General features: G+C 37.4%; 55 protein-coding genes, 2 pseudogenes and 1 riboswitch (1 of these 58 running past the window's edge). Of the genes and pseudogenes, 24 read left to right on the plus strand and 33 right to left on the minus strand.

Annotated elements, in window-relative coordinates; translation table 11 throughout:
* The first annotated feature begins 176 nt into the window (after positions 1–176).
* Positions 177–695: a GNAT family N-acetyltransferase gene (locus TE34_RS18960; protein WP_047986387.1), complete on the plus strand. Its 519-nt coding sequence runs from the start codon at positions 177–179 to the stop codon at positions 693–695.
* A 166-nt stretch (positions 696–861) separates the two neighbouring features.
* Here the strand turns inward: TE34_RS18960 and TE34_RS18965 are convergent, their stop codons facing one another.
* The 6 genes from TE34_RS18965 to TE34_RS18990 form a co-directional block, all read right to left on the minus strand.
* Complete coding sequence (locus TE34_RS18965; RefSeq protein WP_047986388.1) at positions 862–5,019, minus strand: S8 family serine peptidase; 4,158 nt, start codon at positions 5,017–5,019, stop codon at positions 862–864.
* Between the two features lie 247 nt (positions 5,020–5,266).
* Positions 5,267–5,458 carry a YwbE family protein gene (locus TE34_RS18970; protein WP_047986389.1) on the minus strand — a complete coding sequence of 64 codons (192 nt, stop codon included), beginning with the start codon at positions 5,456–5,458 and terminating at the stop codon, positions 5,267–5,269.
* 156 nt (positions 5,459–5,614) lie between these two features.
* Positions 5,615–6,418, minus strand: a complete 804-nt coding sequence (locus tag TE34_RS18975) for a VLRF1 family aeRF1-type release factor (protein ID WP_047986390.1) — start codon at positions 6,416–6,418, stop codon at positions 5,615–5,617.
* Positions 6,419–6,793: 375 nt separating this feature from the next.
* Positions 6,794–7,222, minus strand: a complete 429-nt coding sequence (locus tag TE34_RS18980) for a CHRD domain-containing protein (protein WP_236687188.1) — start codon at positions 7,220–7,222, stop codon at positions 6,794–6,796.
* A gap of 184 nt (positions 7,223–7,406) precedes the next feature.
* Positions 7,407–7,835 carry an SRPBCC family protein gene (locus TE34_RS18985; protein ID WP_236687191.1) on the minus strand — a complete coding sequence of 143 codons (429 nt, stop codon included), beginning with the start codon at positions 7,833–7,835 and terminating at the stop codon, positions 7,407–7,409.
* 41 nt (positions 7,836–7,876) lie between these two features.
* On the minus strand, positions 7,877–8,653 hold the full coding sequence (locus TE34_RS18990) for an SRPBCC domain-containing protein (protein WP_047986393.1): 777 nt from the start codon (positions 8,651–8,653) through the stop codon (positions 7,877–7,879).
* Between the two features lie 652 nt (positions 8,654–9,305).
* Between TE34_RS18990 and TE34_RS18995 the strand changes: the two genes are divergently transcribed.
* Complete coding sequence (locus tag TE34_RS18995; RefSeq protein WP_047986394.1) at positions 9,306–10,259, plus strand: ABC transporter ATP-binding protein; 954 nt, start codon at positions 9,306–9,308, stop codon at positions 10,257–10,259.
* A complete protein-coding gene (opuFB, locus tag TE34_RS19000) occupies positions 10,252–11,769 on the plus strand; it encodes an osmoprotectant update ABC transporter permease/substrate-binding subunit OpuFB (RefSeq protein WP_047986395.1) in 1,518 nt (505 codons plus the stop codon). Before TE34_RS18995 ends, opuFB begins: the two co-directional genes overlap by 8 nt.
* 139 nt (positions 11,770–11,908) lie before the next feature.
* Here the strand turns inward: opuFB and phnE (TE34_RS19005) are convergent, their stop codons facing one another.
* From phnE (TE34_RS19005) to iadA, 6 genes are all read right to left on the minus strand, one after another.
* Positions 11,909–12,715 carry a phosphonate ABC transporter, permease protein PhnE gene (gene phnE, locus TE34_RS19005; RefSeq protein ID WP_047986526.1) on the minus strand — a complete coding sequence of 269 codons (807 nt, stop codon included), beginning with the start codon at positions 12,713–12,715 and terminating at the stop codon, positions 11,909–11,911.
* A gap of 16 nt (positions 12,716–12,731) precedes the next feature.
* Entirely contained in the window at positions 12,732–13,547 is an 816-nt protein-coding gene (gene phnE / locus TE34_RS19010; RefSeq protein WP_047986396.1) for a phosphonate ABC transporter, permease protein PhnE, read from the minus strand.
* Complete coding sequence (phnC, locus tag TE34_RS19015) at positions 13,540–14,325, minus strand: phosphonate ABC transporter ATP-binding protein (RefSeq protein WP_047986397.1); 786 nt, start codon at positions 14,323–14,325, stop codon at positions 13,540–13,542. The genes phnE (TE34_RS19010) and phnC overlap by 8 nt, the downstream gene beginning before the upstream one ends.
* 113 nt (positions 14,326–14,438) lie before the next feature.
* Positions 14,439–15,539, minus strand: coding sequence for a PhnD/SsuA/transferrin family substrate-binding protein (locus TE34_RS19020; RefSeq protein WP_053075141.1), 1,101 nt, complete (start codon positions 15,537–15,539; stop codon positions 14,439–14,441).
* A gap of 370 nt (positions 15,540–15,909) precedes the next feature.
* Positions 15,910–17,331 carry a Na+/H+ antiporter NhaC gene (gene nhaC / locus TE34_RS19025; RefSeq protein WP_047986398.1) on the minus strand — a complete coding sequence of 474 codons (1,422 nt, stop codon included), beginning with the start codon at positions 17,329–17,331 and terminating at the stop codon, positions 15,910–15,912.
* Between the two features lie 37 nt (positions 17,332–17,368).
* Positions 17,369–18,520 (minus strand): beta-aspartyl-peptidase, encoded by a 1,152-nt coding sequence (gene iadA, locus TE34_RS19030; RefSeq protein WP_053075142.1) that lies wholly within the window; start codon positions 18,518–18,520, stop codon positions 17,369–17,371.
* A gap of 218 nt (positions 18,521–18,738) precedes the next feature.
* Between iadA and TE34_RS19035 the strand changes: the two genes are divergently transcribed.
* The 5 genes and pseudogenes from TE34_RS19035 (at position 18,739) to ltaE (ending at position 23,881) form a co-directional block, all read left to right on the plus strand.
* Positions 18,739–19,254: a YbaK/EbsC family protein gene (locus tag TE34_RS19035; RefSeq protein WP_047986399.1), complete on the plus strand. Its 516-nt coding sequence runs from the start codon at positions 18,739–18,741 to the stop codon at positions 19,252–19,254.
* A gap of 28 nt (positions 19,255–19,282) precedes the next feature.
* On the plus strand, positions 19,283–20,389 hold the full coding sequence (locus TE34_RS19040) for a M24 family metallopeptidase (RefSeq protein ID WP_047986400.1): 1,107 nt from the start codon (positions 19,283–19,285) through the stop codon (positions 20,387–20,389).
* A gap of 137 nt (positions 20,390–20,526) precedes the next feature.
* Positions 20,527–21,303: pseudogene (locus TE34_RS19045) on the plus strand (3-hydroxybutyrate dehydrogenase).
* Positions 21,304–21,329: 26 nt separating this feature from the next.
* Positions 21,330–22,610 (plus strand): GntP family permease, encoded by a 1,281-nt coding sequence (locus TE34_RS19050; protein WP_047986401.1) that lies wholly within the window; start codon positions 21,330–21,332, stop codon positions 22,608–22,610.
* Positions 22,611–22,861: 251 nt separating this feature from the next.
* Entirely contained in the window at positions 22,862–23,881 is a 1,020-nt protein-coding gene (gene ltaE, locus TE34_RS19055) for a low-specificity L-threonine aldolase (RefSeq protein ID WP_047986402.1), read from the plus strand.
* A 60-nt stretch (positions 23,882–23,941) separates the two neighbouring features.
* Here ltaE and TE34_RS19060 read toward each other — a convergent pair whose 3' ends face one another.
* On the minus strand, positions 23,942–24,973 hold the full coding sequence (locus TE34_RS19060) for a serine hydrolase domain-containing protein (protein WP_047986403.1): 1,032 nt from the start codon (positions 24,971–24,973) through the stop codon (positions 23,942–23,944).
* A gap of 235 nt (positions 24,974–25,208) precedes the next feature.
* Positions 25,209–25,610 carry a hypothetical protein gene (locus tag TE34_RS19065; protein WP_053075143.1) on the minus strand — a complete coding sequence of 134 codons (402 nt, stop codon included), beginning with the start codon at positions 25,608–25,610 and terminating at the stop codon, positions 25,209–25,211.
* Between the two features lie 229 nt (positions 25,611–25,839).
* Here TE34_RS19065 and TE34_RS19070 point away from each other — a divergent pair, with 229 nt between their 5' ends.
* Positions 25,840–26,775 (plus strand): threonine ammonia-lyase, encoded by a 936-nt coding sequence (locus tag TE34_RS19070; RefSeq protein ID WP_047986404.1) that lies wholly within the window; start codon positions 25,840–25,842, stop codon positions 26,773–26,775.
* A gap of 48 nt (positions 26,776–26,823) precedes the next feature.
* Here the strand turns inward: TE34_RS19070 and TE34_RS19075 are convergent, their stop codons facing one another.
* The 8 genes from TE34_RS19075 to TE34_RS19110 all read right to left on the minus strand — a co-directional run bounded on the left by TE34_RS19075 (position 26,824) and on the right by TE34_RS19110 (position 34,277).
* Entirely contained in the window at positions 26,824–27,666 is an 843-nt protein-coding gene (locus tag TE34_RS19075) for a metallophosphoesterase (RefSeq protein WP_047986405.1), read from the minus strand.
* Between the two features lie 14 nt (positions 27,667–27,680).
* Positions 27,681–28,169 carry a lysozyme inhibitor LprI family protein gene (locus tag TE34_RS19080; protein ID WP_053075144.1) on the minus strand — a complete coding sequence of 163 codons (489 nt, stop codon included), beginning with the start codon at positions 28,167–28,169 and terminating at the stop codon, positions 27,681–27,683.
* Between the two features lie 56 nt (positions 28,170–28,225).
* On the minus strand, positions 28,226–29,026 hold the full coding sequence (locus TE34_RS19085) for an arginase family protein (RefSeq protein WP_047986406.1): 801 nt from the start codon (positions 29,024–29,026) through the stop codon (positions 28,226–28,228).
* A 147-nt stretch (positions 29,027–29,173) separates the two neighbouring features.
* Positions 29,174–29,890, minus strand: a complete 717-nt coding sequence (locus TE34_RS19090) for a DinB family protein (protein ID WP_047986407.1) — start codon at positions 29,888–29,890, stop codon at positions 29,174–29,176.
* Positions 29,871–30,542, minus strand: coding sequence for a kinase (locus tag TE34_RS19095; protein ID WP_047986408.1), 672 nt, complete (start codon positions 30,540–30,542; stop codon positions 29,871–29,873). Before TE34_RS19095 ends, TE34_RS19090 begins: the two co-directional genes overlap by 20 nt.
* 50 nt (positions 30,543–30,592) lie before the next feature.
* Positions 30,593–31,063 (minus strand): GNAT family N-acetyltransferase, encoded by a 471-nt coding sequence (locus TE34_RS19100; protein WP_047986409.1) that lies wholly within the window; start codon positions 31,061–31,063, stop codon positions 30,593–30,595.
* A 201-nt stretch (positions 31,064–31,264) separates the two neighbouring features.
* Complete coding sequence (locus TE34_RS19105) at positions 31,265–31,915, minus strand: SDR family oxidoreductase (RefSeq protein ID WP_047986410.1); 651 nt, start codon at positions 31,913–31,915, stop codon at positions 31,265–31,267.
* 307 nt (positions 31,916–32,222) lie between these two features.
* On the minus strand, positions 32,223–34,277 hold the full coding sequence (locus TE34_RS19110) for a catalase (protein WP_047986411.1): 2,055 nt from the start codon (positions 34,275–34,277) through the stop codon (positions 32,223–32,225).
* Between the two features lie 376 nt (positions 34,278–34,653).
* Here TE34_RS19110 and TE34_RS19115 point away from each other — a divergent pair, with 376 nt between their 5' ends.
* The 5 genes from TE34_RS19115 to TE34_RS19135 all read left to right on the plus strand — a co-directional run bounded on the left by TE34_RS19115 (position 34,654) and on the right by TE34_RS19135 (position 39,758).
* The gene (locus tag TE34_RS19115; protein ID WP_269083201.1) at positions 34,654–35,784 is read left to right on the plus strand and encodes an MFS transporter; all 1,131 of its coding nucleotides are present in this window, start codon (positions 34,654–34,656) and stop codon (positions 35,782–35,784) included.
* Positions 35,785–35,958: 174 nt separating this feature from the next.
* Positions 35,959–36,999 carry a serine hydrolase domain-containing protein gene (locus TE34_RS19120; RefSeq protein WP_047986412.1) on the plus strand — a complete coding sequence of 347 codons (1,041 nt, stop codon included), beginning with the start codon at positions 35,959–35,961 and terminating at the stop codon, positions 36,997–36,999.
* Positions 37,000–37,087: 88 nt separating this feature from the next.
* Positions 37,088–38,041 (plus strand): UV DNA damage repair endonuclease UvsE, encoded by a 954-nt coding sequence (uvsE, locus tag TE34_RS19125; protein WP_047986413.1) that lies wholly within the window; start codon positions 37,088–37,090, stop codon positions 38,039–38,041.
* 18 nt (positions 38,042–38,059) lie between these two features.
* Complete coding sequence (gene uvsE, locus TE34_RS19130) at positions 38,060–39,025, plus strand: UV DNA damage repair endonuclease UvsE (protein ID WP_047986414.1); 966 nt, start codon at positions 38,060–38,062, stop codon at positions 39,023–39,025.
* A 112-nt stretch (positions 39,026–39,137) separates the two neighbouring features.
* Positions 39,138–39,758: an HAD hydrolase-like protein gene (locus TE34_RS19135; RefSeq protein ID WP_064971743.1), complete on the plus strand. Its 621-nt coding sequence runs from the start codon at positions 39,138–39,140 to the stop codon at positions 39,756–39,758.
* Between the two features lie 43 nt (positions 39,759–39,801).
* Here the strand turns inward: TE34_RS19135 and TE34_RS19140 are convergent, their stop codons facing one another.
* The gene (locus tag TE34_RS19140) at positions 39,802–40,275 is read right to left on the minus strand and encodes an acyl-CoA thioesterase (RefSeq protein WP_201777711.1); all 474 of its coding nucleotides are present in this window, start codon (positions 40,273–40,275) and stop codon (positions 39,802–39,804) included.
* 179 nt (positions 40,276–40,454) lie between these two features.
* A riboswitch (cobalamin riboswitch) is annotated at positions 40,455–40,632 on the minus strand.
* A gap of 443 nt (positions 40,633–41,075) precedes the next feature.
* Here TE34_RS19140 and TE34_RS19145 point away from each other — a divergent pair.
* The 3 genes from TE34_RS19145 (at position 41,076) to TE34_RS19155 (ending at position 44,819) form a co-directional block, all read left to right on the plus strand.
* Entirely contained in the window at positions 41,076–42,158 is a 1,083-nt protein-coding gene (locus TE34_RS19145; protein ID WP_201777712.1) for a Fe(3+) ABC transporter substrate-binding protein, read from the plus strand.
* A gap of 304 nt (positions 42,159–42,462) precedes the next feature.
* Entirely contained in the window at positions 42,463–44,100 is a 1,638-nt protein-coding gene (locus tag TE34_RS19150; protein ID WP_047986415.1) for an ABC transporter permease, read from the plus strand.
* Positions 44,101–44,105: 5 nt separating this feature from the next.
* Complete coding sequence (locus TE34_RS19155; protein WP_047986416.1) at positions 44,106–44,819, plus strand: ABC transporter ATP-binding protein; 714 nt, start codon at positions 44,106–44,108, stop codon at positions 44,817–44,819.
* 79 nt (positions 44,820–44,898) lie between these two features.
* Here TE34_RS19155 and TE34_RS19160 read toward each other — a convergent pair whose 3' ends face one another.
* The 3 genes from TE34_RS19160 to TE34_RS19170 all read right to left on the minus strand — a co-directional run bounded on the left by TE34_RS19160 (position 44,899) and on the right by TE34_RS19170 (position 47,061).
* Positions 44,899–45,405: a DinB family protein gene (locus TE34_RS19160; RefSeq protein ID WP_047986417.1), complete on the minus strand. Its 507-nt coding sequence runs from the start codon at positions 45,403–45,405 to the stop codon at positions 44,899–44,901.
* Positions 45,406–45,417: 12 nt separating this feature from the next.
* Positions 45,418–46,389, minus strand: a complete 972-nt coding sequence (locus TE34_RS19165; protein ID WP_047986418.1) for an NAD(P)-dependent alcohol dehydrogenase — start codon at positions 46,387–46,389, stop codon at positions 45,418–45,420.
* Positions 46,390–46,455: 66 nt separating this feature from the next.
* A complete protein-coding gene (locus TE34_RS19170; protein ID WP_047986419.1) occupies positions 46,456–47,061 on the minus strand; it encodes a Crp/Fnr family transcriptional regulator in 606 nt (201 codons plus the stop codon).
* Positions 47,062–47,219: 158 nt separating this feature from the next.
* On the opposite strand from TE34_RS19170, the gene TE34_RS19175 reads away from it, so the two are divergent.
* Positions 47,220–48,296 carry a hypothetical protein gene (locus TE34_RS19175; RefSeq protein ID WP_047986420.1) on the plus strand — a complete coding sequence of 359 codons (1,077 nt, stop codon included), beginning with the start codon at positions 47,220–47,222 and terminating at the stop codon, positions 48,294–48,296.
* A 126-nt stretch (positions 48,297–48,422) separates the two neighbouring features.
* Entirely contained in the window at positions 48,423–49,025 is a 603-nt protein-coding gene (locus TE34_RS19180) for a CBO0543 family protein (RefSeq protein WP_053075145.1), read from the plus strand.
* A 20-nt stretch (positions 49,026–49,045) separates the two neighbouring features.
* Here the strand turns inward: TE34_RS19180 and TE34_RS19185 are convergent, their stop codons facing one another.
* On the minus strand, positions 49,046–49,441 hold the full coding sequence (locus TE34_RS19185) for a VOC family protein (protein WP_047986421.1): 396 nt from the start codon (positions 49,439–49,441) through the stop codon (positions 49,046–49,048).
* Between the two features lie 127 nt (positions 49,442–49,568).
* Positions 49,569–49,934 (minus strand): DUF1801 domain-containing protein, encoded by a 366-nt coding sequence (locus tag TE34_RS19190; RefSeq protein WP_047986422.1) that lies wholly within the window; start codon positions 49,932–49,934, stop codon positions 49,569–49,571.
* A gap of 356 nt (positions 49,935–50,290) precedes the next feature.
* Between TE34_RS19190 and TE34_RS19195 the strand changes: the two genes are divergently transcribed.
* From TE34_RS19195 to TE34_RS19215, 5 genes are all read left to right on the plus strand, one after another.
* Complete coding sequence (locus TE34_RS19195; RefSeq protein ID WP_047986423.1) at positions 50,291–50,779, plus strand: hypothetical protein; 489 nt, start codon at positions 50,291–50,293, stop codon at positions 50,777–50,779.
* A 26-nt stretch (positions 50,780–50,805) separates the two neighbouring features.
* Positions 50,806–51,504, plus strand: coding sequence for a Type 1 glutamine amidotransferase-like domain-containing protein (locus TE34_RS19200; RefSeq protein WP_047986424.1), 699 nt, complete (start codon positions 50,806–50,808; stop codon positions 51,502–51,504).
* Between the two features lie 122 nt (positions 51,505–51,626).
* Positions 51,627–52,229, plus strand: a complete 603-nt coding sequence (locus tag TE34_RS19205; RefSeq protein WP_047986425.1) for a TetR/AcrR family transcriptional regulator — start codon at positions 51,627–51,629, stop codon at positions 52,227–52,229.
* A gap of 55 nt (positions 52,230–52,284) precedes the next feature.
* The gene (locus tag TE34_RS19210) at positions 52,285–53,532 is read left to right on the plus strand and encodes an MFS transporter (protein ID WP_047986426.1); all 1,248 of its coding nucleotides are present in this window, start codon (positions 52,285–52,287) and stop codon (positions 53,530–53,532) included.
* A 52-nt stretch (positions 53,533–53,584) separates the two neighbouring features.
* On the plus strand, positions 53,585–54,133 hold the full coding sequence (locus tag TE34_RS19215) for a hypothetical protein (protein ID WP_047986427.1): 549 nt from the start codon (positions 53,585–53,587) through the stop codon (positions 54,131–54,133).
* A gap of 43 nt (positions 54,134–54,176) precedes the next feature.
* Here the strand turns inward: TE34_RS19215 and TE34_RS19220 are convergent, their stop codons facing one another.
* From TE34_RS19220 to ileS, 5 genes and pseudogenes are all read right to left on the minus strand, one after another.
* Entirely contained in the window at positions 54,177–54,467 is a 291-nt protein-coding gene (locus TE34_RS19220; protein ID WP_047986428.1) for a hypothetical protein, read from the minus strand.
* A 157-nt stretch (positions 54,468–54,624) separates the two neighbouring features.
* Positions 54,625–55,083: a hypothetical protein gene (locus tag TE34_RS19225; protein WP_047986429.1), complete on the minus strand. Its 459-nt coding sequence runs from the start codon at positions 55,081–55,083 to the stop codon at positions 54,625–54,627.
* A gap of 38 nt (positions 55,084–55,121) precedes the next feature.
* Complete coding sequence (locus tag TE34_RS19230; RefSeq protein WP_047986430.1) at positions 55,122–56,135, minus strand: DUF3231 family protein; 1,014 nt, start codon at positions 56,133–56,135, stop codon at positions 55,122–55,124.
* Positions 56,136–56,276: 141 nt separating this feature from the next.
* A pseudogene (locus tag TE34_RS19235) lies at positions 56,277–57,025 on the minus strand (class I SAM-dependent methyltransferase).
* A 200-nt stretch (positions 57,026–57,225) separates the two neighbouring features.
* On the minus strand, positions 57,226–57,671 hold the 3' portion of the coding sequence (gene ileS, locus TE34_RS19240; protein ID WP_047986431.1) for an isoleucine--tRNA ligase. 2,647 nt of this gene lie beyond the right edge of the window; 446 of the gene's 3,093 nt are visible here — the last part of the coding sequence; its start codon lies off the right edge, out of view; it ends in the stop codon at positions 57,226–57,228.

The following is a 57,671-nucleotide window of genomic DNA, read 5'->3' on the forward strand; positions in this document are numbered from 1 at the left end:
TACGCATATAGTGCTCCTTTGTAGAAGATTTGGGAACAAGTACGGTCTCACTTCTACAATAGGAGCTCTTTTTATTTTTGTAAATTCATATGACTTATTTTTCAATAAATGGAATTTATATCCACTGACGCAATGCCATTGGGACTGTCCCTCCTTAGAAAGGATTGAGTTTGTGGATGGCTGTTGAAATTAGAAAGTGCAAGCTGGATGATTTGCATATACTCCGAGAGATAAGTATAAAGACGTTCAAAGATACATTCAAGGATCAGAATTCTCCAGATAATATGCGGGCCTATCTAGAGAATGCATTTAACGTTAAACAATTGGAAACCGAATTGTCCAATACCTCTTCTGAATTTTATTTTATTTATTCGAGCGATGAACTCGCGGGATATTTAAAGATCAATATGAGTGATGCACAATCAGAAGATATGGGTGAAGAAGCACTTGAGATAGAGAGGATATATATAAGAAAACAATTCCAAAAGCATGGGTTTGGTAAGTATCTTCTGAATAAAGCAATAGAAATTGCAATTAAGCATGGTAAAAAAGAAGTCTGGCTAGGCGTATGGGAGAAAAATCAAAATGCCATCGCTTTTTATGAAAAGATAGGATTTGTTCAAACTGGATCCCACTCCTTCTATATGGGGACAGAAGAACAAGTAGACCTAATCATGTTCAAAATACTGGAATAAAAACTTAGTGACAGACATCGCCCTCCCCCTTGGGAGAATCAGGAAAAACCACAAACCTTAAAACGAGGTTTGTGGTCATTTATATCAATATGCGAAGAACTTGAAAAACTAGAACTATAAATAGCCCACCAAATTTTAGTGGGCTATTTTTATATTCTTCTAAGATTTATCTACCATTTTTATTTTGATAATTAACCATTACTTGCTCCCAAGTCTCATTCCCGAATGTATCCTTCGACCAGATCATAATGATATTTTCTCCATCTTCCAGACTAACATTGGTACTGAATGAACCATTTCTTACTTTCGTATCCTTCCCGTTCACACGCACAAAGTCCAAGTTAGTATCTGTTACTTGACCTTCAAGTTTCACGGATTTCTTATGAGTCGTTTCACCGTTTGCAGGTGTATCAATCACGATAACAGGGGCTACGGAATCAACGTCCACCGTAACTGTTTGAATGGCTTCATTCCCAGCTAAGTCCCTTGCCGTAACAGTAACACTATTCTCTCCTTGTTCCAACGTAATAGTAGCTTCATAGTTACCGTCAACTAGGTTTGCTTCCGTGCCATTAACTGTAACACTATCTAAATTGTCATCTTCTACTTGTGCTTGTAACGTTACAGATGTTGTATTAAATCGCTCCCCCTCAAGAGGTGCTAGAATCGAAACAATTGGAGCACTGCTGTCTAGCGTGACCTTCACTCCATTAGATAGTCTAGTAAGTCCTTCTCCTTGAGAAGCTCGAGCATTAATTAGGTTTTGACCTTCTGATAATGGAATATCTGCACTAAAGGTTCCATCCTCTACCGACGTAACGACAGCTGCTTCTACATCATTATTATACAAATGAACTTCAGTATTTGGCATAGCTTTTCCACTAACTGTAATGGTGTCATCAGCCGTATAAGTATTGTTTACTGGTGTTGTAATTTCCGGTACGGCTTCATCATAAGCAACCACGGCGCGAATCATATAGTTCCCATCATTTGCGTGGGCAGGCTTCCAAACCCCATCAATAAAGGAATAACTTCTTCCGGATGAACCTGAGCTTGTGTCACGATTAATTGCCGGAATATACGGGAAGCCATCTTTTTGAATATAAGCAAGGTAAAAATCACCTGGAACAATAATTTCCTCCCCACTTAAATCAACAAATGTCCAATCAGTGTGGGAACGGATTGCTTCCGCTTCAAACGGACCGGCTATTTTCTCACCTGGAAGCCCATCTGGACCAGTTGCATCATACACTTCCACTAAAAATTCAGTGCCACCTGGATCCGGACGATTGCCTCCATCAAATTTATAGTACCCACCTGTTAATACTCCACGATTTCTACCATCAGACAGAGACATTTTCACTGCCCAACCATTACCAGCTGTGTGAAAATAATTAAGCGCCTCTGCCGTTCCATCATCATAAGCTATCGTTTCTGATGTACCAACAATTGGTGATAATGAAACGTTTTGTACCGTCTCTCCATCGCCTTCCACTGTTACGTTAGCTGTATTAGGATAATGCATTGGATCGGATACCTTTAAAGTATAGTTCCCTTCAAAGGCCGTTAAATGGAATGCACCGTCTGCATTGGTCTCAGCCGGTTCAATATTGGCATCCTCAACCAGGTAGACTCTTGCTCCCTCAATCGGTTCCCCCGAAAGTTCATCGGTAATAACACCAGAGATAGTTCCTAACGTTTTTTCCTCAAGCGTAAAGTTCAATGAAACATCTGCATCATCCGCAATGGCAACCGTTTCCGATTGGGCATGATAGCCGTATGACTCCGCAATTACAGTATATTCCCCTGCAGGATGGCGTAATGCATAACTTCCATTTTGCGGATTGGTTACAGTAGAACGCCCTGTTTCCAACACACTCACTTGTGCATCGATTGGTAGTAATGCTAAAGCGTTGTCAGTTTCCACTCCGGTATTCAAATCTACCAAATCAGTTGTCTTGATAGTAGTTGGCTCAAAGTTTGTATTCGTACTAGCTCCATCGACTCCTGCCTGTAAACCGACATCATCAAGATACCAGCCAGGTCTCGAGGTACTAGAATCTGAATAGGTATAGAATGCGATAAAGATTCCTTGGCCAGCATAGTCTGATAAATCAACTGATGCATCCGCCCACCCTTCAGAATCTCCTTTGACCATTAATAGATTTGTCCAATCTTGACCGTTCGTTGATACCATTACATAGCCATAATCATAGGCGGTACCAGTGTAAATAGATTGTTCAAAACTATGCCACTGCTTAAAGTGTAAGCTTGCAGGTTCATCCGGTAAGGAAATAGCTGGCATAACAAGCATCTCTCTATTCGAATTCATATAATCCCCTGCTAGATTCGTAGCATAGACATGTTCACCTGATGCAGCTGCATTTGGACCTGACGTCGGAACTCCCCATTCCCAAGTAGGATTATCTCCAACTATCGTCCAGCCCTGAGGCTCCGTTTCAAAGTCCTCAAAATAACCAATAGATAAGCTTTCTACTATCGTGACAACATAGTCTTCACTTGTCACGTTATTTCCAGCATAGTCAGTAATTATCCATCGATAGGTTAATGTCCCAGCCTCAGCAACACCTGCTGGTATCGTTGCAAGATATTCACCTGATAAATAATTACCAGAAGTACGTTCCGCAGAAACATTAATCCACTCACCATCATTGACTTTATACTCTAACTGAACAGACTCTACACTGATATTATCACTTGCTTGTACGGTTAGATCGATTTGTTGGCCTTCTGAAACCTCTGTTATAGGATTATGAGAATAAACTGGATCCTCCGCGTCTTCCCCTTCAATCGTTACATTTCCAGTAATCATTCCCATACCTTGTGTTTCGGATAATACGGCATCATAAACATTCAATAATCCATGCCCATAGCCGTTATTCGGTGATTCTGAGAATTCTCGATCAGTTAATGGTATAGCCGTCTCGAGTAATACTTGCTCAATCTCATCTACAGAAATACTTGCATTAGCCTGACGTAATAAGGCAACCGTTGCTGCAACATGTGGTGCAGCCATCGAGGTTCCACTTTTATCTCCATACCCTCCATCTGGTAAGGTAGAACGAATTTTAACCCCAGGTGCTGTCAAATCAGGCTTAATTTCACCATATGGGGATGGTCCTTGGAATGAGAAATCAGCTAAAATATTCTCATCATCAACCGCCCCTACTGCAAAAGATTCCGGATAATTGGCAGGGCTTGCAATCGTACCAGGTCCATTTGGAATTAAAATTGATGCATTACCCCCTGCAAATACTGGGAATATGCCATATGCTCTCCATGTCTGAACCACTTCTAAAAACCACTCATTGATACCTGGTCCACCGCTCCAAGAGTTATTTACCACATCCGGAGCCATATCAACTCTACCACCAGGTGCCATGATCCATTGAGCAGCTTCTAAAATATTTGAATCCGATCCATTTCCATTGGCATCAAAAGCTTTTGCGGCAATCCACTTCGCCCCAGGAGCAACTCCAATCTGGTTCGTGCCATCAGGCTCACTACCTACCATTGTTCCTGTTACATGCGTTCCATGTCCATTATCATCATAGCTTTCAGCTTGGCCACTTACCGCATCAAAGAAACTATATTGATGATCCACAGTACCATCGGCAGCATTATAGCCACGATACTTTTCTTTTAGGGCTGGATGATCCCACATGACACCTGAATCAATACTTCCAACAACTGCACCAGTACCATCGATACCCAACTCCCATGCTTCAGGAGCCAATACTTGATCCACATTCCATTGGACATTTTCATCGGTAGAAGTTGTTGCCATTTCTTTATCTTCTACCAATTGCCTTTCTTCATCTAAATAGATTTTTTTAACTTCCTTCATGGATGCAATTTTTTCAACTACTTCCTTAGATCCGGTGAAGGAAATCGCATTTATCACATGATAAGACTTGAATTTCTCTACTTTCCCCTTTTGTTTTTCTTGTCCTAGAAGTTTTAGTAAAGGTTCTTGTGTTTGATGGGCTTTTGCTTTTAACTCTGTTAAAATCTCGGAACGCACTATATGTTTCTTGTTTAACCCTAGTGCCTTTTTCTCATTAGCTTTTTTGCTCGCTTTATTCATGATAATAGAAGCATCAACTTGATCATTTAATACAATTAAAAGTGATACTTCCTCACTCGATTCCATTTTCTGTTTTACTTTGTTATCAATTTTGTGTGTAGTTGATTGTTGTCTGCTATCTTCGATGATTTTGTCTTGAGTTACTGCCGTAGCAATAGGTGACAAAAATGTACTCAAAACTAAAACCACTGTCGAAAGTAGAAATAAAATGCGCATTAGTCCCCTCTTCAATGAACAACCCTCCAGAATCGTATTTTAATTAAATAGCTAAATCTAGTAAACTATCGAATTATTACTAGACTACATGAAGGGTTGCGTGAAACTTGTCGGTATTTGGTGGGGTTCTATGGGGAAATGGGGCTATTTTTTCGACTTTTAAACTAAATAAATAGAGCAAAAGCTACATAAAAACACAGGGACGGATCTATTCTTTCATACTGAAAAAATGATCCGTCCCTGTATTTCATTCTATTTCCTTCACTCTTCCAACAGTACCGTCTTCCAACATGACCTTGATACCATGCGGATGGGTGCTTGAATTCGTTAATATTTTTGAAACTACACCTTCTGTTAATTTCCCTGAACGTTGATCCTGTTTCTTTACAACCTTTACGCTAGACCCCAATTTTATATTGTTTCTGTTAGTCCCTGACATGTTTTTTTGGTCTCCCTTATTTTCAGTACATCATTTATATTATCATTTACAATTCATGAAACATAATGCTTTTTATACATCTACTCTAACACATCTAGAGAATACGACCTACAATGATGGGATTTCATATGCAAGAGATCCTTAAAGAACCTTATTTCAAGCCATAACTACATCAAGTACTAACGTTTCTTCATGGTCCAGCATATTTTTATGAACAATATCCGTCACCGGTTTATTCATATTATTCATCAGGTCTTGTGCTTCTTTTTTATCTCCTACTAGGTAAATTAGATCCCACTGCTTGTCTTTTGCTAGCTTGTCTAACTTTGTTGCAAAGGTTTTATACAAGCGGTAACGATTAGCCTCAAAACGCTGCTCAAGCTCATCCCGTTTCATATGATTACCACTTAGCTCTACTGTATCCTGTTCATCATGTGGACTGGTGATTTCTTTCCAGTCTTCGGTTATGAGATCTAATGCAAATCGTTTTGTATCCAATACACTTCCAAGCTCGGAATCTATAACTTTGATTGCCTCTTTTTGAATTAAGATTATCCCTGTTTTTGGGAACTGTTGATACATTTGACTTAATTGGTCAACCTTTACTGTTTCTTGCCAGTAAAAGCTTGTTTCAACAGGCATCTGATAACGTTCTGCAAACCACACTTCTTCATCTGCCGTAGCAAAAATAACAATACTTTTGGAAAGATTTAACTCATTCTCTTGAATATACTGTTGAACTTTTTCTATGATTTTATTAAAATTCTTTTTCTCTTCCGAATCTCCGTCAGCTCTTAAGTAACTATCAAAGTTATTTAATCCGTTTTTCAAATGAATCTTCCAATCTCCAGGTCGCTGCTCTGGATCAGATGGATCTGTATTCAAGTACATACTAAATACACGGTGAGGTTTTTCCCGGTAAACACTTTCTAACTTTGCGATAACCTTTTTCATGTTCATGAACGGTATCCTCTCCTTTTATAATCTATCACTCTACTAGTTTTATTACCTGAAATAGATTTCGTTAAACATGAGAAAGTTAACTGCAACAAAATTTAATACCTTTCTTGCCACCAAACGCAAATCTGATTCGATTATATAAATTACCAAGGATTTCTTCCATTCTGGAAGAAATCTCATGAGAAACTTGTAGATTATTTTGTCCATAAGAGAACTGCTGCAAAATACAATAGTAAGAGATATGTCCCTACGTTTTGACTATTTTCAAAACAGAAGATTCAAAAAGAAAAGAAGATAAATAAAACCGCTTATGACAGTCATTGTTTATCCTCTTTTATGTTTATAACATTTCTTATAATCATTAATTTGATAGAGCTATTGGTCTGGGATAATTTGACCCCTAATTTCTCCTCCAGGATTTTGCTCTGTGTGGGCGTTCACATAGGTTCGTTTTCTCTGCATCAGTTTGAGCAGATCACGGATGCTTCTTACTCCTACTTCATTTGGGACTATATCCTTATCTGTAATAACACCAGTAATGACTCCCCGACGGGTGCTGATTCCATGTTGTTCTTCTAAAGTCGCTAAATCGGCCCCAAATAGGAAAACAAGAACCGGTCCGTTTACACCCTGGCCACCAAAGTGAATATGGGCCTGAACGAAATTGTTAATATTATTGACTTCGAGTTTAAATTTAATTTTTGTACCCTGTTTATTGGTGATAAATTTTGCTGTTCCAGAAGCATTTGTCATGACTGGGGGCACTTCGTTTTGTCCTCTTAGCTTAGCTACAAATTTCTCCATCATTTCCACCACCTTCAATAAACTGCTATATTATATGAAAATGATGGCGGACAGGTATGGGTAAGAGATTAGAGGATGAAAAAGGGCAGAAAATATAAATTGGAGTTTGAAGCATAATGGAGTGCGAGAAGTCGTTTGATGAACTTCTCGCTCTTTTGGCACTTAATGCAATACAAATGTAAATTTACTGATTCTCTAAAATGCGTTTAATTTTTTTTAAATCCTTCCTATTAGCTCGTTTCATCATGGTTGACATAAATGGGGTAAAAATTTTTGCAAACCCTGTTGGTTTACCTTTATTTTCCAACTCCATTTTCGTACGGTTATTTTCTAATGGAACCCAGTTATAAACTGTCTCCATCGGAAAAGGTCCATTAGCAGTTTTCATCACAAGTTTTGTACCAGGAATAAGTTCTACAATTTCATAAACATAGGAAAGATCTCTCCCTAGAAAGCTAGCTTTAAAAGCAATTTGTGACCCTACTATAAGTGGTTTTGGAGTCTTCCACTCAACTGAGTTAATATTTACGTACCATTCAGGAGCGTTTGCTGGGTTAGATGCATACTCTGACACTTTTGAGAGTGGACAATCAATTATAATTTCTGTTTTCACGTCTACCAATTAAATAACCTCCAGTAGAAGTAGTTGAACCGCTATTTCTTCTCAACATAATTTTTTAGTAAGGTACCAAGAAGATATTCCCAGCCTTTCGTATGAGATTCCTTCCAGTCTTCTCGGATAATTCCAGATGCGGTATGGGATAGTTGAAGCAATGTTCCTCCATCTTTCTCAATCAAGCGGTAGGTATATGCACTGTTTACCGCACCTTGCATTCCTAGATGACCATATAAACGGATTTCTTCAGGAGCATTTACAAAATATACATTTCCCCAGATTGCACCTTGATTTTTCCCCCACTTTTCGATAAATTGTCCTCCAGGAATTGGATTCAATGTTAAATCAGATGTTACGTCTTTTGGTGCTAGTCGGAATTCCCACCAATCTTGTATATTTTCCGTTAATGCTTTAAATACTTCTTCTCTCGGTGCATCCATAAATATTTCTTGCTCTATTTGAAAATCATCGTTTGTTGCCATGCTTTGTTTCCCTCCATTTTTTTCAACTGTTGATCTTAAGTTTAGCAATGAATTACTAGATGATTCCATATACTTTCCAACCCATCGATTATGAACTTCTTGAAGTGGTACTGCATTTAGGTAGTTTCGTCTATACTTTCCCTCCCTCCTAACTAACACTAAATTCCCTTCTTCTAATATCTTTAGATGCTTCATAATGGCATATCTGGTAACATCAGGGAATAATTCATTTAGTTCACCTGTTGTTTTGGGGAATTCCTTAAGCTTATCAAGAATCTCTCTGCGAATTGGGTGACCTAACGCTTTAAATACAATAGTAAGCTTTTCATCCATTTATAACGTTCCTTTCGAAAAGGATAAATATATTACAATAATCAAGTGACTTAAAGGTAACATATAATATGTGACCTAATAGTAACATGATGAAAAAAACCTTGTCAAGTGTACATAGTATGTAGCTTCTTTTATTAGCACCTTATACTGCAAAGCTATAGGCATCTGTATGTTGATTTAGATTATACTGGGTTTGGTGTCGTTTACAATCTGGACGGGGAATATGATTGAAGCGCCATTGATTTAGGAAGAAAATGTTTCTTACACTACTTGGTTTTCGCCATGCATTTTCATTGAGTATTACTAGTTTACTAGCACTAATCCAAATTGGCAGAGCTTTTATATTACTTATCCCTTATGATGATATCTGAACTTATTATTGAGTATACATAGAAAAACGCCTATTAAAAAATAGGCGTTTCATGCGTTTATAATTGTGGCGTAGGACCATGTGGTTCACATGCACATGTATTGCATTATCCTGCGTCTTACACAAATCAGCTCATCGCTTGATTAGTATAGCATTTTTTCGACCTCTGTGCTAGCTAATTTTCACTTCCCGAAATGGCACCGCTATACAATCAGATATTTTTCAATATTATCTGCATTATGAAATAATAAAACTATCCCAGAACGATAAGGAGTTTCTAATATGATTTCATTTGAAAATGTCAGTAAGCAATACCAAGATGGTACCACCGCGGTTGACTCCATCAGCTTTACCGTACAACAAGGAGAATTTTTTGTTCTGATTGGTCCAAGTGGTAGTGGGAAGACGACCACGTTAAAAATGATGAATCGTCTCATCCCCTTAAGCGATGGGTACATTTTCATCGATGGGAAAAAAATCAGTGATTATAACATACATGAATTGCGTTGGAATATTGGTTATGTCCTCCAACAAATTGCCCTCTTTCCTCATATGACCATTGAAGAAAATATCGGGATTGTTCCGGAATTGAAACAATGGAGTAAAGAAAAAATTCATCATCGAGTGACAGAGTTATTACATATGGTTAGTTTAGATCCAGACGTATACCGAACTAGGAAACCTAGTGAACTTTCTGGTGGGGAACAACAACGGGTTGGGGTTATTCGTGCTTTAGCAGCTGACCCCGAGATTATTTTAATGGATGAGCCATTTAGTGCACTAGATCCAATCAGTCGTGACAAATTGCAGGAGGATATCATTCACCTACAAAAAGAAATCAAGAAAACCATTGTGTTTGTTACACATGACATGAAAGAAGCCTTGAAGTTAGCCGATCGTATTTGTCTGATGGATAATGGCAAAATTATTCAAATAGGGACACCGGAAGAGATTATCCATCACCCTAAAAATGAATTTGTAAAGGATTTCGTCGGCGCATCGTCACCGCTTCGTTCGGACTTCCAACTAGAGGAAATAATTGGACCTATCCTGAATCATAAACCATCTGCTACTATTCCGGTTTCAGCATCACTAGAACAAGTATTAGGTGAATTAACGAAACAAGAAGAACTTTTGGTGGAAAAGGACGGAAAAGTGATTGGATATGTGAACAGACAAATGCTTATTCAATATTTTTCCGGTGCTGTAGATAAAGGAGGGATTGGGAATGACTAACTTTATCGATGTTTTTTATGATCGACAGGATGAATTAGTTCAAGCATTAGTTGAACATATCCAGATTTCTTTTATCGCATTATTTTTCGCTGTGATCATTGCCGTTCCACTGGGGATCTATTTAACGAAAACGGCTCGATTAGCAGAAAGTATTATTGGTGTGACGGCTGTCATGCAGACAATTCCCTCATTAGCGTTATTAGGACTGATGATTCCTTTATTTGGTATTGGTAAAGTTCCAGCAATCATCGCACTTGTCATTTATGCCCTCCTTCCTATCCTGCGTAATACGTATACTGGCATAAAGGAAGTCGATCCATCCTTGATAGAGGCTGCGTTGGCCATGGGGATGAACACAACCAAACGATTACTAAAAGTAGAATTACCATTAGCAATGCCGGTAATTATGGCTGGTATTCGAACGGCTATGGTACTCATTGTTGGTACAGCTACACTTGCTGCTTTAATCGGTGCAGGGGGGTTAGGAGATATAATATTACTAGGAATCGATCGAAACAATACGGCGTTAATCGTACTTGGAGCAATACCTGCAGCATTATTGGCTATTTTATTTGATGTGTTGTTACGAGGGATGCAAAAGCTTTCCTATAAAAAATCACTAGCCATGATTGGAATCATTGTTGTATTAACAATCAGCATAATGGTCGTACCAAATTGGCTGAAAGGCGACCAAGAGACACTTGTCATTGGAGGAAAGTTAGGGACAGAGCCAGAAATTTTGATTAATATGTATAAGATTTTAATTGAGGATGAAACGGACTTACATGTTGCATTAGAGCCAAGTCTCGGTAAAACAACCTTTTTATTTAACGCGTTACAGTCGGGGAGTATTGATATTTATCCGGAATTTACAGGTACTGCCGTATCCCAGTTTTTAAAGGAAACTGCGGTAAGTAATGACAGACAAGAGGTTTATCAACAAGCACACGATGGATTGCTGGAACAATTTGATTTAGTTCTACTCCAACCAATGCAATTTAACAATACGTATGCATTGGCCGTTTCTGCACCATTTGCTGAAGAACACGATGTAGAAGCCATCTCTGATTTACACGGTAGCGAACAAGAAGTGAAGGCCGGATTCACTTTAGAGTTTTCCGATCGGGAAGATGGATATATTGGCATTCAAAATCTCTACGGCCTGGAATTTCCTAATCTTGTTACGATGGAGCCAAAACTGCGTTACACTGCTATTGAACAAGGTGATATTAATTTAATCGATGCTTACTCTACCGACAGTGAGTTAAGAAGGTACAATCTAAAAGTATTGGAAGACGATCTAGAGCTATTTCCTCCTTATCAAGGAGCAGCTTTACTAAGAAAAGAAACACTAGAAAAATACCCGGAACTAGAGAAGATTCTAAATCAACTCGAAGGTAAAATAACAGATGACCAAATGCGTGAAATGAATTACCAAGTTGCTGTGGAAGGAAAAAGCGCTAGGGAAGTAGCCAGGATCTATTTAGAAGAAGAGGGATTAATTGAGTGAGACTATCTTCAATCTGTTTGGAACCACAGATTAATTCACCTTTTGATTAAGATGACTATAAAAAAAGAAGGTTTCAGTTGTAATACTGTTTCCTTCTTTTTTATGGTCTTAATTATTGCTAAGATTAACAGATTAATCTTTACCCTCTCACTAGTTTATTACGAATACGGTTAGAACATAGCTCTACTACTAATATCAGCACAACTAATCCTATCAATATAGACCCTACCTCGTTCCAGCGATAAGCACTCATAGCAAACATCAGTGGTGCACCAATACCACCTGCCCCTACTAAACCTAATACAGACGCTTCACGTAAATTCATATCAAAACGATAAATAATAATCGATAGAAACATAGAAAAGAGTTGTGGAGCAATGCCGTATCGTATTTTTTCAAACGTCGTACAGCCTATCGAAGTCATCGATTCTAAAATACTAGTATCAAGCTCCTCAATCGCATCCACAAACAATTTTGCTAACATTCCGATGGACACTAGTGCAATGGTTAGTACACCAGCAAATGGCCCTGGTCCTGTAACTCGTATGAACATCAGCCCATAAACTAACGCTGGAATGGTACGTATGATGATTAATAGTAGTCTTGTCACCCAAGCAATTGGTTTAGGAACAACATTGGATGCCGACAAAAAAGCAAGTGGTACAGCTAACATGGAGCCAATAATAGTTCCTAAAAACGCAATTGCTATCGTTTCGACTAATAAATAGGGAACACCCTGTGTCGTAAAAGTAAATAATAATTCCAAATCCGGACTTAAGATACCAGCGATAATGCTAGAACCAATTTTCCAACCGCTTCCCTCAACATTTTGTAAATTAATTGTTGTTAATGACCATATAAATAAAAGCAACACAATAGCAGTTACGACAACTAGATAGCGTCTGTTGCTAGGTGAAGCATATAGTTGTTTTTCAATTGTATCCATCATAAGTAGTTCCCCTTTAGATTAACCTTTTTCTGAAGTGTTCACTGACCCGTTCAATAATAAATACAGTGACAACTAGCATTAGTAGGATCATGCCAACACTTGCGTAATCACGCCAGCCAATCCCTTCTTTTAACAATAGTCCAATGCCACCCGCTCCAACATAGCCTAAAATTGCAGCATAACGAACATTTCCTTCAAAACAGAATAATGCCGTTGATAGGTAATTAGGTAAAACTTGTGGGAAAATTGCATATCGGAACGCCTGCTTTCGATTCATTCCAAGCGATTCCATTGCTTCAAACGAACCCATATCTACGTTTTCTATTTGCTCATATAGTAGTTTCCCGACATAAGCTAGTGTAAAGATAAAGATTGCCACCGTTCCAGCGAATGTACCTAACCCAAAAACAAAAGTAGCAATTAGTGCCGTTACTAAAGTCGGCATCGTTCGTAAAATGCTCAAGAATACCTTGGTACTGGAGACTAATAATCTGTTTTTCACTACATTGGAAGATGCTAGAAAAGCAACTGGAATCGCAACGAGCGAACCTATGATAGAACCAAGCAAGGACATCTTAATGGTATCGATTAAGGGCTGCCAAATACGCGGAAAATAATCCCACTGCGGAGGAATCATTTCTAAGACTATAAAGAAGAATTCATCCCAACGATCAATTAAAATTTTCAACTCAAATCCAGTAAATTCCACCGAAAAGTATAATGCGATTAGAAGCAAAACCAATACAGATGGTGTTCGCGACCTTTTCTCAGCAACAACCTTTCCACTTGGAAGAGCTAATCGTTTAGGTGGGAAAATTTTATCATACATGGACTTTCTCCCCTTCATCCGTTCCTTTATTCTCCGCTTCTACTTGGCCCTTATAAATATAGTCTAGTACCTCTTGCGTTACTTCTTCCGTCTTACCATCAAAAACAATTTGCCCTTCTCTCACGCCAATAATTCGCTCGGCATATTCCAAGGCAATTTCGACATGGTGAATGTTCATAAGGACCGAAATCTCTAACTCTTGATTAATTCGTTTAAAATCGTCCATGACTTGCCTTGCTGTAACCGGATCAAGGGAGGCGATTGGTTCATCCGCCAAGATAATATCTGGATTTTGAGCTAGAGTTCGTGCTAAAGCTACCCGCTGCTGCTGGCCGCCTGATAATTGATCCACACGAACATAAGCTTTATCTAAGATCCCGACCTGGTCTAAGGCACCTAACGCCTTAATTTTATGCTCCTTTGAAAAAACACCAGTCACTTTTCTCCATAGAGGTAGCTCCGGTACAAGGGAAACTAGTACATTTTTTAACACAGAGGTTCTCGTAACGAGATTAAACGATTGAAAAATCATCCCAATACGCTTTCGGAATTTCCGAATCTCACTACCTTTTAAAGAACTTACCTCAACCCCATCCACTATTAGCTGTCCACTAGTAATATCATGCATTCGATTAATACAACGAATAAGAGTCGATTTACCAGCACCAGATAAACCAATAATGGCAACAAATTCTCCTCTTTCTATCTTTACATTAATATTCTGTAATGCTTTAACATTGTTTGCGTAAGTTTTTTCAACATTAACAAATTCAATCATGCGTAATCCCCAATCTTTGTTAAAAAATGAGGCTGTCTCATTAGTGGAGGCTCCCCTAATGGAAGGGCCACACCCATTCTTGAGACATCCTCATTTTATTGTTTTACAACAGATTAATTTAAGCTTTTCACAATTTCTTGTGCTTTTCTTTCGTTATCGTAATCAGCTGACGTAGCTTCTTGATATCCTTCATGATTGTAAATGGAAATAACTTCTTTTCCAGCTTCCGTTTCTGCAATATTTAAAAATGCTGTTTGAATGGCAGTTTTTAAATCATCATCCATAATATCAGAGTTTTTGCTAACACTGATGGTATCGTTATAAATTCCAGGTGTTACACCAATAACATTGGTTTCGTCCCAGATAGATGCTTCACGTTCAAAATCCGCTTGCCATGCATCCGCATTGTCACGTCTTGCATCAGCATAGGTAACCATAACATCGATTTGACCTGCAGCTAGACGGGCAAATGCACTTCCGTAAGAATCGGATGGTACAACACTTTCAAGGTCCGTTATAGTTTTATCAAAGTGATCACTTAACCAGATTGCAGGGTAAATATAACCCGCTGGGGAAGAAGAGGACATAACTGCCCATGATGCACTATTTACATCGTCCCAAGTTAATTCTTCGCCGTTGTTCACTTTCTCAGCTAATGCTTGACCTGTTTCAGATGGACCTGCAATAACTAACGCACGATAATAGGTAACTTGTTTATCAGAAGCTTCCGTTGGCTTATTGTCATTCCAATCTTTCGCAAGATCAGAATCATTGTTTAAGCCTGCACGAGTAGAAGTTAAAATAACTTCTGCACCGTCATCATATAATACATATGTACCACCAGGGATAAGTCCAACATCGATTGTACCTGCAGAAAGTCCTTCTCCAACTGCTTCATAGTTTGTTCCTACAGTAATATCTACTTCTCCGATATCGTATCCTAATGTCGCTAATTCATCCTTTAATAGTTCCTTCAATGGTTCTGTTGCTGTAATAATTTCTTCTGGCTCTCTAGATGGTACAAAGCCAACTGATAATGTTTCGATTACTTGATTGCTAGATTCCTCTGAACCGCCCTCTGCATTATCACCTGCAGCTGTTTGAGCAGAATTGGCATCTGTTTCATCAGTGGAAGCAGGCTCCTCTGATTCACCACAAGCAGCTAGTACCGCAATAAACATTACCATTATTAATGATAACCATAACTTTTTCATACTCGTTTACCTCCTATAAGTTTAGTCGAGACATTACTTATCTTACAGATGGAATATTAATAAAGTATTGATTTACTGTAAAAATCGTGAAGTTAAGAAGCTATTTACGCCTTTCATCGGATTGAATTATTCTCTCCTAACTTAGCACTGGTTTCTAGTCTCTTTCTCTTTAGAAAGGCTCTATTAAAGTTCAACACTGAAATATGTTAAAAAAAATAGAACTACCTTTTGTGGAAGTTCTATTTCGTAATATAGGATTACTAAACTGAGCAATATATGGGCCAGCCCCTCAACTACACGAGCGACTGACCCCTTGCTAATCGTTTCACACTTTATCACTTTAAAGCACTGAGGGACTGTCCCTCACTTCTTAGTCTTTTTGTTTAGTTGCTGATGCTTTGGCAATACCAATTCCTGTATAGCCTAAAATAATTGCAAATACAAATCCTAGGTAACATAGGATTGCCCAAGGCGCATAGTCCAGTGTGGATACACCTAATGTCCCCGCCATGAAGATTCCTGCTGAAGACCATGGGATTAGTGGTACGACTACTGTTCCAGAGTCCTCTAATGTACGAGAAAGGTTTTTGGCATGCAAGTTATATTTTTTATACGTATCCTTGTATATTTCACCTGGTACAATAATAGAAAGATAGGAATTTCCAGTAACAAGTGCCATCGTGATGCATGAGGCTACCGTTGTTAGGATTAAATCTCCGGTACGTCTCACGACTTTCATTAAAGTTTCTAAGATAACATTGAGTGAACCGGTGATGGTCATAATCCCCGCAAAAACAAATGCACTAATCGCGATTAACACAACCCCAGTCATAGACTGCATACCGCCTTGATTCACAAGTCGTGTTACTTCCCAAATGACACTTTCCGGATTAAACCCTGGCTGCTCTACCATAGAAACATTAAAACCAGAAACGGTAGCTGCAAACACATTAGCTGTGCTGAAACCTTGTAAAAATACTCCTAAAATTCCTGCTACACCAGATGATAGAATAATAGTCGGTAGAGTTGGCTTTTTCCGAATAGATCCATACAAAATAATGATTGGTGGAAGTAGCAAGAAGATATTCCAATCAAACATTTCCGTTAAGGTTTGAAGCATGATATTCATTGTTTCAGAAGTAGAAACTGGATCCGTGGATACATTCAGACCAACAATAAAGTAAACAATCGCACTAATAATAAATGCAGGAAGAGTCGTCCACAGCATATGACGGATATGTTCGTACAATTCACTTCCAGCTGCGATCGGTGCTAGGTTGGTTGTATCTGATAACGGAGAAAGCTTATCACCGAAATATGCTCCAGCTACAATAGCCCCAGCGGTAGCTGCTAGATTGGCATCAAGACCTGTTGCAATCCCCATTAAGGCTACCCCGACTGTTCCGACAGAACCCCAAGAAGTACCCGTAACAATCGCAATAATCGCAGATACGACAAATGCAATAAGCACGATAAAGGTTGGGTCAATCATTTTTAAGCCGTAATAAATCATCATTGGAATCGTTCCAGATACCATCCAAGTTCCAATTAGTATTCCAATGGATATGAGGATAAGGATAGCAGGCATTGCTTGTTTAATTTTCTCTTGAATACCTTCCATCAACTCGTCCCAGTTGAACCCTAGACGAAATGCCATAATTCCTGCGTAAGTGGAGGCCAAAATCAGTAATGGCTCTGCGCGAAATCCATATACCCCATAGCCGACAGCTAGTAAAAGTAACATAACGACAATTGGTGAAAATGCCTCAAAAAAGTTTGGTTGTCTTTTCATGCTGGTTCCTCATTTCTTAGATGTAGTATTTAAATGCTTAGTTTTCAAACGTCCCCTTTACAAGAAGTTCTTGATTTTGCAACATATGTTGTCCTTTGGCAAACACATGGTTAATTTCTAACGACTGCTTATCTAAAATAACGATGTCTGCATCGTAGTCTTCTTTAATTTTTCCTTTTTGTGCAAACTTAAGTGCGGATGCTGTATTGGTAGTTACAAGCTTCAATACCTCTTCTAATGACAATCCATGATTTTTTACAGCTGAAACTACTTGCTGGTATAAGGTATTCGTACTTGCAACACCAAAGCCTATTAAATTACCATTCTCATCAAATTTTGGTAGACTACCATTTCCGTCTGAGGATAAAGTCAAATGCTCCATGTCGCCACCGTTTTCTTTATAGTAAGTAATCCACTTGCCTGTTACTTCATCGGCAGTAATATCCACATAAGCCCCTTTATTTGCGAGAATTATGGCATCATCCACTAATTCACGGCTACGAGTAATATGGGTTGCATAAATTTTAGAAGAAGGAATCTCGTAATCTTCCAATAACTGATGAAGGAGGGATAAATATTCCTTACCAGGACCAACATGAAAATGCGTAACTCCTGCTTTTCCACTTAACATACCACCAACATGCGCTTCTCCCACTAGTTTCGCTAATTCATGTAAAGATGGTTGTCCGGAACGAGCATCCGATATCGCAATTTCTCCCGCCCCAATAACTTTATCAATGATTATTACGTCATCCTTCACATTGGATAGGATGGTTGGAGTTGGAACTGCATAGTTTCCACTATATATATAGGTAGTGATCCCCTCTTCTTCTAACCCGCGTGCTTTTGCTAGAAGTGAAGTCATATGACGGGTCGTTCCATCTGTTCCCAAAAGGCCTACAACGGTAGTAATACCCGAATGGATCATATCACTTAGTTGAATTTCCGGTGTACGAGTGGCAAAACCACCTTCGCCACCACCACCAATTAAGTGGACATGGGGGTCAATAAATCCTGGTACAACCAAAGAGCCCTCCGCATCTACCACATTATATACAATACCTAGATGGGCTAATGTCTCTTCATCGATATCGCCAATCTTGGCTATCTTGTTTCCAAGTAAAAGAATAGATTGTATTCCTAGCGGTTTAGGTGCGTAAATCTCACCATTTTTTATTAGTGTTATCATGTTGTCCCTCCAGAATTGTGTATAATTTCACATACGTAATTTTGTATAATTATACGAATTATATCATAATTACAGAATAGATGAAAAGGTTAATCATTCCATTTCCTGTTCTGTGTTTGACAATGTTCCTCCCTCCATGTCCTACCACTTTTATTGTTTTTCCAAACTAAAACATGCTATGATTCCTCATAACATTAATTGGAAAGGGCGAGGAATAGATGTCGCTAGAAAGTGTTAAAGCTCATTTTAAAAAATGGAATCGAGAGAACGATATTATGGAATTTGATACTTCCAGTGCCACCGTACAAGAGGCAGCTGATACGATTGGGGTAAAACCCGCACAGATCGCGAAAACATTATCCCTTCGAGGTGAAGGAGATAAAGCTATTCTTGTTGTCGCTGCTGGTGATGCGAAAATTGATAATAAAAAGTTTCGTCATACGTTCACTTTTAAGGCGCGAATGCTTTCACCTGGAGAAGTACTCGAACAAACCGGGCATCCCATTGGTGGGGTTTGTCCATTTGGTTTAGCAAATGAATTGGATGTCTATCTAGATATTTCCATGAAACGTTTTGAAAAGGTATTTCCGGCTTGTGGAAGCACCAATTCCGCAATTGAATTGACCTGTGATGAATTAGCTAAATACTCCTTTTCGTGCGTTTGGGTCGATGTTTGTAAAGGTTGGGAAGATGAAGATTTAGCTGCCGTTTCTCATAATAGTAATAAAGCTTGAATTTTACATAAAAATGGAGGTTTCACCAATGAGTATTAACTATCAAAATAGAATAACAACTCTAAAAAATAATCTAAATGAAAAAGGCTTCGATGTAGCTATGATCACGTCACCCGCAAACGTATTCTATTATACTGGTTTCCATTCGGATCCACACGAACGTTTTATGGCTTTAGTTATAGATAACCGGATAGATGATTTTTTACTGTTCGTTCCAGCTTTAGATAAGGAAATTGCGGAAGATGAATCATTTGTTAAAAACATTATTTCTATTTCCGATGAACAAGATCCATTTGCCATACTTCAGGCAAAACTTGGCGAAAATATAACACGGTTTGGTCTTGAATGGAAGGTAGTGAGCATGTTTCAGCATAACCTTCTGTCATCTATTTTTCCTAATGCCACCTATGGTGACATCCAGCCTATTATTCATTCACAACGTTTAAATAAATCAAGAAGTGAGATAGTTTATCTACAAGAAGCAGTAGACATCATTGAAAAGGTACTTGCTGAGGGAATCAAGAAAGTCCGGATTGGTATGACTGAAGCTGAATTAGTTGCAGAACTAGAGTATCTCATGAAGAAGTTTGGTGCGGCTGGACCATCATTTTCAACGATTGTTCTATCTGGAGAAAAATCGGCATTACCTCATGGAATGCCAGGGCAACGTCACTTCAAACAAGGTGACTTTTTATTAATTGATTTTGGTGTTATAACAAGCAACGGCTATTGTTCGGATACAACTAGGACTTTCATCATTGGCGAAGCATCTGAAAAACAGAAAGAAATATATGATATTGTCCTACAATCTAATCAAGCTGGTATAAATGCTGTTAAGGCAGGAGTTCCGCTCAAAACATTTGATATAGCAGCAAGAAATGTTATACAACAAAGTGGTTATGGCGATTACTTCAACAACCGAGTGGGACATGGTCTTGGCATCGAGGTGCATGAAGAACCATCCGTTCATCAAAATAATGAGCAACTAGCCGATAAAGGGTTGTTGTTTACCATAGAACCCGGAATCTATATTCCAAATTATGGTGGTGTTCGCATTGAAGATGAGGTTTACATTAACGAAAACGGTGGAGCTGAAGTACTGACTTCATTTCCGAGAGAGTTGCAGCTACTATAGTAATGGGACAAGGGCACAGTGAACTTGTCCCATTACTTTTTCCACAAAGATTATAAAAATAAGCATTAATCATCAGAATTAATAAAAATTACTAGAATATATTTGCACTGAGGACAAGAAAGGGAGAGGAGATAATAATGGTAGAAAACAAGGTGTTGTTCATTACGGGAGCGGCAAGTGGGATTGGGTTTGAAATTGCGATGAATTTTTTACAACATGGTGCGAAGGTAGTATTCTCCGATGTTAATGAAGAAAAATTACTAACCATTACGGATGAGTTACAGGGGAAAGGCTTCGATTGCATCAGTGTTCGATGTGATGTAACAAACGAAGAAGAGTTGAAAAAAGCTATTGATTTAACTATGGACAAGTATGGAAGAATCGATGTGCTAATTAATAACGCTGGGTTACAACATGTTTCTAGATTAGAAGATTTTCCTACAGAGAAATTTGAGTACTTGATTAAAGTGATGCTAGTAGCGCCATTTATGGCAACGAAACATGTTTTTCCAATCATGAAGGACCAAAAACAAGGACGCATTATAAACATTGCTTCCATTAATGGTTTAATCGGATTTGCTGGGAAAGCTGCCTATAACAGTGCCAAGCACGGTGTCATAGGACTAACTAAAGTAGCTGCATTAGAAGCAGCAGATTCTGGCATTACAGTTAATGCCATTTGCCCAGGTTATGTCGACACACCACTAGTTCGTGGACAATTTGAAGACCTAGCTAACACTAGAAATATTTCTGTTGAAAAGGTATTGGATGAAGTTCTATATCCATTGATTCCACAAAAGTGATTGTTAGATGTTCAAGAGATTGCTGATTACGCTTTATTTCTTGCTAGCGATAAAGCAAAAGGGGTTACTGGACAAGCAGTTGTTCTGGATGCGGGATATACCGCTCAATAATTTTCTACTGGGAAGGAGTAGTTAACATGCTAGGTATTATTCTTGGCTTGATCGTATTGATGGTTCTAGCTTATCGGGGATGGTCGATTCTTTGGATAGCCCCAATAAGTGCTGGGATTGTTGCATTGACCGGTGGACTCGATTTGTTAGAAGCTTATAAAGGAACTTATATGGAAGGTTTTGTAGGCTTTGCTAAGCAATGGTTCCCGGTATTTATGCTTGGTGCAATTTTTGGAAAGTTAATGGAAGACACGGGCATGGCTAAATCGGTGGCAATTGCTCTATCCAAATTAATGGGAAAAGAGCGAGCGATTCTTGGGGTGCTTGTATCCTCTGCCGTATTGACCTATGGTGGCGTAAGTCTATTTGTAGTGGTATTTGCCGTCTATCCGCTGGCAATTGGATTATTCCGTGAGGCGAATATTAATCGAAGGCTCATCCCTGGTACGGTTGCTCTCGGTGCATTTACCTTTACTATGACAGCCATACCAGGAACACCACAGATACAAAATTTAATCCCAATGGAGTACTTTCATACAGGCCCAACTGCAGCTCCAATCATGGGGATTATCGCTACTTTAGTAATGGGTGTTGGTGGTTACTTATACTTACGTTGGCGTGAAAAGTCTTTAAAGGCGAAAGGTGAGGTATTTACAGAGCCTGATGAGAAAGTAAACGAAGATGCAGGGAAAGTACCGAACTTTTTCCTATCCGTTCTACCGTTAGTTGCGGTACTAGTCACACTAAACTTGTTTAAATGGGATGTTATTGTCTCTTTATTGGTTGGTATACTACTAATCTTAGTATTCAATGTTCAAAAAGTGAAATCGTTTGTTAAAGCGATTAACAATGGTGCAATTGGATCAATTACAGCGATTATTAACACAAGTGCCGCTGTTGGATTTGGTACAGTTGTTAAAGCTGTTCCAGGCTTTGAAACCTTAACCAACATGCTCCTCAATATTAAAGGAAGTCCGCTAATTTCAGAAGCAATTGCTGTTAACCTACTAGCCGGTGCTACTGGATCAGCATCTGGCGGAATGGGGATTGCTTTAGAAGCACTTGGTGAAAAATACTATCAAATTGCCTTAGATACAGGAATAGCACCTGAGGCCTTCCACAGAATTGCATCACTTGCTTCCGGAGGCTTGGATACCCTGCCACATAACGGCGCTGTTCTAACACTTCTTGCGATCACAGGAATGTCCCATAAAGATAGCTATAAAGATATTGCCGTGGTTTCCTTAGGTATTCCAGTCATTGCAGTTGTTGTTGCTATTCTGTTTGCTTCTATTGGTATTTATTAAATATAAATAACACCATATTTAGGTAATAGATTTTTGGTCTAATCTATTATGCCAAATAATGGGGTATTTTTATTATACTTCCCCACCCCTGTTCCCTTAGTGAGAAGATACTATTTTATTTTCTATCAGCCTACTGAACTCACGCTAAAGTTGATGCCCTATATCAGTACATTATGATAGTATTATTATAAAAACGAAGCAAAGCTTTCTGAGTAGAAGATTCCTGATTAAGAGATAAAGGTGGTAGCAAAATGATAGATTTAAGAAGTGATACAGTAACAAAGCCAACAGAGTCCATGCGAAAAGCAGCATACGTTGCTGAAGTTGGGGACGATGTCTATGGAGAGGACCCTACCGTTAATAGATTGGAAGAAAAAGCGGCGGAATTACTTGGAAAAGAGAAAGCACTATTTGTAACTAGTGGAACACAGGGAAATCAAATTGCTGCCCTCACCCACTGTAGACCTGGTGATGAAGTTATTTTAGAGGCAAGTTCTCATATCTACATGTATGAGGTTGGTGGCTTCTCTGCATTAGCAAATGTTCAAACCCGAACAGTGCAAGGCGTGAGGGGTGCAATGGATCCAGTAGAAGTGAAAAACACGATTCGTACAGAGAACATACACTATCCAACTACTTCATTAATTTGCATGGAAAACACTCACAACTTAGCAGGAGGAGCCATATTACCTTTAAGCAATATGCAGACTATCTATCAAGTAGCGAAAGATAATAATCTTCAAGTCCATCTTGATGGGGCTAGACTATTTAATGCCTCAGTTGGTTCTGGTATACCCTTAGAGGAATATGCTAAAAATGCCGATTCTGTTCAATTTTGCCTATCGAAAGGTCTTGGCGCACCAGTAGGTTCAATCATTGCTGGCACAGAGGATTTTATTAATCGAGCAAGAAAATGGCGTAAGATGCTAGGTGGTGGGTTAAGACAAGTTGGTATTATAGCTGCGCCTGGTTTAGTTGCATTAGAAGAAAACATTGATAGATTAGCAGAGGATCATCTTCATGCTAAGGTGTTAGCTGATGGTCTAGCTAATATGAGTGGTATTACCGTAGAAAATAAAGTTGAAACGAATATTATTATTGTTAACGTAAAAGAAACCGGACTTACTCCTGAGACTTTCGTTGAGGCATTAAAATCAAAAGGCGTCTTGGCAGGTGTTTTTGGTCTAGAGACTGTACGTTTTGTTACGCATTATGACGTTTCGAGAGAAGAAATTGAGAAGACATTAGTAGCGGTCCAAGCAATCATATAGTAGGTGCCAGTCACTTCGACACATGCTGGGGAGTGACTGGCACCTTTATATTGCGTATTATTATTTCAGTGCCAAAGCAAGTTGCATTGGCATTCGTACTGACAAATGACTTGCTATTTGATTTACATCTCCTACGAAAAACAAATCCCTATGTGGATAATAGAATGCAAACGAGCCTGTTGAACCTGCATGTCCAACTATCTCCCCTTTCCCCATAAATAGAGTACCAATACCATGTAGTGGTACACGCATGTAACCACCACTGTACTGAATAGGAAACATGGAGAATTGTAACTTATTATATTTATCTAATTGATCAAGGATTGTCTTATTAAACAACCTTCCTCCAAAGAAAGCTTTTATAAAAGTCATCATTTCACGTGCAGTACTAATGGCGCCACCACTAGCTTTACAGCTGTTAACGAACTTAGGTCGAGAAAGTACAGTGTCCTTATAATAAATGCTTGGAATACTGTCATGCCCGCTACTTGGTAAATAGGTATTGACGAGTCCTAACGGTTTAAAGATTAGTGATTCAAATACCTCTTCTAATGATGATTTCGTAACCGTTTCAATGATTTTTCCAAGCATATCAAAGTTAATATCTGCATAATGTGCTTTGTTCCCTGTATTAGGTGAAAAATGAGGTTTCAATTTCTTCGTCAGCATTACCATGTTATCAAAAGAAATCTGTATATCTTCAGAGAGTATACGTTTACTAAGGCTACCCTTCCCCTCTACATAGGCATCTGGTAGTCCGCTTGTTTGATAGAGCAAATGTGAGATGGTTAATTGAGAGGTGTAATCATGTCCCTTATAGATATGTAGTTCACTAAGTATAGGCTTGTCGAAGTAATTGACTATCTTGTCATCTAGTGACACCTTACTTTGTTCCAACAATTTCAACACACAAGTCGTTGTAAACAATTTTGTAATGCTTGCCATCAATAACGGTGTGTCAATACTTTTTCCCCCATAATCTTTCGCATATGAAAAGTCTCCTTTTGTGTTTTCTACAAATAGAACGGACTCATGTATATGCTTTGATTTAATAACTCGGCTAAACCTTTTCTCGATTTTTTCAGTCTCCATACCGTTTCACATCTCCCCCTTCTTCCAATGTTAGCATAACCTTCAAATAATTCAATCGAGAGAGAAAGCCGCACAAAGTAGTTGACTAAAACTACATAAACATAGGGAAGATCTCTTGTTTCACCTTCCTGAAACAGTAGCTCTTCCCTGTGTTCCCCCTGCAGCAAGCAGTAAATTCTATTATGTTTTACGAACGAAACGTGACCTTAATTCATACTATAAATCCCCAACCAAATTAATAACCAGGATAAAATGGGGAGTACAGCGGAGAATAGTATGGGAATAAGAAAAGTCTAGAAAATAGATTTAGTGGAAAGCGTTGACGACGGTACCTACGAAATCTTCTTCGTGGTCGTCCATAACCATAATTGTCGTAGCCACCATACCCGTTAAAATCAAAACCAAATTGTCTATTCTCTCCATTTAGTTCCATTTGTTCTGAATCTACTTCCTCAGGAATCAACATGGTTACCCCATTATCATCCATACCTTCAATAATCCCATCAAATTGTGACCCATCATTCATTTGTGCCATAACATGATAATTCATATACCGTTGACACAGTGATTTCATATCCCCTTGCATAGATTGAAGATCTCCTAGATTTTGATGATTCATATAATTATTTTGATTCACTTGAATATCTCTCCTTTCTTTACATATTTAGGTTATTCCCCTAGCTCGGGCTGTGATTGGGCTCGATATATAGGAGAAAGTCGCAACAAGTGTATACGTGGCAAACTTTTATTTAGGATTGCTATAAGTTTTCAGTTTTTTCGACTGACATAGCGTACTTATCGTGTTACATTAAGAAATAACTTAGATACTTTTTTTAAATCCCTTTGCTAAAGGTTGGTGTTTATCTATGCTTATCATTCATGATGTAATACAAGCACGAGAAGAAATTGCTGATTTCATTCACGAAACACCTATACTACACTCTGCTCACCTTAGTGAAATTTGCGGAAATGAGATGTATTTTAAAGCAGAGCATCTACAGAAGACTGGTTCTTTTAAAATTCGAGGTGCTACCCATCGAGTGAAACGGGCGGTTAGAGAAGGAGCAACCTTTGTAACGGCTGCTTCTAGCGGAAATCATGGTCAGGCTGTAGCCTATATCGCAAATCAACTAGGTATACCAGCTACCATCGTCGTACCCGTTGATGCAAATGAAAGTAAGCAAAATGCTATAAAAGCATATGGTGGAAATATTGAAAAGTGTGGGACCACTTCAGCTGAGAGGCTGCCAAGAGCTAAAGCGTTGGCAAAAGAAAAAAATGGCGTGTTTATACCACCATATGATGATCCATTTGTTATGGCGGGACAAGGTACAATAGGGTTAGAAATATTGGGGCAGTTTGAAGAGACTGACGTTATTGTAGTACCTATTGGGGGAGGCGGTTTAATATCTGGAATATTAACAGCAATTAAGCAGAAAAAGCCAAAAGTAAAGGTTATTGGCGTAGAGCCAGATACTGCCAATGATACATATCTCTCATTAAAGAACGGAAAAATAACTGCCATACCAGCAACAACTACGATAGCAGATGGACTCCGGACTAGTCAGCCGGGCAATTTGACGTTTCCAATTGTCCTAAAATACTTGGATGATTTAGTACTTGTAACCGAGGAAGAAATTAAGGAAGCACAGTACTTTGTGTTAGAAAGAATGAAACAACTGATTGAACCATCCAGCGCAGTAACCGTTGCAGCAGCAATGAATAGGAAATTGGGTGTGCAAGGTAAGAATGTTGTTTGTGTACTGTCAGGTGGAAATGTGGATTTTTCCAATTTCAGATAATCAAGTTACTTAAATACAAGTTATCAAACAATAAAAAGGGAAGGCCTTTTAACCTTCCCCTCTAACCTCGATCAAACTAATCTGACTCTGATTTAAAAACCGTACAGGATATCCACTTGTTCCAATCCCACTATCAACATAGAGATACTGACCCGTATGAATTTCAAATATACCTTTGTCTAACTTCGGGAAAAAACTTCTATCAGGACCAACTACTGCACCAATTAAGGGGAGTCTTATTTGCCCTCCATGTGTATGCCCACTCAATATTAAGTCAGCTGGAATCGAATCATATTTGTCCACAACATTTGGAGAATGAGATAATAAAACTGTGTAATGTTCCTCGCTGATGCTATCAAATGCCTGATCAAGATCTTCATGATTCGTAGATTCATTATCGATTCCTACTAAATTAATAACCGTATCACCTCGTGTTATTTTGGTATTTTGATTTCTAAGTATGTTAACACCACGTTCCTCTAGGCCTGCTAGGAACATATCTACATTGTCATTTCCCAATTCATGGTTACCAGTAACATAGTAGACATTTGGATTAACCTTAATTATTTCCTCGACTAAAGTAAAGACATTAGTAAAATCATTGGTTCCTCTGCTTATCAGGTCGCCAGTTAGCACAACTACATCTGCATGTATGTCTTTCACCGTCTTAATCAAGATTTCATTTTGTTTTCCAAACACTCGATTATGTAGGTCAGTTATTTGCAGTATGGAAAAATTGGTATCATGCGGAAGCTTTTTGGTACGAAATCGAATATTATTTACTTTGAATATATTCGTATCAACATAGACTTTCACTAGGGAACTTAGTAGCAATGCACCTGAAAGCAACAAAAATTGCTTTGCTTTCTTTTTAGTAACCTTTTTCGGCATAAATTTTCCACCTATCACATATTTTCTTCAACTAATTCATAACATCTTTCTTTAGTCATTTCCATAAGCACAGCTGTATAAGCAAAGGATTCCACTGTACCGCCTCTATTTTCCTCCGCTTCTCTCTCTGCTTCCTTGTCTCGTAATTTGATCCATTCTCGCTGCTCTTCCCTTAAATCTTCCATTTCCTCACTAGAAAGCTGTTCCTGAAGCACTGCATAAACTTCATTCAATGCTTCATCCCACTTTTGATGCATAACTGCTATTGCTTCATCCATATCAGCCTGCGTACCTGTGTTGATCAATTCGCGCTGTAGAGCTAGACTTTCTTCTACTTCATCCAATTGTTGTAAAAGGTCCTCTTTGGTTACTACATTAGGATTATGTTCCTCTGTTGTTTCCTCTTCCTTTTCATTCAGCACCGGAGTTTCATCGATGGGCTCTTCCATCGTACAGCCTACTAATAATAAAAATGGAACAATTAACATTAGTAATTTTCTCATATCTTGTATCCCCCATTATTCATTCTCAACATTATATCAAAAGAAAGATAAGTTAATCACGCATGTAGCAATGTAGTGTTTCTGTCTTTGCCTGTCCACCGCTTAATATAGTTCAGAATTTGACCATTTGCGTAATTATTTTTATCTAATGCTTCCTGCGTCTCCTTTTGGTATTCATTCATTGGGTTCACTGGATACTCCCCACAAACATCAACGCCACGAAAATCCTTCGATTTGGAAAGCTCTTTCACCATCTTCAACATTTGCTTCAAACGCAGTGTCCCATGATCCCAACCGGTCATGGCATCTTTCGTATCAAGAACATCTTTATCCATGCTTATGTAGACAGCTTCTGTAGGTATGTTTTTTATCATAGATTTTGTAATAGTTGAGAGATTGGTCTGGAGTGAGTTTTTGGTATAAATAACGACTTTGTCCTGAACAGACTCGGGGATGTTTTGGTTTGTTTCTTCACTCACACCAAGGATATATACCTTCTTTAGCATGGGAAGTGTCTTGAGAGATTCCAGTACCCAGGAACCACAGGAGATGAGATTCTCACTTGGGGCTGGAAGTATATCTGTATGATGGTCAAATAGAATTAATGTGTAGGGTAGCTTCATCTGGGATTGAAGTATGTAAGAAACATAATGATAATTACCACTACCTAAATAGCAGATCCCATCTTGCTTATGTTCGATTAGTCGATCGGTAATATCTTGTAAACTACCTCTTTCACAAAACAAACTAATATTCCGCATAAAATCAAAATTAATCCAATTGTCGGAGCTGCTTTTATAGAAAGACTGCTTACTGTATGCCCCATCGAAATTCAATAGAGTTATAGCCTCTTCCATTTCTATTACCTCCCAAGAACTATTTGTTCATATTTTCACAAATTAGTTTATTAAATAATCTTAATATTATTATAACACCTAAATCAAATTATTGTTGGTGTAAAGTTCGACAGTAAGTTTAGGGGCGGGCAAAAGCATGCAGAAAATTTAGTTCTGCACGCTTTCATGGTTTACCTTCTTCTGATACTTCTTTTTAATACGAAGGCATTTATTGTGATGGAGAAAAATATGTCTAGTTCCTGGCATGAGCACGATTCCTGCAATTGTCTTTTTGCTCCAGTAATCAGCTAACCATTTCGAATTCGGAGAGACAGCTTTATCTGCGAATAATCGGTTAATCTTACTTGCGCAAATTGGCTGCTGAAATTGTCCGGAGCGTACATTAGATATAACTTCTTGTGTTCGTTTGCCAACAGCAGTTCTATATGCTCGTAAGGAATTATAATCAATGTTAGCACTTAGACTCGTAAGCTCTTCTTCACTCATATCATTTCCGGAATGCTCGAAAGGTATATTTAACTTTTCTAGCCAATTATCAGTGGTAAGAACTTGTTGATCATTTGCTATTAAAATATTCATTGTCATATCTTCTATTCTAGTAACATGCCAAATATGCCAGGCTATGGAATTCTGTGTATCTGGTGTTTTGACAGGATATTGTCTAAACGTAGCTTCACATATGTCGTTTAATAGCTCATCTTCCATTGTGACTTGATCAGGCGGATGACCGATTGAAGCAGAATGAAGTAATGCATGCTGTGAAAGAAATAATTGAATCGCCTCAACATGGTGTTCCTGCTTTTCTATGATTTCTTTTAATCGTTTATGATTCTCGTTCCAGATCTTACGTTGAATCTTGTCCATGACTATTCACCACTCCTAACAGACCATTACATTTTAATATCTTATTTGCATTCTCCATAGGATTCACTGTGCGAAGATAATACTCCTCGCCTAACCAGTATCTTCTTTTATATTTGTCTAATATAGCTTGTTTGTCTCCAATATAAGAATCCCGATTTAGGACTCTCTCATACCTAATTTCCCTTGGGCAATCGATAAAAATAGTATAATCGTAATATGCTTTCCATTCTTTTCTTTGTAAAAAAATACCTTCGATTAAAACAATACTATTAAGTGGAACAGAAATGTTTTTAGCATAATTCTTATCGGATGATTTTTCATAATAAGGGAGAGTTAGTTTCGTATTTCCATTGTGGATACTTCTAAATATTTCATCCTTCAAGATTTCAGTATCCCACTGTAAATAATAATATTCATACCATTCCTCGTGTCCTGTATTATATCTAGCACTTCGTTTCTCAATATGATCGTCCATATGTATAACAACAACATTGCATTTTTGTTTCAATAGAGAATCGAGTTTATTAACGAGTGTTGTTTTCCCTGCGCCGCTTAGACCATCGAAAGCAATAATATAAGAACGTCCGATATTGGATCTTTTATTAAACTTATAAACTATTTCGCTTGCCAATTCATTTAGGCATATAGTCATGAGTTGAACCACCTTATTCCTTTTGTAGCTACTAGTCTATTAGAATCGTTTTACATTAATTGTTTCTCGAGACTATACATTCGGTCACCTTCAAAGATTCTTTCATCATATTTCACAAATCCTAATGCTGTCCAAAAGGTTAATGCTTTCTCGTTGGTTGCGTGTACAGCGATTTGAATGCATTTAACATGGATATTCCTCATTTTATTTTCATAAGCATAATACGTTTCTTTTGCATATCCTTGTCCCTGGTACTGGCTGTCTATTATCAGTAAGGTTAACCATGGCTTCTTAGCACGGGGACTTTCCATTCCGTACTCGATAATTCCAATTATGTTCCCATCCTTACTTACTAAGTATCTTTGTGTTTTTAATTCTTTTGACTCATTATACTGTGTTACAATATCTTCATCTTCTAACTTAGTTTTTTTGTACGCTATGGAAGTATATTTCGTATTAGAGATGAAGATTGTTTTTTCTATAGCAGTATTTTTTAAGCTACTTTCAACTAATGAGATCAACAAATACCCCTCACATATCCCTGTAGATAGTAATCTACATTGTTCTTTATCCCTTTCAACATATCAGTTACGCTCGTTGAAGTAAATAATTTTTGAAATAATCAGGTTTAACCTCCTGTGTGTTTGCATAATAACCATCGTATTTTATTGCAATTAGAAAAACGAACAGTCTCTATATCGACTGTTCGCTTCCATCATCTATTATTTGACCGTTTTCAAGGCATCCTCTATTGGTGTATCACCAGACATTATTTCAATTGTTTTTTGATAGGTGTTTTCCTCATCTATTGCGGCAACTACCGTTCTTGCTACATCCTCGCGTGGAATGCTTGTTTTTTGTATATTATCTCCTACTTCAATTTTACCAGTACCAGGTTCATTAAGAAGTAATCCAGGTCCGATAATCGTATATTCAAAATTACTTGCAACAATCATTCGGTCTGCATAGTGTTTTGCGACCATATAAGGCTTGATTGGGCTCTCTTTCCATGATTCGCGGTCGTATGCTTTATATGCACTTACCATAATGTATCGATTAATACCAACTTTTTCAGCCGCTTCCATTGACTTAACCGCACCGTCTAGATCCACAAGTAACGTCTTATCCGGACCAGTTTTACCACCAGAACCCGCCGTGAAGATTACAGCATCTGATCCTTGCATTGCATCTGCAAGTTCATCTACACTTCCCTCTAAGTCCGCTATTACCGCATTTACACCAGAATCTATTAGTTGCTGTGCCTGTTCCTCACTACGTACCATTGCTGTTAATTCATGTTTTTCACTATCTTGAAGGAGTTTAACAATATGTTTTCCTACTTGACCGTTGGAACCGATTAGAAACACTTTCATCTTATGATCTCCCTTCCTAGTTACTATTCATATTGTTTCAAATCGGTGATGAAATATCAATTATTTGAAGGGCTATCCTAATTATTATGTGTCCATACCAAATAGACATGTGCCCTTTGAAGATATACATAGACCTTAACTTTGATTGCATGTAACTTCCTTAAACTACATCGGACCAATTCTAATGTACATGCTCCCAATCCAGATTTCATGTGACCATCCTAGCTTTTTATATACCCTTTCCTAATTTACATGTACCCGAAACAAGAAAGAGCTAACCACATAGTTAGCTCTTTCACTATTCCATCTATTTCCGATTCCAAAAACGTTGTTGCGCAATGGCAGCTAAGAAATCTTTGCCGAAATTAGGATTATTAGCAGCATATACAACACCGGCTAAGTTATTTTTGCTAGAAGGCTGTAATAATGATTGCCCCGAAGCTGCTACACCGATTGGTTTGTAATTTTTATAGGCTACTTGGATATAATCCGTAATATTCGCATTGAATACGTCTTGATTTTTAGAGATTCCTCCAACAATGTATAGTGTGTCATACAGATATGGACTTGCAGTAAGGAATGTCTGGTCTACTTTTAACTTGGAACCATCGCTACCTGAAATCATACCTAGACGTTCACTTACGATTTCAATGAAAACGCCATTTTGTTGTAGGAAGTTAAGTACTTGTTTTACTTCCCCGCCATTAAATCCTTCTCCAATTAATACTCCGACTTTTTGTGTTGCAGCATAACTAGGCGTACTGTATTGGCTAAGTGAAGGATAACTTGTTGAAATTGGTACATGGGAACCGCTTGGAGGTTTAACCCCTATATTTTCAGCAACTATGGTAGCCAATTCCTTGTCAACATTGACTAATAAATTTACGTTTTGTTGGCGGACAGATTCACTCTTCACTTTTCCAAGTTGATAGCTAAACGCCTGAATCGTGTGCTGCTTTTCAACAGGTGTCAAGCTATTCCAAAAGATTCTAATTTGCGAGAAGTAATCTTTGAATGAATCACTTCTTGCTCGTATCACGTGCCCTTCCACTCTCTTAGGGTAAGATTCATATCCTCCTTCTTCTGGTGGTACAGTATAAGGCGTATTATTGGCTAGTGAATTTTTATGGTAGTTTACCTGATCCACGTCAATACGCTGTCTCATAAAGCCTCTTCGCGTATTATTTGTGAACGGGCAAAGTGAGCGGTTGATTGGCAATTCATCATAATTAGGACTGCCTAGTCTGTGTTGCTGTGTTTCTCGATACGCCATTAACCTCCCCTGCAAGACAGGGTCATTAGAAAAGTCAATTCCAGGAACGACGTTTGCAGGGTTAAATGCAACTTGTTCAGATTCTGTAAAGTAGTTTTGAATGTTGCGATTCAACGTCATTTTACCGATAATTTGAACTGGAATGAGCTCTTCTGGCCAGAATTTAGAAGGATCCAGTACATCAAAGTCGAATTTGAATTCATCCTCGAGTGGAATCAGTTGAACGCCTAATTCATATTCTGGATAGAATCCTTTATCTATAGCTTCTCTCAAATCTTTTCGATGGAAGTCTGGATCAATTCCTCCAATCTTAAGTGCCTCATCCTGCGTCAAGGAATGGACACCTAAGACAGGCTTCCAAACGTATCTCACAAATGTTGCTTTCCCTTGTTCATTAACAAATAAATACGTATTGATTGACCATGACTCCATCATTCGATAGCTTCTTAAAATACCACGATCTGACATAATCCATGTCACCATATGAAGTGCCTCATCATTATTCGCTACATAATCCCAAAAAAGGTCGTGTGCTCCGGATGCTGTTGGTATATCATCATCTTGCTTTGATTGATAAGCATGCATTGCATCTGGAAACTTCATCGCATCCTGATTAATCAATACAGGCATGGCGATTGTTGTCAGGTCGACATTTCCTTCTTCTGTATACAGCTTCACTCCCTGACATCGTAAATCTCTCGCCGTATCATAGGACCCTTTTGCTCCTTGTACAGTTGAAAAACGTATAGTTAATGGTGTCTTTTTGCCTGCTTCTCCTAGAAATTTTGCTTTTGTCACATGTCTCATAGATTGATAACATTCAAACTCTCCATGTGCACTATAACCTCTTGCATGTACAACCCTTTCTGGTATTTCTTCGTGCGCGAAATGTCCCATTTTTTCAAAGAACTCATAGTCTTGCCGTAACGAAGGGCCGCGTACACCTGCTTTTAATTGATCGGTATCTTGTGACCTTTTTTTGCCTTGCAGCGTCGTCATTGGCTCACCAGTATTTTGAATACGGTACTGATCTAATTGTTCCTGTTTCGGATCAGTAGGAGGCTTTTTTCTTGATGACTTATCGTCCATGTAATCACCCATCCTAATTTTTTGTGTAAAATTTTCCACTTATACTTTATGCCTCAGGATTAGGGCTTATTACATATTCATACAATTTATGTTAATATTTTTTCCTACTTAAAAAGAACATGCTTCTTTCATGTAAGGAGCATGTTCTTGATTTATATATTCTGCTCACAATAAGTAAAATTTATTTTCACAAAAAACCTTATCCCACTATCGGGGCGGGACAGTCCCTCAGCGCACTAAAGCGTTAACGCTTTAGCGTGCTGAGGGACTGTCCCCAAAAAAAGCTCGTCTTATTTTCTTACTTTTCGCATACATTTTTTTCGAGGTGAGAAAATTGAGACAAACAGCTGTAGAAAAAATGCACATCTTCATCGTTATGTTTTTTATGAGTTTAGTCATGAGTATACAAGCACCCATTTTTGCACCGTACGCAGCAAAGCTAGGCGCATCAAGTGTTTTAATTGGAATTATGCTTAGTGTTGCATCATTTACGAATTTATCAGGGAATCTAATTGCAGGACCTTTAGTGGATCGATTTGGTAAGAAGGTGTTTATCACCCTTCCTATATTTATCTCAGGAACGTTGTTTATCGCCCATGCACTTGCTTCTAGTGCTGCTAGTTTATTAGTACTTCGCGCATTGAACGGCTTTTCATTAGCCTTCTTAATCCCATCTGCTCTCGCATTATTATCAAGCTATGCGAAGAACAGCCAACAACAAGGGAAAAACATGGCTATCAACGGTATTCTAGGCACAATCGCAAGTATTATTGCACCAATTATTGGTGGATTACTCGGAGCAGGTATTGGATATGCGAATACCTATTATGCAATCGGTGGGGCTTTATTATTAATAGGTATTTATACGGTCTACAATTTAAAAGAGAAAGAAAACGTTATTGTGGTTAATAGTCAGGCTAAGCCATTAAGCTTTATGCAAGTAATCCAAAATCCTCATTTGAAGGTTGTATTTCTAACCGGATTTGCGGTGATGTATATTCATGGTGTCATTATTTATGAGGTACCATATCTTGCGGTAGAACAAGGACTATCTACTGCTGTTACAGGAGTTTTGTTCAGCTTCTTTGGAGTTGGAACCTTTTTCTCTTTGTCATTATTTTTTGTTCACCGCTTCGACCCAGTTAAACGACTAATCTTCGGCCTATTTGGTATGTGTTTTAGCTTATTTGCGCTATTTAGCGGTTTACTCGCTTTACCTATACTATTATTCTGCATCGGCTTCTTCTTTGGGATCATGATGCCTGCCATGGCGACTGCTGTGACGGATGCTATTTCAAATGAAGGGCATGGAAGGGCATTTGGCGTAATGTCAGCGGTGTATTCCATGGGGATGATTACTAGTTCGTTTATCACTGGCGTTGTTAGGGATGTTGTTTCACCTTACTTCGTGGCATTTTTGATTGGGATGTTGGCACTTACTTTGATTGGGTATGCGAGGCTGCAATCGGGGTCGACTACGGTTACCCGGACACCTTATCCATATTAATTTATTTACACTGTATTTACTTGAAGACACAATTCATTCTTGAATTGGTGTCTTTTTATTTTTATGTCAATTTTCGCATTGGGGAGAGTTATCAAAAATAATTATCCAAAAACACAATAGAATATATATTCGTGTTATACTTTTGGTAATGTGAATAACTTAGGGGGAATTAAATTGAATTTAAATAACATTAATATGGGAGAACGAATGCAATATTATAAGGTACCAGGTTTAAGCATTTCATTGATTGCGAACGGTCAAATCAGTGGTACAGAAAATTACGGAACTTTAGAAGTACAAAGCAATAGAAAAGTAAATGAAGATACTATTTTTAGTGCGTGTTCGGTTAGTAAATTCTTAACTGGAATATTGGTAATGAAACTAGCGGAAGATGGAATTCTAGGCTTAGATGACGACATAAATAAAAAGCTAGTATCATGGAAAGTTCAAGATAACGATTTTACAAAGATTAAAAAAGTTACACTGAGAAATTTACTTAGTCATCAGGCGGGAATCAAGGATCCAGAAGATAGCTTTTCAGAATTGAAGACAGATTTTGGGATTCCAACTATGGCCGATTTGTTAATGGGAAAAACACCTTATTGTACAGTGCCTATTGAAGTACAATGCGAGCCAGGCTCCGAATTCCACTACTCGGATGCAGGGTTCTGTATTGTTCAGCAACTGATAGAAGATGTTACTGCAAAACCATTTCAACAAGTGATGAAAGAATATATATTTGAACCGCTTGGAATGGAAAATAGTCATTATCTAAATACAGGTAAGTTGGAAGTAAATATTGAAAATCATTCTGTTGGTCACAACAAGTACGGAGAAATAGTAGATGGTAAGTATCCAATCTATCCATACCCAGCCGCCTCTGGTCTTTGGACAACTTCTCTGGATTTAGCTAAATTAGTACTCGAGTTATTGAATGCTATAAAAGGAGAAAGCAAAATTGACTTATCGACAAAATTAGCTAAAGAAATAATAAGACCACAGAATGGAAAGAGTTGGACAGGATTAGGTGTATTTCTTGATGAATCTGAAGAAGAACTAGAAATAACATCGCTCGGTTGGGGAGTTGGCTTCCAATGTATGTTGTTTGCTTTTCCTAACACAGAAATAGGTGCAGTTATTATGACAAATGCTGAACTAGGTGTTCATCAAATGGAAGGAATTATAGGAGAAATTTATCAAGCTCTTTTGACTTAAATAACGATATAAAGCAAACCCTTCCGCATAATAAGCCACTTGCTTACAAAATATAAACATATTCTTACTTAGGTCAGGGGAGTCATAGATGAAGATTCGGTTTGGCTATGTTGCCAATGCACTTGGCTTATGGGATGCCAGTCCTTCCAAAACATTAACTTTTGCAAGGTATTCCAAGCTTCCCAAAGAAGATCGCTTGGACACACTAAAATCAGTTACCGCTAAAAACTTACATCATACGAAACGAATCATTTGTTACAATATCGCGCACGAGATTGAGCTTTATCGTTTCTCTAGTATGCTTGTTCCCCTTGCCACCCACCCCGAGGCACGTTGGGATTTCGTTACACCCTTTAAGGAGGAGTGGAAGGAATTAGGCAGGTTAATTAATAAGTACAAGCTCCGGACAAGCTTTCATCCCGGTCAGTATACACTTTTTACAAGTCCTCGAAGTGAGGTCACCAGGAATGCGGTAGAGGATATGGAATACCATTACCAGATGTTAGAAGCAATGGGTGTGCTTGATACTTCTATTATGAATATCCATATCGGTGGGGCTTATGGTGATAAAGAACAGACATTAGTCCGGTTTCATGAAAATTTAAAGTCACTTCCGAACGAAGTACAGTATTATATGACACTAGAAAACGATGATAAAACCTATGATGTGAAGGAAACATTAGAGGCTTGTGAGAAGGAACAGATTCCAATGATTTTGGATTATCATCATTACATGGCAAATAAAGGCGAGGTTGAACTAGAGAACTACTTAGAGAGGATTTTCGATACGTGGAATCATCGTGATTTAGCACCGAAAGTCCATGTCTCCTCCCCTAAATCAGCTTCTGCCTTTCGTTCTCATGCTGATTTAGTTGATTTACAATTCATTCTTCCATTTTTAAAAATAGCTAAGGAATTGGGCAGAGACTTCGATATTATGATTGAGGCAAAGCAGAAAAACCTCGCAATGCTACAGTTAGTCGAGGATATTTCTAATATTCGAGGAGTTAAACGTTTGTCCGGAGCATCTGTTGAATATTAAATATTGGAGTTGATGATTATGACACTAGTACGACTAGGCTATGTCGCTATGAGTATGGAATTACAAAATGCTTCTCCTTCCCAAACGATGACTTTTGCTCAATTTCAGAAGTTAACCGATAGAGAGGCTGCCATTCGTAAATTAGAACGGATTGCTCTATCCAATTTACATCATACATTGCGGTTATTGCGGCATAACGTTGCCTCCGAGATTCATTTTTATCGCCTAACTTCACGACTAATACCACTTGCAAATCATGAAGAGTTGCTAGATTGGGATTATATGAAACCATTGAAAGGTTCTCTGCGTGAAATTGGTGATTTTGTAAAAGAGCATCAACTACGAGTAGATTTCCACCCAGACCATTTTGTTCTGCTTAACTCCACCAAAAAAGAAGTCTTTAAAAACTCTGTTCAGACGCTTAAAATGCATTACCTCCTCTTAAAGGGTATGGGAATTGATCCTACTCACCGCTGTGTGATGCATGTCGGAGGAAACTATAAAGATACGGAAAAATCACTCGAGCAGTTTGTGGAAGCTTGGATGGATGTTCCAAAAGGAATTCAAAAAATGGTAATGCTCGAAAATGATGATACTTCTTTTACATTGGAAGATACACTCTATCTGTGTCAGAAGCTCGGAATTCCTCTTGTATTTGATTACCACCATCATCTGGCTCACCATCAAGATTCAAAATGGATTCAGCATTGGGATAGTATCGTGCAAACGTGGGAGCACTCCCCACTTCCAATCAAAATGCATATTTCCAGTCCAAAAAGTGAAAAAGAGTTCCGTCACCATTCTGATTACGTCGACGTTGATATGTTCTTCACTTTTCTAAATGAGATAAAGGGGTCAGTCCACCAAATCGATTGTATGATTGAGGCGAAACGTAAGGATGCAGCGCTTTTTCGGTTAATGAGGGAAGTGAAAAATAGAGGTGATGTTACTGTAGTAGACGGATCTTCTTTTATATTAAAATAAGGACCAAATCGGTTCGGTTTGGTCTTTTGTCACATGGTTAACTTAATATTATTCTTGAATAAGATAGAGCATGTGCTACAGTATATTAAAGGACAAAAGATGGAGTGCTGATATGATTAAACATGTTATTTTTGATTTTGATGGAACTCTTGTGGATTCCTTAAAAGTATTTGTATCCAGTTGGAACTCACTTGCAGATCGATATAAACTAAAAGAAATTAAACCTCAAGAATTAGAATTCCTCAAAAAACTTTCATTAAAGCAAAGATTGAAGCGATTAGATTTTTCCATGTACAAAGTGCCGATCATTGCGCCGAAGATATACAGCTTATACCAAGCTTCTTTGCATGAACTAAGGTTATTTGACGGCATGAAAGAAACACTACTTCAACTAGAAGAAAAAGGTTATCAAACTAGTATTATTTCATCTAACTCTAGAGAAAACATTGTGGATTTCTTAGATCGAAACGAGATTACAAGTATAAACAGAGTACTTTGTTCGAGTAGTATTCTCGGGAAAGATAAGCTAATTAATAGGTATCTCAGAGAACATAACCTGATGCCAACCGAAGTCATCTATGTTGGTGATGAACAAAGGGATATCCTAGCCTGTAAGAAAACCGGCGTAAAAATCATCTGGGTCGGGTGGGGCTATGATTCCTTCGAGGTAGTTGAGAAAGAAAAACCGGATTATCAGGTCTTTGAACCTGGGGAGATATTGAAGATTATATAGGAGTTGGAAACGGGAACGCTTTTATAAGCAGTCCCGTTTCTGATTACTTCATTCCTTTATTAACATGCAACCAACGCTTTCTTCTCTCTTTTGCTTGTTGATACAATTCTTCTTCATGATCCGTCTCAGGGATTATTCCTGGAACCGGGACTGGTTTGCCGTCACTATCTATCGCTACCATTGTTAAAAATGATGTAGTTGTAAGACTTTTCACCCCTGTTTCTAACTGTTCACATTCCACTTTTACATACACTTCCATGGACGTATTCCCAGTTGAGATGACTACCCCTTCTAATGTAAGAATATCACCGACTTTCGCAGCAGATAAAAAGTTCACTTCATCAATGGATGCTGTCACGACAACTTTTCTACTGTGTTTCATTGCAGCAATAGCAGCAATTTCATCAATGTAAGCTAATACCTTTCCTCCAAAAATAGTATCCAAATGATTTGTGTCTGGTGGCAACACTAGCTTCGTTTGAATGGTACGAGAAACATTTGTAGATATCTTTTTCATAATCTTCCCACTTTCTGTTTTGATGGTATAGGTTTTCATCCAATAGGGTTCTTGTGCACACAAAAAAATCCGCCACTAAGGACGGATTGGTAGGAATGGATACAGTAAAATATAAAAAAACACGAAAAGTTATTTATTACTATACCTAAATACCTAACCTTCCTAACTCCCGAAGAAGATGATACGAAGTAAACATGGCAGGTCTCCTGACTTGTGCTTCCACCTACTTTAAGCCTTCCCATCTTTAGACAGTGGTTTTTCTTATTTCGTCAGCACTTACAGTTGCGGGTACAGTTCTGGTATTCCACCAGATTCCCTTTTAAGTCTATTAAAGAAACCATGTTTACCGGTATGAACCTATATGTAATTGTGTTTATAAAACAATGATAATACTGCCTACGTTTACTGTAATACAATTTATCTATTATGCCAAGGAGTATCTCATGTTTAGTGTGGTACCTAATGTTACCCTTTCTGAGCAAAAGTGCAGCCACATCAACCCTAAATCATTACGGAGTTAATCCGCTTATGCCTTAGTACATGTTTACATACAAATAACTAAAAAGTAAGTAATTCCATTATATTTTGACTAAATCCATTGAGAGTTAGCATTCGTTTAACTTGTGGTTGGTATTGGTTACCATATTCCTTATTCAATTGTCCAATTCTCTATCATAAAAATCTCTGCTTCCCTTTAAATAAATATTGACAACGACCCTTTTTTACATTAAAATCGGTATTGTTGCAAATGATAATCATTATCATTTGTGTATTATACATACATCGGAGGGGTCATATCAATGAATAAAATAAAGTGGATGATATTTGCTATACTAGCGACAGCATTATTTGTTTTAGCGGGTTGTACTGAGGATAATAAAGCAGATAATGGTGAGAAAGATACCAATACGGATAGCAATGAAGAAACAGCAAAAGTTGTTAATCTATATACTAGTAGACACTATGATGTCGATGCAGATTTATATGAAAAGTTTAAAGAAGAAACAGGTATAGAAGTAAATGTAGTCGAAGGAAAAGGCGATGAATTAATGGAGCGCCTTGATCGTGAAGGTGAAGCAACAGAAGCAGATGTGTTTATAACAGCAGATGCTGGTAACCTTGCTCGTCTCAAAGAAAAGGGACTAACACAGGCTATTGAAAGTGACGTATTATCAGCAAATATCCCTGAAAAGTTGAGAGATGTTGATAATGAGTGGTTTGGCTTAACCAAAAGAGCTAGAATTATTGTTTACTCAAAAGACCGTGTAGATCCAGAAAACTTATCAACATATGACACATTAACAGAATCTGAGTGGCAGGATCGTGTATTAATCCGTTCTTCTGAAAACATATACAACCAATCACTAATGGCATCTTTTATTGAGTTAAGTGGTGAAGAAGTAGCAAAAGAATGGGCAACTGGAATTGTCAACAACATGGCAAGAGATCCTCAAGGCGGCGATACGGACCAAATGAAAGCAATCGCAGCAGGTGAGGGTGATGTCGCAATTGTTAACACGTATTATGTTGGTCGTTTATTAAACTCAGAGAACCCTGAAGAAGTAAGTGTAGGGGAGCAACTAGGCGTGTTCTTCCCAAATCAAGATACTACAGGTACACATATTAATATTAGTGGTGCAGCAGTAACAAAACATGCTAAAAATGTGGAAAATGCAATAAAATTCATTGAATTCTTATCTAATGTTGAAGCACAGGAAGTATTTGCTGAGGCGAATAACGAATATCCAGTCAACGAATCAGCTAAAATTTCAGAGACACTTCAATCATGGGGAGAGTTTAAAGAACAAGATATTAACTTAACTATCCTTGGTGAAAATAATGCAAAAGCAATCCAGTTATTTAACGAAGTAGGCTGGAAATAAAGTAAAAATATAGTAATAAATAGAAATAAAACCGTATCACATTTGGTGATACGGTTTTATCCATGTTAGGTGTAAATGATAATGATATTCATTTTCGAGGAACTTTCTAGTATAATAGAAGTTGATAAGATTAATTGTTTGCTCTCGTTAAAGACGAACCTACTGCCCCAGTTGATACAAAGGTACAAAAATGACTTCACTGGGTGTAACTGTTACTGCTTAGGAAATTAACACAGCTATATTTTATTCTTTCTTATTCTATTTAATACGTAATTTGTTTACATCTGTGGAAGGTGTGCCATCAATGAACTCTATTAGAACTACAAAAAGCCGCCCTAATATGTGGGCATTACTCAGCTTTTTATTTATAACTATTATTCTATTACCAAACCTAGTAATCGCAGTGAATTTCTTTGCCCCGGCAAATGAAAACTGGCAGCATATTAAGGAATACTTGCTCGTTGATATAGTAACGAACACTGGAATAATTTTAGTTTTCACAGCAATAGCAACTACTCTGATAGGCACCAGCCTCGCGTGGATTGTAACCGTTTATAAGTTTCCATTACGGAATTTCTTTAGATGGGGTTTGATACTTCCACTGGCCGTACCGCCATTTATTGGTGCATACACCTATCATGGTATTGTAAACTATACAGGTGTTATTCAATCGACACTACGTAATTCCTTTAGTATTCAAGTAGATCAGAAGTACTTTGATATTATGTCCATTCAAGGTTCTATTTTTATTTTTACATTGTTTTTATATCCATATATTTACGTTATTACCAAGTCTTTTTTTGAACAACAGTCTGCATCTATCGTTGAAAACGCCCGTTTATTAGGAGCAAACTCCTTTGAAGTATTTTTTAGAGTAATCCTTCCGATTGCACGCGCTGCAATTATTGGAGGAGTAACTATTGTTATGTTGGAGGTCATTAATGACTATGGTGTCGTAAAGTATTACGGTGTTCAGACTTTTATCACTTCCATTTTTCAAACATGGTTTGCGATGGGCGATATCGATTCAGCATTTAAAATTGCTGGCACGCTAATGGTAGTTGTCATCTTCATCTTAATACTAGAGACTATCGTTCGGGGTAGAAAGCGTTACAGTTACTCTACGACAAAGGTTCGCCCCATTCAATCGAAACTACTAGTTGGGACTAAGGCATGGTTGATGTTTGCATATTGTTTTGCCATATTTAGCTTGGGATTATTAATCCCGTTATTGCAGCTAATTTATTGGGCAGTTATGACTTATGACAAGATACTTACTGCTGAATTTTTTACATTAATAAAAAACTCCTTTACGGCAGCAGCAACTGCGGCATTACTAACTGTTGCAATTGCATTGGTTATTGCAAATTATACGCGGATTAGTAGGAGTATATTTTCCAAGGTCATATCCAAGATAACTGTATTAGGGTACTCTATCCCGGGAGCAATTATAGCAGTGGGGATTATTACGATATTTATAGCTTTAGATGATATATTATATTCATTTTTTACTAGCTTTAATTCAGACCCAATCTATGTATTACGAACGAGTCTTGTTATGCTCATCTCGGCATACGTTATTCGCTTTCTAGCGGTTGGTTATAATAGTATTGAAGCTGGATTTGAAAAAGTAGGGAATACGTTTACAGAAGCGTCTAGAATGTTAGGCGTCTCTCAAGTCAAAACATTTTTTGGTGTAGATATACCACTCGTTAAAGGTGCAGTCATTAGTGGTTTTATTTTAGTCTTTGTAGATATTTTAAAGGAATTGCCATTAACTATGTTATTACAGCCGTTTAACTTCTCGACGTTAGCTACGAAAGCTTTCCGATATGCAAACGATGAAATGGTAAGTGAAGCAGCGTCTGCATCGTTACTAATTATATTGATTAGTGGCATTTGTATTTTTATTTTCCATAAAGTCTTGGATAAAGGAGAGTGACCCTAATGTATGTTCAGATTAAAAACTTACATTACCAATATCAAAATAGTAGTAAGCCGACAATCAAAGATTTTAGTCTAAATATTGATCAAGGGGAAACGGTCACTATTTTAGGTGAAAGCGGCAGTGGAAAAAGTACGATACTGCGAATTATAGCTGGATTAGAAACACCAAAATCAGGCTCCATTTCCATTGATGGAAAAATTGTTGTAGACGAACGACATTTTGTAACCCCAGAAAATCGTGGAATTGGAATGGTGTTTCAAGATTATGCCCTGTTTCCGCATATGACGGTTGCAAAGAATATTATTTACGGGCTTCGTAAAATGAATCGTAAGCAAAAAGCTGATAGATTAGATGAAATGCTCGAATTAGTTAATTTAACTGACTTTAAATATCGTTATCCGTATGAATTAAGCGGTGGCCAACAACAACGTGTTGCCCTAGCAAGAGCTTTAGCACCATCTCCGTCTCTTTTAGTATTTGATGAACCTTTTAGTAATCTAGATGCAAACCTTCAGGTGAAAATAAGAGACGACATTTATACAATTCTAAAGAAAACAGGTGTCACCTCTATATTTGTCACCCATGATCAAGCGGATGCAAGAGTATTAGCTGATCGTATTGTATTCATTGAAAATGGAATGATTAACCGAGTCGGTCCGCCAGAAGAAGTGCTAGGATGTGCAAGTTTGTTAATGTGGGCTAACTCAAATTAAATGTGGGCCCGTCCTTCTATGAATGTTTTCACAGAGGGACAGGCCCATTTAATTTGACCGTTTTCTTCTAACGCCCACTCTAGTTGTTTGTAGAAATAATCTCCTTTATTTGTTCCATATGCCGCTGTTCATGTAGTGGGATAGTCTCTATCCACTGACTTAACGGTAATAAACCAAATGCAGGATGTACCACAGATTTTTCTTCTAATAAGGAGGAAGGATCTTTTATGCTATTAATTGTCTCAATTAGCTTTTCCCTAGACTTACTGAGCATATCCATAACTTCTTGAACTTCAAATGGCCCACCACCGGGAACCACTACTTTAGGGGCAGGAAATTTTTTTGACCGATTTAACATATAACTCATATCTTTTGGAGCTGTTTTAGTATCCTTATCTTCTTGTAAACCCCACTTCACCGCTTTTATAGTTGCTAATTCTACTAAAGTTAGATGATGGCATATCTGCCCTATACTCCACCGCTCCTCACTTGGTGTTGCATTAAGTTCTTCATCGCTTAAACCTTCAATTAACTTAAATAGCTCTACTCTTGTTTCCTGGAAGTTATCCGTAATAATACCCTCCATCATAATCCCCCTTTATGGAATTGAAATGACAACCTTTCCTCGAGAATGCCCTTCTTCAAAATACTTAATTGCCTGTGGCACTTCATCTAATGTATACCTTCTATCAATTACCGGCTTTACACTATCCGCCTCGATTAACTCTTTCAACAAAACTAAGTCTTCTTGTTTTTGCTGATGCATGAAATTCATGAATTTTTTCTTACCTGTTATCGAAACTAATGGTCCGAAAAGCATCGATTCATACATTTGACTAATGGAACCTCCCACATAAACACATATTCCATTCGATGTAAGAATATGCTTGTATGTTGAAATAGACTCCGATCCGTTGATTCCAATTATTCGATCATACAATTGGCCACTTTCTGTTATTCTTTCTTTTTTGTAGTCCAAAACATTGTCTGCTCCTAGGCCATAAGTTATTTCTACATTTCTACTACTAACCACCGCAGTCACATCAGCACCAAAGTTTTTTGAAATCTGTAATGCAAACGTACCTACTCCACCTGAAGCACCGTGAATGAGTACCTTCTGTCCCTTCTCTATCTTCCCTTTATCTCTTACGGCTTGAAGAGCGGTTACTCCCGCCATTGGGACTGCAGCAGCTTCTTCAAATGATAGATTGCTAGGCTTATGAGCAATTGCCTTCTCCGGAGCTGCAACAAATTCTGCAAAAGCTCCCCAGCCACTGCTGGATAAGTCGCCATACACCTCATCACCCACTTGGAACTGTGTGACCTTCTCTCCTACTGCTTCGACAGTTCCTGCGATATCACCACCTGGGATTCGAAATTTCGGCTTACGAATTCCAAATACTAATCTGGCTATATAAGGTTTACCTCTCAGTAATACGATGTTGCCATAATTAACAGAAGCCGCATGCACTTTTATTAATACTTGATCCGGTTTGGGAACTGGCATTGTCACATCCTGAAGTTCCAAGGATTCTGGTCCACCGTATTTATTAGATACTATTGCTTTCATTTAGATCCTCCTAAAGTTCTTTTTGCTCAGTTTAATTGATAAAATGAACTACGACATTGACTTAAGTTAAGATGGACTCAAATTTGTTGGAGTATGTTGTGTTCGCTTTTTAATTCGACTTAAAGACTCTGGAGTAATACCTAGGTAGCTAGCTAATTGATGTTGAGGTACGCGGGTTAGAAGGTCTGGTCTGTTTTCGATTATAGATTTGTATCGTTCTTCGGGTGTGGAACTAATAAAGTTGGCAAATTCATTTTGCGTCTGACCAAGGTAAGTTTCCATCATGCGACGGGTCATCTTTTCTAGCTCGGAATATTGTTGATACATTTCCTGTTCAGACTCCATATCTCCAACGACTAATACGCAATCTTCCGTACAAGTAAGCGAGTATTTAGAGGATAGATCCTCTCGGGTAAAATTGGACAATAATATTGCTTGTTCTTCGGTATAAAAATTGGTTGTGATTTCTTTACCATCTACATTGAACTGATACTGTCTAACACAGCCGGATAATACGAAATAACATTTTGTAGGATCTAATGAATCCCCTTGTCCAGCGAGTTGGGTTCCTTTTGTAAATCCCTGAATGTTAAGCGATTCTAGTATAAATTGTTGATCTGCTTCATTAAGATTCGTATATTTAGCCATATATTGAAGTAATTTTTCTTTCATGGCTTTCTCCCTTTTCTGTATTTATTTTCCATATTAATCATACCACTTTTTATATTATATTTTTGTAAAAAATTAATAATTATTTAAATTCGAAACCTTTTCTAGTAATTTTCGTAATAACAGGTAAAAAGTGAAATGAATGAATAATGGAGGTTGGCATGAAAAATCAATTTCTCTTTATAGCAGTATTCATTGTGCTAATAACAGTACTTGTAGGCTGTAGCAATGATGAACAAGTTGAAGCTTCAAAATCTGGTTTAGATAGCATGCGTCAAAATTACGAGGATAGAGGTAAAGAATGTAAATTGATAAATGATGTCGTTGAACGTGGTGATTGTTTTCAGGAAGTGAATGAACTGTACCTGAAATGGAATAGCAATTTAATGGAGGATTTTCAATATTCTCCACTGACTGATGGACTCCGTTGGGAAGAAGTAAAGAATATTTTTTATTTCTCAATAGATGAAAATAGTGAGTTATCCGAGGTCCAAATCACCGAAGATTATGAAGTCTATTTACAAGAGAATTCTCAACAAAATACTCAGCTTCAAGAGGAAATTGTGAAAGAGTATTGGTACATATTTTCTAATTTAATTCCTAAAGAATACCGAAAAGACCTGAAACAATTAGTTTGGACAAACCTTCCCGGCTACTATTATTTTGTAGGACGAGATGAGGAAAACATTGAACACACAACCCTAAACTTCGCCGTAAAAACACCAAAATATGATCCTAATTATCATAAAGGGATACTTATACACGAATTTGGCCATATTCTAACATCAAATAAAGACCAGGTAAAAGTGGAATCCGATTTTCATTTATCCGATGATGTAGAAGTAATAGCTCAAGCAATTGAAGAATGCCCTACATTTTATTTGTTTGGTTGTGCCAATGAAGACAGTTACTTATATCAATTCTACCTTGAATTCTGGGAAGATATGATGGGAGATTATGAAGCAATTGATTGGAGCATAGAAGATGATTACCGAACATTTTATCAAAAATATGAAGACCGTTTCTTCAATGGCTATCAAGCATGGGATCCAAATGAGGATTTTGCAGAAACCTTCACCTTTTTCATCATGCTTAACTCCGAAGAACTACAAGGTCAGTCTGATATGAAATATGAAAAGATTAAGTTCTTGTATGGATATGATGAACTAGTCCAGCTCAGAACACAGATATTAGAAAATCTATATGACCTATCTGTAAAAGATAAAAAGTTTTACTGATCGAACAGTCCACAATCACTTCCTTGATTTTGGACTGTTTTCATTCCTGAAATGACTGACGATGGACGTATAACCTTATTAAATAAACAAATGATAAATACAAACAACTTAAGGAAATGAGAGCAAATGTTAACAGACTATGTAAATATTGGATTCCACATTGAGTTTATTAGCCACCTCGTAGCGATTGTTATTGGTTTCTTTAGCCTACTTTTCTTTTTACAAATAGATAAAAAAAAGTATGGATTATTATTTATCTTAGCGGCATTAGCTGGAATTATATTTTGTTATATATTCGTAAGCTTTGATTTTTATTCCTTCCCCTATCTTTTATTTCCTAAGCTGCAAATTATGCCATTTACTGCGATTGCATTATCATTCCCAATTATTGTTTTATTTGCCGTACGTTATAGTCCGGAAAATTGGGGTTGGAAAATACCTTTCTTTTGGACGATTATTCACGTAGGAATGCTTTTGGAAACTCTAGCTTCCAATTATACGGATCTTATTACATACAATTTTGAATGGGACTTGTGGGATTCTTATACTTGGTGGTGGATTTACTTCTTAGTGTTTGAGTGGATTGGAGGTATTATTATACCAAAAGAATTAAGAAAGCCCCTCCATATCAGCCATTTGAAATTTGGCAAATTAGGATGGGCGATAATTCATTTTGTCCTTATTGTGACTATTTTTCTTGGAGGTTACTATTTAGGATCGCTGAAATAAGCTCACGGGAGGTCAGACCCTTACTTAGCGTTTTCATCTGGTTGATGAATACCAAATACATTTCCTTCTGTATCCTTATAGTACCCTTGCCAAGCCATGCCAGGTAGAGCATATTTTGGTAAAGCAACTTGTCCACCATTTGCAAGTATCTTAGCTTCCGTAGTATCGTAATCTTCTACTCCCATTGTACAAGAGAAACCATTCATTGGCTGACCTGATTCTGGTGGAGGTCCTTGGCGTTTCATTAATGCTCCATCAATTCCTGGTTCATCCGAACTTCCTGTTACAGCTCCTGCATAAGGCATCCCAGCATATTCGCTCCAGTCTTCAAAGGTCCAGCCAAAAACTTCTCCATAAAACTTCTGGGCACGTTCCATATCGTCTACATGAATTTCAAAATGAATTAATCTTCCCATACTTTCCTCCTAGTAATAATAGATTTGATATAGCTTGATTTCTATCTATTATTCTACCACATGTTGACAGAATATATTCAACTTTATTAAAATTCTAACTTCCTACTCGACCCGACTCTATATTGTATTATTTATTCATTTCTAGGGCTGCTTCTAGCAATGGTTTGAGTTGATCTAAATGAATATCTTCCATCTTTAAAATTCTTATATGTCTCATTGCTTTTCCTGTTCCTTGTAAAACATTATGTATATCCTTATCTACTAGCTCGATTCCTTTATGAAAACCCAGGTTTACATGTTTCTTGGCAGCTTGCAAGTAAAATACTAGTCCATTTTGCGAGTAATTAGGCATTGACCACTTATATTCTTCTATTAGATTCGGTGAAGTGTCTAGGATGATCTCTCTTAAAGCATTAGTAATATCTTGAATCTCCTCAGGTAATTCAGCGATGTAGTTGTCAACCTGTTTATTGTTTCTCGATTTTTCTAACATCGTAACTCTCCTTTCTGGAATATACTATACTATTTTCACCTTACATTTCAGGTACTAAGCATCTAGTAGATTGTATCATATTTACAATTTAATCAAGTTATCTATGGTTACACTAATTCAAAAAAGGAGGAATGTGTGGAATTATCAGGTGTTGTGAGCGATGATAAGGGTGCAGAGTTAGCACCAGTGAAGTAAGTAGAAAAAGCACTGCGAAAACAGTGCTTTTTTTTATTGAGTACATATATATACTAGGCAGAGAATTTTTTAACATGAAGTTTTATCTGGTTTATAGTTATGCTAGTATAATAGTTAGATATTTTCAAAAAATCATTTATCGCTATAAACTAGGGGGAAGTATGAAGAGTAAATTTACTTTAGTTACTTTCTTATTGTTGATAGCTTTGTTCTCATTAAGCTCCTGCAGTAACGAAACCAAGTCAATCGAACAGGAATTGTTAGACGAAATGGCTGATACAAAATTGAATATTGATGAATTTCTTCATTTAGAAATTGTAGAAAATGGTGTAGTTACATTTTATTCTTATGAAGATCAACTATACTCAGGCTTCATTAAGAAAGACGGAGCAGGATGGGAATGGCATTTCGGAGGAGGAGCAATGCCATTACAACAATCAGATGATGACTTTGATTGGCATGGAACGAACTTTGATGACTTTATCGTTCAATATGGAATCATCTGGGATCCAACTATCAAACAGATGATGTTTGAAGACAATAATAGAAAAGCTAAAATAATAGAAAACGAAGACGGCTTAAGAATCTACTTCTTTATCAATGAACCGGTTGGTCCTGGATATTACAAGGTTGAACCTGTTTATGAGTAGAAACTAAAATAAGGATGAAAGAAAACATGAAACAAATTATCGCTTTAGGTGGGGGCGGTTTCTCAATGGAACCGGACAACCCTTTGTTAGACAATTACATACTTAACCAGGCGAAAAAAGCAAAACCAAGAATATGCTTTCTTCCGACTGCAAGTGGAGACTCAGATAATTACATATCGAGGTTTTATCATTTTTTCGAAAATCAATCCTGTGATGCCTCGCACTTATCTTTATTTCATCCACCAACTAGGGATTTAGAAAGCTTTTTGTTAGAAAAGGATATTATCTATGTTGGCGGTGGGAATACCAAGAATATGCTAGTCTTATGGAAAGAATGGGGATTAGATAATATTTTGAGAAAAGCATGGGAGCAAGGAATCATATTAGCTGGTATCAGCGCTGGTTCCATTTGCTGGTTTGAAGAGGGAGTTACTGATTCCTATGGGGATGGGTTGGAACCTTTAGTGTGTTTGGGTTTCCTAAAAGGAAGCAACTGCCCACATTATGATGGTGAAGCTAATCGAAGGCCCTCCTATCGCAAATTAATTAAGTTGGATAAGATAAAGCCCGGAATTGCGGTAGATGATGGAGTTGCCCTTCATTACATAGGTGATGAGATTCATAAAATCGTAAGCTCAAGACCAAATGCCAAAGCTTATAAAGTATCTTTGAAACAACATGTTATTGAAACAGAGCTTCCTACAGTTTTTCTAGGCTCCTCTTGATAAAAAGTGAAAGAATTCCAGTATTCTTTCACTTTTCAATCTTTACAAACAAATTTAACTCTGCTAAACTAATAACAATTATAAATGATTGATTAATCAATCATAAAAATGAGGGATCATAAATGCCATTATCCGAACAGCAACAAATAAAAATGCAACAAAGAAGAGAAAACATACTTGAGGCCGCTACTAAGCTTTTCGCTACAGAAGGATATGAAGGTACAACAATCAAAAAAGTATCGCAAGCGGCAGGAGTTAGTTTTGGAAGTGTCTTCACCTACTTTAAAGATAAAGAGGAGCTTTTTAATACATGTGTTTTAGAACCTCTAGAAAATCTATCCAATCATGTGTTGGATTTTAACCCGGAAGTAGAAAATCCAATTTCTGAGCTCGAGGAGATGGTTAAGAAACATATTGTTTTCTTTTCTGGTATGAACGAGTATTTGGCTCTAATTGTTCAGGTGGTCGGACAATTTCAAAAACACATTGAAACTTTTGAGCAATTGGATCGATTTCATGATGAATTTAGAAAAAAGGTTGGTCAGCTCATACAAAATGGGCAGGAAAAAAATTTGTTGGTTGAACAGGATCCATTAACCGTAGCTACTCTTTATATTAGCCTTCTAATTGGTATTCGTCTGAATTCAACTGACAGAAGATATGATGCAATCTGGGAAGCTTATGTTCCTTCTACGATGCATTTATTTGGACCTATTAAAAAATAGGTTCTTCCTTTTATTTTATTAACGATTGATTAATCAATCATTAAGGAGTGGTAAAATGAACTTTATGTCGATTCATCCGACGATACGCTTGCGATTATTTCTAGTCTTCATCTCTACGGTTTCTACCATGACAGTAATTCCTTATTTGATTATTTACTTTGCTGGGCAATTAGGAAATGTCATTACTGGGGTATTATTTTTAGCTGTTATGATCGCGAATATTGTTGGCTCTTTTATTGGTGGCTATACTTCTGACCGTATTGGACGTAAGAAAATAATTTTAATTTCGGAGCTTGCTATCATGGTAGGTTTTATTGGGGCGGCTATAACAAACTCTCCTTTGGGATCTTATCCCTATCTTACTTTTTTATTTTTCTTGGTTATTCAGTTTAGTAACGGCGCGGTTAATCCTGTGTATCAAGCATTCATTATTGATATTAGCTCACCCGAAGAACGCAAGGTAATCTATACTTATTCCTATTGGATAAGAAATGTTGCTGTTGCAATTGGAAGCATGATTGGAGCATTCCTTTTCTTAAATTATCTTTTCTTTTTACTTCTAACAGTTGCGGGTACTTCCCTCTTATCAGTTGTCCTCATATTTATATATGTCCAAGAAACCTATACACCAGTCATAGAGTCGTCTAAGCAAAAAACTACAAATAACAAGCATGTATTCCAATCTTATAAGAGGATTCTCACACACCGTTTTTTTATTGTCTTTTCCATCGCTAGTTTACTCGTAGTTTCCATCGAAGAACAGTTAACCAATTATATTGGAGTAAGGCTTGCAAACGAAATAGATGATCCGATTCCATTGGTTTCATTAAATGTGGATGGGGTCAATCTCCTTGGAATACTAAAAGGAGAAAATACACTGTTAGTTGTTTTCTTTACGCTTGTCATCACACACGTTATTAGAAAATGGAGAGAAAATCATGTGTTGTTATTCGGATTGTTCATCTATTTTTTTGGATACACCATTTTGAGCATTAACTTATCGCCCATCATCCTTATAGTTGCTATGTTTATCGCAACAATTGGGGAGATTATGTATAGTCCTATTATGCAAACGATGTTAGCCAATTTAGTTCCTGACAATGCCCGTAGTACATATATGGCAGTATATGCCATCGCAACTATTCTTGGGGTAAGTTCAGCTGGGATATTTATGATTATAAGTAATTGGGTACCTCCATTATTATTAACCTCGATATTTGCTGTCATGGGATTAATAAGTATCGTATTGTTTTATAGGCTTATGAAACCCAATCAATTAACTGAACAAAGTCATACTGGATAGTATTGATTAATCTGGCAAGAATAACTGTATTAACAATGAGGGGGTTTTTTGGGTGAAAAGACTAATCATCTTCGTAGTGTTCTTGATCTCTATATACGGTTTTGCCGCAATTACTGTTGCAGAAGACCAACCAGCTTCCCCTGAGGAATTTTATCCTAGCATGGGTTTTAAAAATGTTGGCATGGCCTTACAAGAATTCGAGAACAATTATAATAAGAAATTACCACTTCCAACTAGAATACCACCTTTACCTTTCACCCATCACTTTGGAAAGTTCAGTGACTCTATCGGCGACATTAATGATAGATTTGTATTGGAAATGCTACATGAAAATAAACCTGAAAACCATTATATAATTGAGGTCCGACCGATTCAAAATCGAATGGAAGTACTAGATAGATTCTTGATTGATACGTATACATTGAAAGATGGGTCTGAGGCAAAATATGCAAAGTTCAGCCTTAAAGATAAAATCCTATTTTACTATCTTGTATTTGAAAGGGATGGTTGGCAATACAAATTAAGTATAGACGCAAGGGTTTCCGATATGGTTACTCCAGAAATATTTGTACAGATTGCTAATTCTTTTGTAGCAGATTAATTAACAGGTCACTTCAATTGTAGGGGTGACCTTTTTGTGCGTATCATTTCCCATTCAAAGATTTCCCCTTCAAAAATGATAGAAGAATAAGATCAACAACTCCTATGACACCTGCTGCAATCACAAATATTGTCACGCCAAGACCTTGGCTAATCCCATCAGTTTCTGTTAAAAACCACCAAATACTACCTAGTCCCAAAATCAGTACAGTTGGTAAATATGCTATGACGAATGCAAGAAAAATTGTATTATTTTTCCTAAAATACACACTCCCTACATAGATAGAAAAAACAAAAGAAATAATAATTAATCCAAAATAGATAACTACTTTCACGCTGTCCCCTCCCTTGCTTTATATTCCATAATCATTCTTATAGGAACCCAATCTATTTTATATTATCATGAATATTATGAACATAATACAAAGGTTTAGTGGAGAATAATCATTTTTAAAAAAAGTTTTCTCGTACATAGTATACGAGAAAACTCCTCTAAGGGGACTGACCCCCTAATAATCGCATCATAATATAACCTACTAATAACCCTGGTAACAAAAATAACGCTGGTAAAAAAACGGGACCTAATTGAACTCCCCAAACCCTGAAGTTTGAAGAGAAAATTATCCCAAGCGTTGCAGTATATGTAGCAAATACAAAAGGTAAAAAAGAATAAGGAAGATCTTTACCTTTTGCGTCTTTAAAGGCGTCGTACATAGCAAAAAAATATATACATGGGTAAAACAATAACCATTGATAATCGATTGTTTTGATAGCTTCGTCTGTATTGCCATAAAGACTTAGAATGATTGTTTCATTATAGTTAGATTGAATATTGACGATGAGTACAAGGGCTATTAAAACTATTCCCTTCATATATTTTTGATTCATAAATTGTCCAATACCAGGTAAAATAGATGACCATATTAATAGTTGAATCCTATTGCTTCGCATCCTAAGTAACACCTTCTTTCCGATAAGATGTTCAACACTTAGTCCTTTGCGAGTTTTTTATGATCAGGAATTTGTGGCGGTTGCTCTAACCACTGATTTTTTATCATGATGTCTACCCCTTCGTTGGCATACTGTGCGTTTTCTGCTGCTAGTCGGACATAATCAGCTTGAATATCTTGTCTTAGGCTAGCCGCGGACGCTGTTGCATAATTCGATATACTGGATGCAATCAGTAGAGAAGTATGAAACATAATAAGCTTATCTGAAAAAGGGGGTATCGTTGAATCCGTTACCTCAAGGTCCCACGGCATAGGAGATGGTAAGTCATCATTAGTTAACAGTGCCGAAAATACTTCAATGTGCTTATTGGCAATTTCTTTTCCTTTCAGACAATAGTTTCGAACTTTTTTAGATTTAGCAACTTGAGCTAAACCAGTCAAAAGCGCTTTACCTAGTGCATTTGTTTCCACATTTGCTTTAATATGTGTAATTTCAGCAACATTAAGAGGTCTGTCTTTACTTCCTAGATTAAGCAAACCACCTAAATACTTTTTCTTATCTACAAAATCAACTGTATCTGGGGTAGTAACATATGGCGATCTAATAAATAATCCTTTCTCTAATAATACATCTGTCGTTTTATTGTATAATGTTGTATTTGCTTGTAACGCTTGACTAAGATACCTACGAACCTCATTCTTTGCCGAGGTTACTAATGCCACTCCGTATACTGATAGACCAACTTTTGACATGTTTTTTATATAGTATAGATAAAATGCATCGGAAAATAGACGAGGAGCATTCGGACTTACATCCTCATCTAAAAAACCTACTGGCATTGGTTGATTATCATTTGATAGTAGTTCCTTAGCTATGTTTAGGTTTATTTCTGCAATTTCAAGTGCATAATCCACTATAGATTTTATGTCAGGGTCATCCGTATTGGCTAAAAAGTATTTTAGAATGCAAACAGAAAGACTGTTGTTTTGGTAGCTGCTCCAAACCACTGAAAGTTCGGAAGCTGTCAGCCTTGTAGAGTGATTTTCTTGCATATTTATCCTCCTAGCGTCTTGATATACTTAATATCCACATAAACTTATTTAATATGTAAAAGTTATATAAGATGTTGCTGAAGGATTTTTAAGAACGAGGAGAAATCTCGCTTCTAAGATTGCGAGTCCCCCCTCTCCCTACTATTTCCTTAATTTAAACACCATAAAGCCAGCAAAATTTAAGTCTTCCACATACTTCGGGAATTGCTGTAATACTTCCTCTGTTGGATAAGGCTCTATTAATTCCTCAAGTATAAAACCGGCCCGATGAATTGCTTTAAAATAACTTGTTAAGGTTCGGTGATAATAAACAACTTTTTCCTTCGCATCAGCAGGAAACATTTGATCATAGAACCCTTCATAAAAGTATTTTTCTACCTTCCTATAGAGCTTTTCACCTTGTTGTTTCGAATCCAACCACTATTCGGAGTGATAAAACAAGGATGAAGAATGGAAAATATAAAACTACCACTTGGTTTAAGGAGGCGATACATTTCTTGAAAAGCAGCTTGGTAATCCTCCAAATCCTGCAATACCATATTTGACACAATCATGTCGTACTGATTACCTGCTAAGAAATCTAAGTTCTCACAATTTCCATAGTTGTAAATAATGTTAGTATCTTCTTCCGTACGGTTCTTAGCTAGTTCTAGCATTTTTTCTGAATAATCAACTGCCGTCACAGAAGCTCCTTTTTGGGCAAGGATTCGACTAAGATATCCTTCCCCACAACCTGCATCTAGTACATTTTTTTCGTTCACATCATCCATTAAAGAAAAAATAGTTGGATTTAACAAGGTACGTCTACTAATATCCCCAAGTTCTGTATAGCCCGCAGTAAATACTTCCGCATGCATGTCCCACCGTTTAATTGCTTCTTCTGTCGTCATCGTTTTCTTCACTTTACATCCCTCATCTCTAAAGAATCGATCGTAACGTTACGTTCCCTGTGCACATTATTATTTTTTCATATTCTGAAAAAAAAATATAGACTTATAATTTACTTTTTTGTATCATGTAGATAGAGGCATATCTTCTTTAAGAGCATAATGAAAGCCAGAAATCTTCTTACGATTTCTGGCTTTATTCGTTAATCTTCAATTACTAATCCAACACTGTGTTCATTAACTTTAATATATTTCATATCAGCCTTTTTATTAAAATGCATCTCACTTAGTAGTAAGTTACTTTCTAATAGTTGTTTATGTTCGCGTATTACTGACTCCATAAAGTCTCCAACATCAAACGTTAATTTTACACGTTTTTCAACAGGTAAATTTAATTCCTTCCGATACAGTTGCACGGCGCGGATTAATTCTCTGGCAATACCTTCTTTACCTAAGTCTTCCGTTACAACGGTGTTCAGGAGGATGGAATACGTTTCATTTTCAGCTAGTTCCATTCCAGTTTTTGGCTTAGAATTAACTAGAAGGTCCTCTTTTTCGATCCGTAAGCTCTCTCCTGAAATCGTTTGATACAGAAAATTCCCTGTTTCTACTACACTTTTTTGTTCTTCCTTGGAAAGGGATAATAATG

Origin of the sequence: Ornithinibacillus californiensis (assembly GCF_001038485.1) — a bacterium.
GTDB lineage: Bacteria > Bacillota > Bacilli > Bacillales > Amphibacillaceae > Ornithinibacillus > Ornithinibacillus californiensis.

Excerpts from the sequence above, each read along its gene's own strand:
- uvsE (WP_047986414.1), top strand. The coding sequence starts at position 38,060 with ATGACACTAGTACGACTAGGCTATGTCGCTATGAGTATGGAATTACAA.
- phnC (WP_047986397.1), bottom strand. The coding sequence starts at position 14,325 with ATGATTGAATTTGTTAATGTTGAAAAAACTTACGCAAACAATGTTAAA.
- uvsE (WP_047986413.1), top strand. The coding sequence starts at position 37,088 with ATGAAGATTCGGTTTGGCTATGTTGCCAATGCACTTGGCTTATGGGAT.
- TE34_RS19115 (WP_269083201.1), top strand. The coding sequence starts at position 34,654 with ATGTTTTTTATGAGTTTAGTCATGAGTATACAAGCACCCATTTTTGCA.
- TE34_RS19095 (WP_047986408.1), bottom strand. The coding sequence starts at position 30,542 with ATGACTATATGCCTAAATGAATTGGCAAGCGAAATAGTTTATAAGTTT.
- TE34_RS19035 (WP_047986399.1), top strand. The coding sequence starts at position 18,739 with ATGTCGCTAGAAAGTGTTAAAGCTCATTTTAAAAAATGGAATCGAGAG.
- TE34_RS19190 (WP_047986422.1), bottom strand. The coding sequence starts at position 49,934 with ATGTTAGAAAAATCGAGAAACAATAAACAGGTTGACAACTACATCGCT.
- TE34_RS19205 (WP_047986425.1), top strand. The coding sequence starts at position 51,627 with ATGCCATTATCCGAACAGCAACAAATAAAAATGCAACAAAGAAGAGAA.
- TE34_RS19085 (WP_047986406.1), bottom strand. The coding sequence starts at position 29,026 with ATGGAAGAGGCTATAACTCTATTGAATTTCGATGGGGCATACAGTAAG.
- TE34_RS18995 (WP_047986394.1), top strand. The coding sequence starts at position 9,306 with ATGATTTCATTTGAAAATGTCAGTAAGCAATACCAAGATGGTACCACC.
- TE34_RS19020 (WP_053075141.1), bottom strand. The coding sequence starts at position 15,539 with ATGAAAAAGTTATGGTTATCATTAATAATGGTAATGTTTATTGCGGTA.
- TE34_RS19180 (WP_053075145.1), top strand. The coding sequence starts at position 48,423 with ATGTTAACAGACTATGTAAATATTGGATTCCACATTGAGTTTATTAGC.
- TE34_RS18980 (WP_236687188.1), bottom strand. The coding sequence starts at position 7,222 with ATGGAGAAATTTGTAGCTAAGCTAAGAGGACAAAACGAAGTGCCCCCA.
- TE34_RS19175 (WP_047986420.1), top strand. The coding sequence starts at position 47,220 with ATGAAAAATCAATTTCTCTTTATAGCAGTATTCATTGTGCTAATAACA.
- nhaC (WP_047986398.1), bottom strand. The coding sequence starts at position 17,331 with ATGAAAAGACAACCAAACTTTTTTGAGGCATTTTCACCAATTGTCGTT.
- TE34_RS19135 (WP_064971743.1), top strand. The coding sequence starts at position 39,138 with ATGATTAAACATGTTATTTTTGATTTTGATGGAACTCTTGTGGATTCC.
- TE34_RS19200 (WP_047986424.1), top strand. The coding sequence starts at position 50,806 with ATGAAACAAATTATCGCTTTAGGTGGGGGCGGTTTCTCAATGGAACCG.
- TE34_RS19080 (WP_053075144.1), bottom strand. The coding sequence starts at position 28,169 with ATGAGAAAATTACTAATGTTAATTGTTCCATTTTTATTATTAGTAGGC.
- TE34_RS18960 (WP_047986387.1), top strand. The coding sequence starts at position 177 with ATGGCTGTTGAAATTAGAAAGTGCAAGCTGGATGATTTGCATATACTC.
- TE34_RS19230 (WP_047986430.1), bottom strand. The coding sequence starts at position 56,135 with ATGCAAGAAAATCACTCTACAAGGCTGACAGCTTCCGAACTTTCAGTG.
- opuFB (WP_047986395.1), top strand. The coding sequence starts at position 10,252 with ATGACTAACTTTATCGATGTTTTTTATGATCGACAGGATGAATTAGTT.
- ltaE (WP_047986402.1), top strand. The coding sequence starts at position 22,862 with ATGATAGATTTAAGAAGTGATACAGTAACAAAGCCAACAGAGTCCATG.
- TE34_RS18975 (WP_047986390.1), bottom strand. The coding sequence starts at position 6,418 with ATGAACATGAAAAAGGTTATCGCAAAGTTAGAAAGTGTTTACCGGGAA.
- iadA (WP_053075142.1), bottom strand. The coding sequence starts at position 18,520 with ATGATAACACTAATAAAAAATGGTGAGATTTACGCACCTAAACCGCTA.
- TE34_RS19060 (WP_047986403.1), bottom strand. The coding sequence starts at position 24,973 with ATGGAGACTGAAAAAATCGAGAAAAGGTTTAGCCGAGTTATTAAATCA.
- phnE (WP_047986396.1), bottom strand. The coding sequence starts at position 13,547 with ATGTATGATAAAATTTTCCCACCTAAACGATTAGCTCTTCCAAGTGGA.
- TE34_RS18990 (WP_047986393.1), bottom strand. The coding sequence starts at position 8,653 with ATGGATGAAAAGCTTACTATTGTATTTAAAGCGTTAGGTCACCCAATT.
- TE34_RS19105 (WP_047986410.1), bottom strand. The coding sequence starts at position 31,915 with ATGAAAGTGTTTCTAATCGGTTCCAACGGTCAAGTAGGAAAACATATT.
- TE34_RS19145 (WP_201777712.1), top strand. The coding sequence starts at position 41,076 with ATGAATAAAATAAAGTGGATGATATTTGCTATACTAGCGACAGCATTA.
- TE34_RS19210 (WP_047986426.1), top strand. The coding sequence starts at position 52,285 with ATGAACTTTATGTCGATTCATCCGACGATACGCTTGCGATTATTTCTA.
- TE34_RS19225 (WP_047986429.1), bottom strand. The coding sequence starts at position 55,083 with ATGCGAAGCAATAGGATTCAACTATTAATATGGTCATCTATTTTACCT.
- phnE (WP_047986526.1), bottom strand. The coding sequence starts at position 12,715 with ATGGATACAATTGAAAAACAACTATATGCTTCACCTAGCAACAGACGC.
- TE34_RS19155 (WP_047986416.1), top strand. The coding sequence starts at position 44,106 with ATGTATGTTCAGATTAAAAACTTACATTACCAATATCAAAATAGTAGT.
- TE34_RS18965 (WP_047986388.1), bottom strand. The coding sequence starts at position 5,019 with ATGCGCATTTTATTTCTACTTTCGACAGTGGTTTTAGTTTTGAGTACA.
- TE34_RS19195 (WP_047986423.1), top strand. The coding sequence starts at position 50,291 with ATGAAGAGTAAATTTACTTTAGTTACTTTCTTATTGTTGATAGCTTTG.
- TE34_RS19110 (WP_047986411.1), bottom strand. The coding sequence starts at position 34,277 with ATGGACGATAAGTCATCAAGAAAAAAGCCTCCTACTGATCCGAAACAG.
- TE34_RS19090 (WP_047986407.1), bottom strand. The coding sequence starts at position 29,890 with ATGGACAAGATTCAACGTAAGATCTGGAACGAGAATCATAAACGATTA.
- TE34_RS19160 (WP_047986417.1), bottom strand. The coding sequence starts at position 45,405 with ATGGAGGGTATTATTACGGATAACTTCCAGGAAACAAGAGTAGAGCTA.
- TE34_RS19140 (WP_201777711.1), bottom strand. The coding sequence starts at position 40,275 with ATGAAAAAGATATCTACAAATGTTTCTCGTACCATTCAAACGAAGCTA.
- TE34_RS19185 (WP_047986421.1), bottom strand. The coding sequence starts at position 49,441 with ATGGGAAGATTAATTCATTTTGAAATTCATGTAGACGATATGGAACGT.
- TE34_RS19075 (WP_047986405.1), bottom strand. The coding sequence starts at position 27,666 with ATGCCGAAAAAGGTTACTAAAAAGAAAGCAAAGCAATTTTTGTTGCTT.
- TE34_RS19150 (WP_047986415.1), top strand. The coding sequence starts at position 42,463 with ATGAACTCTATTAGAACTACAAAAAGCCGCCCTAATATGTGGGCATTA.
- TE34_RS18970 (WP_047986389.1), bottom strand. The coding sequence starts at position 5,458 with ATGTCAGGGACTAACAGAAACAATATAAAATTGGGGTCTAGCGTAAAG.
- TE34_RS19050 (WP_047986401.1), top strand. The coding sequence starts at position 21,330 with ATGCTAGGTATTATTCTTGGCTTGATCGTATTGATGGTTCTAGCTTAT.
- TE34_RS19170 (WP_047986419.1), bottom strand. The coding sequence starts at position 47,061 with ATGAAAGAAAAATTACTTCAATATATGGCTAAATATACGAATCTTAAT.
- TE34_RS19165 (WP_047986418.1), bottom strand. The coding sequence starts at position 46,389 with ATGAAAGCAATAGTATCTAATAAATACGGTGGACCAGAATCCTTGGAA.
- TE34_RS19070 (WP_047986404.1), top strand. The coding sequence starts at position 25,840 with ATGCTTATCATTCATGATGTAATACAAGCACGAGAAGAAATTGCTGAT.
- TE34_RS19040 (WP_047986400.1), top strand. The coding sequence starts at position 19,283 with ATGAGTATTAACTATCAAAATAGAATAACAACTCTAAAAAATAATCTA.